The following is a 55,675-nucleotide window of genomic DNA, read 5'->3' on the forward strand; positions in this document are numbered from 1 at the left end:
GAGAATGACTATGGATCTGGTGCAGCTGGAAATCTTCAAGGCCGTGGCCGAGCACGGCAGCATCAGTGCCGCAGCGGCGCAGATCCATCGCGTGCCGTCGAACCTGACCACGCGGATCAAACAACTGGAACAGGATCTCGGCGTCGATCTGTTCATCCGTGAGAAAAGTCGCCTGCGTCTGTCGCCGGCCGGCTGGAGTTTTCTCGACTACGCGCGGCGCATCCTCGATCTGGTCGAGGAAGCCCGGGCGACGGTGGCGGGCGAAGAGCCTCAGGGCGCGTTTCCATTGGGGTCGCTGGAGAGCACGGCGGCAGTGCGCATTCCTGAATTGCTGGCGGCCTACAACCAGCAGCACCCGAAAGTCGACCTCGATCTGTCGACCGGGCCTTCCGGGACGATGATCGATGGCGTGCTGTCGGGGCGTCTGGCGGCGGCTTTCGTCGACGGCCCGGTGTTGCATCCGGCGCTGGAGGGCGTACCGGCGTTCGAGGAGGAGATGGTCATCATCGCGCCGCTGAACCACGCGCCGGTGCAGCGTGCCGCCGACGTCAACGGCGAGAACATTTACGCGTTTCGCTCCAACTGCTCCTATCGGCATCACTTCGAAAAATGGTTCAGTACCGATGCCGCCGTGCCCGGGAAGATTTTTGAAATGGAGTCCTATCACGGCATGCTCGCCTGTGTCAGCGCGGGCGCGGGCCTGGCCTTGATGCCGCGCAAAATGCTGCAGAGCATGCCGGGCAGTGCCACGGTCAGCGTCTGGCCGCTGGCGAAGGATTTCCGCTACCTGACCACCTGGCTGGTATGGCGCCGGGGCACGGTTTCGCGCAGTCTGAGCATGTTTGTGCGCTTGCTCGAGGAGCGCGGCGTGGTGCCTGCAGAAGAGTAATTGACACTTTGTGTCATGGCTGTATCTTTAGCGGCGTTACGCAATATAAAAAACTATACAGCGCACTGCCTGTGCGATCAGCCACAAGGAATCAGCGATGACCCCAGCCCTGAGCGGCAAAGAGGCGGTAGGCGAACGTTTTGTCCTCGAGACGATGCGCCATGCCCAGCAGTTGACCTGGCAAGCCGTCGACGCCATTGCCCAGGCGATCAAGCCTGGCATGCTCGAATCCGAAGCGCAGGCGCGCGGCAAGGAGATCCTCGCCGGACTGGGCATGGACCGCATCTGGCATCCGTTGTTGATCCGCTTCGGCGCCAACACCCTGAAGACCTTCAAGCAGCGCTCCGACGGTGACCCGGTGTTGGGCGAGACGGATATTTTCTTCATCGACATGGGCGTGGTCTGGCAAGGTCATGAGGGCGATGCCGGTGCCACGTACACCACCGGTGCCGATCCGCAGATGATTGCCTGTGCCGCCGCGGCCAAAGCGTTGTTCATGCGGGTCGAGGCGTTGTGGCGCGAGGGCGTTTCCTGCGCCGAGCTGTATCGCTATGCCGCCGAGCAAGCGCAGGCCATGGGCTGGAAATTGAATCTGGATATCAAGGGCCACCGGGTCAGCGATTTTCCCCATGCGATTTACAAGGGCGGTGATCTGGGCAACTTCGAACAGCCACCGAGTGCCGGGGTGTGGATCCTGGAAATCCAGATCGCCCATCCCGAGTTGCCGTACGGCGCTTTCTACGAAGACCTGCTGATCTGAGCCCCGCACATTCAAGGACCGCACATGAGCCCCGTCACAGAAGAGACCGTGTTGCTGTGATCCTGTGGCTGATCGATTGCCCGGCCTTGAGGAAAAATGCCCGGTTCGGTGATGCACCGAACCGGGCATTTTTCATTGGCCATCGATACTGCGCGGCACGTTCAGTGGATTGCCGTCACGCAGCACCGGCGGCAACAACGCGTCCGGAAAGCCCTGATAGGCCACCGGCCGCAGGAAGCGCTCGATTGCGCTCATGCCGACCGAGGTAAAGCGGCTGTCCGTAGTGGCGGGGAAGGGGCCGCCGTGGACGGTGGCGAAGGTCACTTCCTGGGGATGGGCGAAGGCGTTGACCACGATACGCCCGGTGCGCCGTTCGAGAATCGGCAACAGGCGCCGCGCCAGTGCCAGGTCGGCGTCTTCGAGGTGCATCGCGGCGCTGAGTTGGCCGCGCAACGCGCGGGCGACCGCGAGCAGTTCTTCTTCGTCACTGACCGTCACCAGCAGCGCGGATGGGCCGAACACTTCATGGGCCAGCGCCGGCTCGGCGAGCAAGCGCTGCCCGTCGACTTCCAGCAGGGCCGCGTGCCCCTCGAAAGCCGCATCGGCGGGCGTGCCCACGGCCACGGGATCGGCGCCGGCGCTTTGCAGGGCGGCCAGGCCTTTGACGTAGGCGCCATGAATGCCCGGCGTGAGCATGGTGCGCGCTGGCGCGGCGGTCACCCGGTGGATCATTGCGCTGCGCAGTTCAGCAAAGCCCGGGCCTTTGATCGCGATCAGGATCGACGGACACAGGCAGGCCTGGCCAACGTTGACCAGCATGCGTTCGATGAAGCCGTCGCCGATCGGCGCACCGCGGGCGGCCAGTGCCTGAGGCAGGATGAAGGTCGGGTTGACGCTGGTCATTTCGCTGAATACCGGGATCGGCTCGGGGCGCAGCTGCGCACGGCGATACAGGGCCATGCCGCCCGCTTCGGAACCGGTAAAGGTCACTGCCTTGATCAGCGGGTGGTCGACCAGCGCCTCGCCAATGGCATTGCCGCTGCCGCGCAGCATGGCAAACACGCCTTCATGCAGGCCATGTTGCTGCAGCGCTTTGCGGATCGCCCGGGCCTGGATTTCCGAAGCGCCGGGGTGCGCGTTGTGGGCCTTGAGCACCACCGTCGCACCGGCCGCCAGGGCTGAGGCGGTGTCGCCGCCCGCCACCGAGTAAGCGATGGGAAAATTGCTCGCACCAAAAATCGCCACGGGGCCGATGGCGATTTTCTGCAGGCGATGATCCATCCGTGGCCGCGGTTGGCGCTCGGGCTGGGCCGGATCGATGGCCAGTTGCAGGAAGCGCCCCCTGCGCACCACGTCGGCGAACTGGCGGAACTGCGTCGCGGCTTTGCCCGCTTCGCCCTCGAGCTGGGCCTGGGGCAGGCCGGTTTCCAGGGCGGCGCGTGCAGCGAGTTCCGCGCGCACGGCGTCGAGGTTGTCGGCGATGGTTTCCAGAAACGCCGCGCGCTCGGTCAGCGACGTGTGGCTGTAGCTGTCGAACGCTGCATCCGCGAGCGTCGCGGCCTGCTCGACCTGCGCTGCGCCACCGAAGGCGAAACTCGGTTCGAGCCACTCATTGGTCGCCGGATTCAGCGCCTGCATCGAGCCCTCGGTGGCGAGGACATCCGTGGCGCCGATCAGCAGATTGCCGGTCAGATTCATTTCGCTGCACCCTGCGGCTGGAGGTTGGCGATCAGTTCTGCGGTGGTGGTAATGGCGTGGGCGAACGTCGGACCGTTCAGCTCGTGGGCGGCGTGCATCATCTCTGGTTTGAGCGCGGCGGTGGCGTCACGCACCAGGGTCACGTGGTAGCCGAGTTCCGCGGCGTAACGCGCGGTCGCCTCGATGCAGGTGTTGGCCAGCAGACCGACGATGATCACGTGGGTGATGCCTTGCTGCTTCAGGCGCAGATCCAGGTCGGTGTTGGCGAAACCACTCGAACCCCAGTGTTCCTGCACGACGATGTCGCCGTCCCGCGGCGCGAAGTCCGGGTGCCATTCGCCGCCCCATTCACCGCGGGCGAAGGTGTGCGAGTGCATGATCTTGCATTGGGTCGGGGTCGGGTGAGCCCAGTTTTCGTAGTCGCCTTGGGTCCAGCGGTGATGGGGTACGATGACCACCGGAATCTTCAGGTCGCGGACCGCACGGTCGAGTGTGCGCAGGTTGTCGAGCAGGCCGTTCTGCTCGGCCATCGGTTTGATCAGCGGGAAGATCTTGCCGCCGTCGGAAAGAAAATCGTTGTACGGATCGACCAGCAGGTAGGCGGTACGGTCCAGCGGATAAAGAGGGTTCGACATGGCTGTTTGCTCCGGCAATGGGCTTGATCGGTGCACAGGGCTTGTCCCGGCATCGTGTTGATATGATAATCATAGTAACTAGGAAAGAGGCAAGCCCTGATGGCAGTAAACGATAGTCGTGCCGAGACGCTGTGCCCGATCGCCCGGGCCGAGTCGATCGTCGGCGATCGCTGGACGGTGCTGGTGTTGCGCGAGTTGTTCATGGGCAACCACCGCTACGACGAGATCCAGGCGCAGACCGGCGGCACACCGCAGATGGTCGCCACTCGTCTGAAAAGCCTGGAGGCCGACGGGTTGCTCGAGCGGCGTTTGTACAACGAGCGGCCCAAACGCTACGAGTACCACCTCACGCCGAAAGGCGAGGCGTTCTATCCGGTGGTGATTGCGTTGCGGGCGTGGGGGGAAACCTGGTGCAAGACCGCGGAGGAGGGGCTGGCGGTGAACATGACCCACACCACCTGCAACCACAACGCCGGCCTCGGCCCGCTGTGTGCGCATTGCGGTGAGGTGTTGCGCCGCGAAGACCTGATCAGCCAGCCGCAGCCAGCCTATGCCGCTGAACGCCAGGCGCGGCGCGAGGCGTTCAAGGCGAAATAACCCGGCTTACGGCGTGCCGTTGCGCCCGTACAGCCGATACCCGGGACGCTGGCTCAGGCGCTCGTAATAGGCGCTGACCGCCGGCAGCTCGGGGTGGGTCAGCGGCGTCTCGAACCAGCGATTGACCGACAGGCCGATGGCAATGTCAGCCAGGGAAAACTGCTCGCCGCTGACGTAGGCGCCGGTGTTCTGCAATTGCCGGTCGAGGATCTGCATGTTCTTCGCCCAGTCCTGGCATCCGTTCGCCAGGGCGCTGCTGTCCTGGTGATCCGGCGACTTTCTCACCAGCGATAAAAACGCATACGACCACGAGCGGTTCAACTCGGACGCCTGCCAGTCGAGCCACTGGTCGACCCGCGCGCGGGCACGCGCCTCGGCCGGGTAAAGCCGCGCGCCAGCGTAGCGCGTCGCCAGATAGCGGATGATCGAATTGGACTCCCACAACGTGAAGTCGTCGTCCTCAATCACCGGCACCATGGCGCAGGGATTCAATGCCAGAAACTCCGGCGTCTGCGTCGTCCTGAAGCCTGAGCCCCAATCTTCGCGCTCGAAGGCAATGTCCAGTTCGGCGCAGGTCCACAACACCTTACGCACGTTGATCGATGAGGCTTTGCCGAGTATCCGCAGCATGTGGATGTCCTTGTCGTGCTGACCGATGGCGGGGGGCACAGAGAAATACCACGCCGACGCCGCTCGATCCAGCCAACGGCCCAAGGCCCTCGCGGAGGAGGGCCTTGGGTGGTCATGGCGGCGGTTTACAGGCTGCTGGCCAGTTTGCCGCTGGTCATCCGACGGCGGTACGCGCTGTCGCGATTGGCCAGCCAGAAGTACAGCGGCGACGTCACCAGCAGGCCGACCAGCCACGACAGATCCGCGCCGTTGATGTGCGCCGACACCGGACCGACGTACAGCGGCGTGTTCATGAACGGGATCTGCACGGCGATACCGATCGCATACGCCAGCAACGCCTGCGGGTTGTAGCGTCCGTAGATACCGCCGTCGACCTGGAAGATCGACTGAATGTCGTACTGGCCTTTGTGGATGGCATAGAAGTCGATCAGGTTGATCGCGGTCCACGGCACCAGCACCACCAGCAGCACCAGCACCATGTCGACGAAATGGCCGATGAAGTCCGCCGACGCGCCGACTGCGGCAAAGCAGCAACTGCCCAGCACCAGCAGCGAAATCACCGCACGGCTCTTGGCGGTCGGGATCCAGCGGTAGGCGAAGGTCTGCACCAGGGTAATCAGCGACAGCACCGCACCGTACAGGTTGAGCGCGTTGTGGCTGATCACGCTGAGCAGGAACAGCACCAGCATCAGCGGGCCGATGGCGCCGGTGGCGAGTTTCACGGCGTCCATGGTGTCCATGCCCACCGGCGTCGCCAGCACCGCGACGGCACCGAAGATGAACGACAGGCTCGAGCCCAGCGCCGATCCCAGGTACGTGGTCCAGAACGTCGACGCGACCTTTACATCCGCCGGCAGATAGCGCGAGTAGTCGGACACGTACGGGGCGAACGCAATCTGCCACAGCGCCGCCAGCGACACGGTGGCGAGCCAGCCGGAAATGTTGAAGCTGCCACGGGTGAGGAAGTCGTCGGTCTGCACGTGGGTCAGGATATAGCCGAAGCCGAGCACGATGCCGATGCCCAGCACCCAGGTGCCGATGCGGTTGAGCACATGGATGAAGCGGTAGCCGATGATGCCGATGATCCCCGAACCCAGCGCACCGATGACGATGCCGACCGGCACCGGCACGCTGTCGACCACGCCGTGCAGCGACTTGCCGGCCAGGACAATGTTGGAGGCGAAGAAGCCGATGTACATCACCCCGGCAATCAGCACCACCAGTAGCGCGCCGAGCGAGCCGAACTGCGCGCGGCTCTGGATCATCTGCGGAATGCCCATCTGCGGGCCCTGGGCCGAGTGCAGCGCCATCAGCACCCCGCCAAGCAGGTGGCCGACGAGGATGGCGACGATGCCCCACACCAGATTCAAGTGAAACAGCTGCACGCCGAGGGCGCCGGTGACGATCGGCAGCGGCGCAATGTTGCCGCCGAACCAGAGGGTGAACAGATCCCTGACCTTGCCGTGGCGATCTTCGGGCGGCACGTAGCCGATGGTGTGTTTCTCAATGAGCGGGGCGGACGTTGTTGCACAACTGGACATGACGAACTCCAAGGCAAGGGCGAGTACGTGGACGTACTTCAGTGAGCGCCGACACGGACGGCGCGTTTCTTGTTGGCTCGATCATGTGCAATGCCACCGCAGAGATAAATTAGTAGTTTTGTTGCTTCAGACGTTAAAAAAACGAAGCTCTGCGTTCGGTGGAAAGCGCTCTGCCGCGCGGCTTTGCGGCGGATAAACGCAAGCGCGGCCGACCTCCAGGAGGGCGACCGTGCGCTGTGATGTGCAGGCGCGCCAGCACCCGCTATGCGGCTGAAAACGCGTCGCTCAGCGGCGGATCGTGCTCAGCATTCGTTGCAGCATGGCGTCGCATGCCTCGAGCTGTTCGCGGCTGACGAACTCGTCGGGTTTGTGGCCCTGGTCCATGCTGCCCGGCCCGCAGACCACTGTGGGAATCCCCACCGCATCGAACAGGCCGCCCTCGGTGCCGAACGCCACGGTGGTGAAATCCTGCGAACCGCAGAACGTCGCGATCAGTTCGGCGGCCTGGCTCTGGGCATCGGTGGCCAGCCCCGGATACGCCGACAGTTCGCTGAAGCGAATGTCACTGTCGGCGCTGACGGCACGCATGCGTGGCAGCAATTGCTGTTGCGCGAAGGCCTGCAATTGCTGCGCGACCCACGCCGGATCCTGCGCGGGCAGGGCACGGATCTCGAAGTCGAAGCGACAATCGGCCGGGACAATGTTCAACGCCTTGCCGCCGCTGATGACGCCGGTCTGTACCGTGCTGTAGGGCGGGTCGAAACGCGGGTCCTGCGTGTCGCGCTTGAGTTGCTGGCCGAGGCGCGCCAACTCGCCGATCAGTTCGGCGGCGTACTCGATGGCGTTGACCCCTTGCGGCGCGTAGGCCGAATGGCAGGGATGGCCGTGGACGTCGCAACGCATCGCCAGTTTGCCCTTGTGGCCGAGCACCGGTTTGAGTTGCGTCGGCTCGCCGATGATGCACAGCAGCGGTTTGACCGGCCGCTGTTCAAGCACGGCGAGCAGCGAACGCACGCCAAGGCAGCCGATTTCTTCGTCGTAGGACAGGGCGATGTGCACCGGCAAGCGCAGCGGGGCGGCGACCAGCGCAGGCACCAGCGCCAGGACGCAGGCGATGTAGCCCTTCATGTCCGCGGTGCCGCGACCGTAGAGTTTGCCGTCGCGCTCGCTGAGTTCGAACGGCGCCAGCGTCCACGGTTGACCGTCCACCGGCACCACATCGGTGTGCCCCGACAGCACGATGCCCGGCTGATCGGCCGGGCCGATCGTCGCGAACAGATTGGCCTTGCTGCGCTCGGCGTTGTAGATCAGCTCGCACGGCACAGCGAACCCGGCGAGGTAGTCGCGGACGAACTCGATCAGTTGCAGATTGGATTCGCGGCTGGTGGTATCGAAACCCACCAGCGTGCGCAGCAACTCGACGCTGCGGCTCATCGGTCGTCCCCGGCAACCCCGTAGCCCGGCGCCTTGGCCGGGTCGAGCGCGCGATCGATGTAGTCCTGAAGTTGCGGACGGTAGGCCTCCCACAACGTTTGCAACTGGCCGATCGGGTCTGCCTCGGCCCAGTCGACCCGCAGGTTGACGATCGGCCAGGTCAGATCACCGACCACCATCACCGCCGCCGAATGCACCGGCCCGGCTTCGCCGCCGTGGGCCTGACCGGCCTGCAGTGCGCGAATCAGGCGATCGGCCAATTGCCCCTCACCGTCCTCGAATGCGCCGACCATGGCGGCGATGACGGCACGCCCGGCGAGCATGTTGCCCGCCGCCACGCATTGTTCGCCCGCCACGGCGTCGTGCACGCCGAGGGTTTGCCCGCCGCTGAAATGCGCGGTCTGGCCGAGGTGGTCGATGGCGATGATCTGCCGGTACTGGCTGTAGCCGTTGCGGGTCAGTACCTGGTCCAGCGCGGCAGCCGGGGCCAAGCCCTGTTCGAGCAGGGCGAGGACTTCGGGGCCGAGGGACGGCAGGGTGATGTTCTGGCTCGACACCGCGCCGACCCCGGGCAGCAGCCATGGGCAACGGGCGCCGACGGCGATGCTCGAGGAGCTGATGGCGATGCCGAACTGGCCGGTTTCCGGGCAACGGCCGGCGATGGAAAATGTCATGTCTCTACTCCTGTTCGACTAAAGGAAGCGGGTCTGTCCCGGCCATCGCGAGCAGGCCGGCGAGGGTCGGGACGCGGACTGCCGTCTTATTCCGGGATCACCGCCACCACATCAATCTCCATCAGCCACTGCGGCTGACCGAGTGCCGACACCACCAGCCCGGTGGAAATCGGGAACACGCCCTTGAGCCATTTGCCGACCTCCTGGTACACCGGCTCGCGGTAGCGCGGGTCGATCAGGTACGTGGTGGTCTTGACGATGTGGCTCATGTCACTGCCGGCTTCTTCCAGCAGCTGTTTGACGTTGCGCATCGCCTGTTCGGCCTGGGCACGCGGGTCGCCGAGGCCGATCAGATTGCCGTCGAAGTCGGTGCCGACCTGACCGCGCACGTACACCGTGTTGCCGGCGCGCACGGCCTGGCACAGGTCGTTGTCGAGGGTCTGGTTCGGGTAGGTGTCCTTGGTGTTGAACATGCGAATGCGGGTGTGAGTGGGCTGGCTCATGAACGGCTCCTGAGAAAAATCGGCCCCGGCGCGTCGGGCGCCGGGCGGAACGGGGAAATCAGGCGTCGACGGTGTCGGCGCTTTTGCTGTGGGCGGCGTCGCGTTGTTCGGCATCGCGATAGGCCAGGTATTTGCGCTGGGTGGCGATGTGGTCGGCGACATGCTTGGCGTCGTGCCACACGCCCCAGATGAACGACGAACCGCGCCGCGACTGCCAGGGCAGACCGAGGAAATACACCCCTGGCTCGCTGGACACGCCGCGCTGATGCTGCGGCTTGCCGTTGGCGTCGAACGCCGCGACGTCGAGCCAGGAATAGTCCACGGCAAACCCGGTGGCCCAGATGATCGAGGTGATACCGGCCGCGGCGAGGTTCAGCTCGGTCAGCGGATTTTTCACGCATTCCGGATCCGGATAGCTTTCTCGCGCCTCGGGTTCCGGCGGCAGGTCGAGGCCGTTGCGTTCGATGTAGGCATCGGCGGCATCGAGCAACGCCAGGTAGTTCTCGTCGCCACGCTGAAGGTTGTCGCGCAGGTCTTGCTTGAAGGTCACCACGCCGTTGTTGAACGATTCGGTGACGCCGACCAGGGTCATGCCGCGATGGGCCAGGCCCCGGAAGTCGATGGTGCGCCCGCCGTGGGCACCGCTGACGGCGATGGTCACGTGTTCGCGCCCGGGTTTCATCGCCGCCTGGTCCCACTCGCCCAGCACCCCCAGCCACCAGCAGAAATCCCGGTTGCGGTAGGTGCGAGGCGGGCGGTCATGGGCGCCGACCGAGAGGTACACCGACTTGCCCGCACGCTGCAATTCATCGGCAATCTGCACCCCCGACGAGCCGGCGCCGACCACCAGCACCGCACCGTCCGGCAATTGCTGCGGATTGCGGTAATCGGCCGAGTGAAGCTGCAACAGACGTTCGTCCTGCGGTGCAATCGGCGGGATCACCGGACGCTGGAACGGCCCGGTCGCCGCCACGACACGCGCCGCTTCAATGACGCCAGCGGACGTCGTGACGGTGAAGCCTGGACGGCCGACATTGCGCTGGACTTTTTTCACTTCGACGCCGGTGCGGATCGGCGCATTGAATTTCTTCGCGTAGGCCTCGAAGTAATCGGCGACGCGCTCCTTGGGGGCGAAGCCGTCGGGATCGACATCGTCGAATTCCAGGCCGGGAAAGCGGTCGTGCCACGCCGGACCGTTGGCCACCAGCGAATCCCAACGCCCGGTGCGCCAGCGTTCAGCGATGCGGCTGCGCTCCAGCACCAGGTGCGGCACGCCAAGTTTGCTCAGGTGTTCGCTCATGGCCACACCCGCTTGACCGGCGCCGACAACAAGCGTGTCTGTTTTTATTATTTCAGTGGTCATCTCTAATCCCTTCTCACGAGGCAGTTGGATTCAGGCCGCTTTCGGCCTGTCGCTGTGCTTGGGATCAGACTAGGGAGGGGGTGGTTATCGGTAAAATATTATTAAGCTGGGATGTGAAGATAAAAACGTGATGCAGTGCGCTGCAAGCCCCGTAAATGCTGGGCTTCGGCGCCCGGGCTGGGCGCTTGCGCAGGTACGCTGCGGGGAAAAAAAGGGCCGCCGACAGCGCTGTCGACGGCCCTTTGCATCAGGCGTTCAGGATCCGGTGCGCTCAGCGATCGAGAAACGCCAGCAGGTCTTCATTCAGCGCCTGCGCGTGGGTCACCGCAAAGCCATGCGGTGCACCGGCATAGACTTTCAGCTCGGCGCCTTTGATTTGTTCGGCGGCGAGTTTGCCGGTGGTTTCGAACGGGACGATCTGGTCGCCGTCGCCATGGATCACCAGGGTCGGCACGTCGATTTTGGCCATGTCCGGACGGAAGTCGGTTTCCGAGAACGCGGTGACGCAATCGACGGTGCCTTTGAGTGATGCCAGCAGGGCGATATTCAGGGTTTGCGTCAGCACGCCGTCCGAGACCTTCTGGCCCTGGTTGGTGCCGTAGAACGGTGCGTTGAAGTCGGCGATGAACTGCGCGCGATCCTTCAGCAGACCCGCTTTGATGCCGTCGAACACCGACTTGTCGACGCCGGCGGCGAAGTCCGCTTTTTTGCCGAACAGCGGCGTCACCGCGCCCAGCAACACCAGACCGGCGACGCGTGCGCTGCCGTGACGGGCGATGTAGCGGCTGACATCGCCGCCGCCCATGGAGAAACCGACCAGGGTCACGTCACGCAGATCCAGGTGCTCGATCAACTGCGCGATGTCGTCGGCGAAGGTGTCGTAGTCATAACCGTTCCATGGCTGCTCGGAGCGGCCGAAGCCACGGCGGTCAAAGGCAATCGTGCGATAGCCGCGGCTGCTCAGGTACTCCATCTGGTATTCCCACATGTCCGCGTCCAGCGGCCAGCCGTGGCTGAACAGTACGGGCTTGCCGCTGCCCCAGTCCTTGTAATAGATCTCGGTGCCGTCTTGTGTGGTGAAGGTGCTCATGCAAACTCCTTGCGTAGGGACGTGGGTGGTGCCGTGTTGGCAGCGTTCACTATCGGCGCAAAGGCGCCCGGGCACTTGTACGCAGGTGCTAAGTTGGCCGGCCATCGGCGCAGTGTTTTTCCGGCAGAGGTTGTAAGATGCAACCGCAAAAGCCTCGCCGTTTGCTGGAGATTCCTGAAATGAAGCGCAAAAGCCTGCAGGGCAACGCTTGCCCGGTAGCCCGCACACTGGACCTGATCGGCGACTGGTGGTCGTTGCTGATCATCCGCGATGCCCTCGACGGCATCCGCCGGTTCAGCGATTTCCAGAAGAGCCTGGACATCGCCAAGAACATGCTCAGCACTCGCCTCAAAGGCCTGGTCGAGCGGGACATCTTGCAACTGGTGCCGGCCTCGGATGGCAGCGCCTATAAAGAGTACGTGCTGACGGACAAGGGCCGGGCCCTGCAAACGGTGATCGTCGCGCTCTCGCAATGGGGCGGGGAGTTCATGTACACCGCCGGTGAACCGGGCTCGGTGATGGTCGACGCGCAGCAGCGGCAACCCCTGCAGAAACTCGAGCTGCGTGCGGCGGACGGGCGGTTGCTGGCGCCGGAGGATGTGGCGACGCGGTTGGGTGTGGCGCACTGAGGCGCGGCGATGTGCGGCGCATACCGCTCGTCGGCGGCATCGAATCGGCCCATTCAGAAATTGACGTCAAAATAGTGGCCATCTAATATCGCGCCGCGATCTGCTCTCGCTTTTCCTCTTGCCGCATTCAACCAGGGAAGTTCCATACGTGAATAAACGTGCACTCCTAACGCTGTCGCTGATGTTCACGCTGGCAGGCTGCCATTCCAACGTCCGCGATTCTTCGCCGAGTCTGCTCAAGGATGGCATTCAGTTGCAGCAGAACACGGTGACCGCAGATGCCCAACACGCCAAGGTCATCATGAAGGCTACGGGCGGCACCTATCCGGTCGAGTTTTCCATTCGACGCGCCGACGACAGCGATCGCCGGATGGAAGTGCTGGGCACTGTGGTCGACTCCGGTCGCGGCAAGGTGTTTGGCTGGATCGCCAAGGTCAACGAAGTGGCTAACAGCGCCACGGTCAAGCGCTTCCCGCAACTCGAGGCCCAGGCCGACGCGGGCAAGCCGTTCGAGGTGTCGGGGTACTCGAACAGCCGGGTCACCGCTGGGATTTTCAGCTGCGGACCATTGAAGAACACGTTCACCCCGCAACAGGGCAAGGTCTACCAGGTCGAGTTCCAGTTCATTGATGAGCGCTGCGAGCAGCACGTCTACGACGTGACCCAGCCGCAGCAGCGTATCCCGGTCAATGGCTGAGCGTCTTCTGTCAGGCCTCGATGCGTAGCCTGCAACGCCCCCCACTGAATTCAATTGCACAAGGAAACACCGAGTGAAACGGACATTCTCTCTGGCGCTGATCGTGCTGGCGGCCACCCTGGGTGGCTGCGCCACCAGCAAACCGGCCAACGATCCTGCCCTGGTCGGCACCTGGAAAGGCTTGCGGGAAGAGGGCGGTAAATGCCAGTTCCTGTCCTGGAGAAACAACCTCAAGCCCGACGGCACCTTCACCATTACGTTCTTCCGCGACGCCCAGCAGACCCGCCCGATCCAGAGCGAACACGGTACCTGGACGGCGGCCAATGGCAAAAACGAAATGAAAACCGCTGGCGTGCCGACGCCGGATGTCTACACCTACAAACTGATAGACGCCGACACGGTGCACTACGTGAACGTAGCGTCGGACCCATCGGGCGATTGCCAGGAAGAGTACGCGTTCACGGAGCGGCGTATTCGCGGCTGATGCCGTCTTCGCTATGTTGATCCGTGATTAAAAAAAACGCCCCAGTCAACTGGGGCGTTTTTTGTTTTAGCAGCGAAGCGTGGCGCAATCAGCGAAACGCCGGCACCACGTGCTTGATGAACAGCTCCAGCGACTTCTTTTTCTCCGCATGCGGCAAGCTGTTGTCGCACCAGAAGCTGAACTCGTCGACCCCCAGTTCCTGGTAGTACTTGATACGCGGAATGATTTCTTCCGGCGTGCCGATCATCGCCGTCTTGTGCAGGCTTTCCAGTTCGAATTCCGGCCGTCCGGCGAATTTCTCTTCCGGGCTCGGGTCGAGGAAGCCGTTGACCGGTACCTGTTTGTTGCCGAACCAGGCATCGAAGGTGCGATAAAAGCGCGAGATGGCCGTGGCGCCGACTTTCCAACCATCGGGATCGTCCTTGGCGTGCACGTGGGTGTGCCGCAGCACCATCAGTTGCGGGCGCGGCACGTCGGGGTTGTTGTCCAGCGCGCTCTGGAATTTGTTTTTCAGGTCGACGACTTCCTCGTCGCCCTTCATCAATGGCGTGACCATGACGTTGCAGCCGTTGGCCACGGCGAAGTTGTGCGAGTCCGGGTCGCGGGCGGCGATCCACATCGGCGGGTTGGGTTTCTGGATCGGTTTCGGCACGCTGGTCGAGGTCGGGAATTTCCAGATCTCGCCGTCATGGGCGTAGTCGCCCTGCCACAGGGCGCGGACTACCGGCACCATTTCGCGCAGGGCCTGGCCGCCACTGGACGCGGGCATGCCGCCTGCCATGCGGTCGAACTCGACCTGATAGGCGCCGCGCGCCAGGCCCACCTCCATGCGGCCATTACTGATGACGTCGAGCAGCGCGCATTCCCCGGCGACCCGCAGCGGGTGCCAGAACGGCGCAATGATGGTGCCGGCACCGAGGTGGATGGTGGTGGTTTTCGCCGCCAGGTACGCCAGCAGCGGCATCGGGCTCGGCGAGATGGTGTATTCCATGGCGTGGTGTTCGCCGATCCACACGGTGCTGAAACCGCCGGCCTCGGCCATCAACGTCAGTTCGGTCAGGTCTTCGAACAGTTGACGGTGGCTGACGCTTTCGTCCCAGCGTTCCATGTGTACGAACAGGGAAAATTTCATGACGCTACCTCGAATCTCTTGTTGTTGGCCGGTCGCTTGCGGGCCTGTGGGAGTGACGATCGTGCGGATCAGGCAAAGGCGGGCAGGGCGCCCATCTTGCCGTGGCAATACACCAGCGGGCCGGCATTCTGATCGGGCACGATCAGATTCTTCACCGCACCGACCATGATGGCGTGGTCGCCGCCTTCATATTCGCGCCACAACTCACACTCGATGATAGCCGTCGCGTTGGCCAGGATCGGATTGCCCAGCTCGCTCAACGTCCACTCGATACCTTGCGCCTTGTCCTTGCCTTTGCGCGCGAACGCGTAGGCTTCGCTTTGCTGGCCACCGGAGAGAAAGTGAATGGCAAAGCGCTTGTTCTTGATCAGCACGGGGTAGGAGTCGGAGCTGTAGTTGGGGCAGAACAGCACCAGGGCCGGGTCGATCGACAGGGAACTGAAGGCGCTGGCGGTCAGGCCGACGATCTGGCCGTCATCGTCCAGGGTGGTGATAACAGTGACACCGGACGGGAACGAGCCCATGACTTGTTTGTAGATGGCAGCATCGATCATTGGACAATCCTCGAGTGCGGTGAAGCGGGTTTTTATGTGTTTGTGGGTCTGATGGTATACCGTAATACATCGAATGCAAGGTCTTTTTAGGTGAAACGATAAACGTGGTGATTTCGTCGGAAACTCAGCGTTTACGGGGCTTCTGCGTAGCCTGGCGGCCGGCTGATGGGCGAGGATGGCGGATCAGTTGCCGCACCAAACAGCGGATCAGTCTTGTACAAATGTTGGAATACCATAATATGGTGTTCGCCTGAGGGGGCAGCGAAAAGCCCCCCGGTTTGGCTTCATACAAAGATAAGAACAGACAAATCGAGTTCATGCACATGCCCCAGATGTCCCGGCAAGACCCGTTGATCGAGAATCACACGGTCGATTACGTCCCACTCGCGGAACGCCACGGGAAGGCCCGCGACCTATTCACCCTTTGGTTCAGTACCAACATTGCGCCTCTGCCGATCGTGACCGGCGCAATGGTGGTGCAGGTGTTCCATCTCGATCTGTTCTGGGGGCTGCTGGCGATTGCGCTGGGACACCTGATCGGCGGCCTGGTGATCGCCCTCGCGTCGGCCCAGGGCCCGCGCATGGGCATTCCGCAGATGGTGCAGAGCCGTGGCCAGTTCGGCCGTTATGGCGCGTTGCTGATCGTGTTCTTCGCGGCGCTCATCTACATCGGCTTCTTCATTTCCAACATCGTCCTGGCGGGCAAGTCGATCGTCGGCCTCGCGCCGGCGGTGCCGGCACCGCTGAGCATTCTGATCGGTGCGCTCGCCGCCACCGCGATCGGTGTGATCGGCTACAACTTCATTCATACGCTGAACCGCATCGGCACCTGGGTCATGGGCGGTGCGCTGCTCGCCGGCTTCATCTATATCTTCGGCCATGATCTGCCGGCGGATTTTTTCAGCCGTGGCAGCTTCAATCTGTCCGGCTGGCTGGCGACGGTGTCGCTGGGGATCATCTGGCAGATCAGCTTTTCGCCGTATGTCTCCGACTACTCGCGCTACCTGCCCACCGACATCGGCATCGCCAAGCCGTTTTGGGCCACGTATCTGGGAGCGACGCTGGGCACGATTCTGTCGTTCAGCTTCGGTGCGGTGGCGGTGCTGGCAACGCCCGAGGGCACCGAAGCCATGGCGGCGGTCAAGCAGTCCACCGGTTGGCTGGGGCCGAGCCTGATGGTGCTGTTCCTGCTCAACATCATCAGCCACAACGCGCTCAATCTGTACGGTGCGGTGCTGTCGATCATCACGTCGATCCAGACCTTTGCCAGCCAGTGGACACCGAGCATCAAGGTGCGCGTGGTGCTGTCGAGCGTGGTCCTGGCGGGGTGCTGCCTGGTGGCGCTGGGGGCGTCGGCGGATTTCATTGCCGAATTCATCGGCCTGATCCTCGCGCTGCTGCTGGTCCTGGTGCCATGGGCGTCGATCAACCTGATCGACTTCTACCTGATCAAGCGCGGCGCCTACGATATCGCCTCGATCTTCCGCGCCGACGGCGGCATCTACGGGCGCTTCAACTGGCACGCGATCATCGCCTATTTCATCGGCATCATCGTCCAGCTGCCGTTCGCCAATACGTCGCTGTACGTCGGCCCTTACGCCAATCTGGTGGAGGGCGCGGACCTGTCGTGGCTGGTCGGCCTGGTCGTGACGTGTCCGCTGTATTACTGCCTGGCGACTCGTGGGCAGACGCAGCAAAGCCGTGCGGCACGCTTGGGTTACACCGACTGAGTGCTGTCCGGCGTGACCGCGCATGCCCGGCCCTGTGCCGGGCATTGTGCTTTCTACGGATTGCAGCGGTCACGCAAATTGGCCATTTCGATCCCCTTTTGGCCAAACCCCTACTGTGATCCCACTACGCTGTACGCAAGAATCGAAGTCACAACAACAGGCTCCACCTTCCTTGCCCTTGGCTGATCTGCTAGCCGCTGCCGTGTACAGAACATAAAAACCAACCGACTCACGCCGCATCTGGGGAAACAACATGGTCACGATCAAACGCATTCTGGGCGCCACCGTGTGTGGGCTGACGCTGCTGGCCAGTGCCGTGCACGCCGAACAGCGCGAATTGCGCGTGTACAACTGGGCGGATTACATCCTGCCGTCCGTGCCCAAGGACTTCGCCGCGCAAAGCGGCATCAAAGTGACCTGGGACACCTTCGACACCAACGAATCCCTGGAAGCCAAGCTGCTGACCGGCAACTCCGGCTATGACCTGGTGGTGCCGTCGAACCAGTTCCTCGATACCCAGATCAAGGCCGGCGTGTTCCAGAAACTCGACAAGTCGAAATTGCCGAACTGGAAGCATCAGGACCCCGAACTGCTCAAGCTGCTCGACGCCAACGACCCGGGCAACCAGTACGGCGTGCCCTACATGTACGGCACCGTGCTGATCGGCTTCAACCCGGCCAAGGTCAAGGCCGCGCTGGGCGACAATGCGCCGGTCGACAGCTGGGACCTGGTGTTCAACCCGCAGAACATGGAGAAGCTCAAGTCCTGCGGCGTGGCGATGCTCGATTCACCTTCGGAAATTCTTCCGCTGGCCCTGCATTACCTGGGGCTCGATCCAAACAGCCAGAACCCCGCCGACTACGAGAAGGCCAAGGACCTGATGCTCAAGGTTCGCCCGTACGTGACCTACTTCAACTCGGCCAAATACATGACCGACATCGCTAACGGCGATATCTGCGTGGCCATCGGTTACTCCGGCAGCTTCTACCAGTTCGGCAACCGCGCCAAAGAGGCGGGCAACGGTGTGGTGGTCGACTGGCGGCTGCCCAAGGAAGGCGCGCCGATCTGGTTCGACACCTTCGCCATTCCGAAGAGCGCGAAGAACGTCGCCGAGGCCCATGAATTCCTCAACACCTTGCTCGATCCGAAAGTCATCGCGCCGATCAGCGACTTCCTCGGTTACCCGAATGCCAACAAGGACTCGATGGCGCTGATCAACAAGGACATCACCGGCAACCCCAACCTGACGCCGACCAGCGAAGCGTTGAAAACCCTGTACGTGGTGCAGCCGTTGCCGCAGAAGCTCGAGCGCGTCCGCACGCGCGTCTGGACCAGCATCAAGTCCGACAAGTAAGCGCATTGCGCAGGTGCGAGCGTGCTGGCGATAGCATTCGGGTCCTTCAACCTCGCGTTGAGTAAATCCGCAGCCTTCGCCGGCACGCTCGCCCGGGCTTATCGAGTACCGTGTTCAGTCTCGGCTTTCCTGTCCTTGGTCAGCGCCAGGCTCAACAGCACCGACAACAGGATGATCCCTCCGACAATCGCCAGCGACCATTCCACCGGCATGTGGAACCACGGCATCAGCGTCATCTTGCCGCCAATGAACACCAGCACCAGCGCCAGTCCGTACTTGAGCAGATGAAAGCGCTCGGCCATGTCCGCCAGCAGGAAGTACAACGCCCGCAGGCCCATGATCGCGAAGATGTTCGAGGTGAAGATGATGAACGGGTCCGTGGTAACGGCGAAAATCGCCGGGATGCTGTCGACCGCGAACATCAGGTCACTGGCCTCGATCAGCACCAGCACCAGAAACATCGGCGTGGCCCAGCGCACGCCGTTCTGCACCACGAAAAACCGTTCGCCATGGAAGCCGCCGGTGATGCGCAGATGGCCGCGCACCCAGCGTAGCAACGGGTTGTTGTCGAGGTCAGGTTGCTGCTCGGCGAACACCAGCATCTTGATCCCGGTGATGATCAGGAACACGCCGAACACATACAGCAGCCAGGCGAACTGCGACACCAGCCAGACCCCGGCAAAGATCATCGCTGCGCGCATCACGATCGCGCCGAGGACGCCGTACAGCAGCACGCGCCTTTGCAACTCCGGCGGCACTGCGAAGTAACTGAAGATCATCACAAAGACAAACATGTTGTCGATCGACAGCGATTGCTCGATTAGATACCCGGTGAGGAATTCGAGGGTCTTGCGCCGGGCGATGTCGGCGCCGAACTCGCCGTGCAGATACCACCAGAGCAACCCGGCGAAGGCCAGCGCCAACAGGCACCAGGCGATCACCCAGGCCGAGGCTTCGCGCACCGACACCCGGTGCGCCTTGCGCCCGCCGAAGACAAACAGATCAATCGCCAGCATGACGATCACGAAGACGACGAAGGCTGCCCACATCCAGGGCTCGCCGATGTTCATGGGGGGCATCTCACTCTCCTTGGCGTGGCGCAGTGGGGTAGACGTGGCCATGCTAGGAGCTGAGTGACGGCAAAGAAAAATCGTTTATTTCGTGACTATTGTTCGTTAATGACGAAGTGTCGCTGGGTGCGACGATTGGCCGGAGCGACCGGATAGGTGCGCGCACGCTTCTTTGCTAACCTCAAGCATCGGTCCTGTCCGCCCCGTTGCACCACCCATCAGAGAAGTCTTGCCGCGATGACCTCCCCAACGCCTGATCCACAAGCCGTCTGCAGTCCAGTCACCAGCAGCGCGATTTTCATCGTGGCGTCGCTCAACAACGGTGCCGATGTCGCGCAGAAGGTACGTGGCTGGTGTGCCGATATCGCCGGGTTGACGCGCTCGGTCGGCAAGCGTGTGCCGTCCGGCAACCTGTCCTGTGTCTGCGGGTTCTCTGCCAATGCCTGGGATCTGCTGTTCGGCCAGCCGCGCCCGGCGTCGTTGCACGGCTTTCGCGAATTCGGTGTGGAAGGGCGCCGCGCCGTGTCCACGCCGGGCGACATCCTCCTGCACATTCGCGCCGATCAGATGGACCTGTGCTTCGAACTGGCAACGCAGTTGATGTCGGCGCTGGACGGCGCCGTCACGGTGATCGATGAAGTGCAGGGTTTCCGCTATTTCGACATGCGCAGCATCATCGGGTTTGTCGACGGCACGGAAAATCCGGTCGGCCGCAAGGCACTGGATTTCACCATCGTCGGCGATGAGGATCCGTCGTTCAGCGGCGGCAGCTATGTGCTGGTGCAAAAGTACCTGCACAACATGAAAGCGTGGAACGCGTTGTCGGTCGAGGCTCAGGAAAAGGTCATCGGCCGCACCAAGCTGTCCGATATCGAGCTCGACGACGCGGTCAAGCCGAGCAATTCCCACAGTGCCCTGACCACGATCACCAAGGACGGCGAGGAAGTGAAGATCCTGCGCGACAACATGCCGTTCGGCCGCCCCGGCGCGGGAGAGTTCGGCACCTTCTTCATCGGCTACGCGCGTTCGCCGCAGCCACTGGAGCAGATGCTGGAAAACATGTTCGTCGGCAATCCGCCGGGCAATTACGATCGTTTGCTGGATTTCAGCACGGCGGTCACCGGCAACCTGTTTTTCACTCCGTCAGCCGATCTTCTGGAAGACCTCGCCGAGCGCTGAGAAAAAAGGCGAGATCGCCTGAGGCGATCTCGCCTTTGGCCTTACTGGCCGTTGCTCAATGGTGGAGTGCGCGGCGGTATCTGCCGCTTCGAGCCGGTTGCCTCGAACGCCGCCGCCAGACGCAGCAGGGTCGAGTCGTCGTAGGCGCGCCCGGCAAACGTCAACCCGACCGGCATGCCGATGTCGGCCATCACGCCCATCGGCACGGTAACGGTCGGTACGCCGAGGTGGCGGATGGCGAGGTTACCGTTGGCGACCCAGACGCCGTTGCTCCAGGCAATGTCCGCCGAAGCCGGATTGATATCGGCATCCGCCGGGCCGACATCGGCGTTGGTCGGGAACAGCACGGCGTCGAGACCGAGGCGATCCATCCAGTCTTCGAGGTCGATCTTGCGCGTCTGCTCGAGGCCGCGCAGGCCGTCCGGCAGCGTCGCAATCTGATCCCACGGGGTGATGCCACGCTCGGCCATGCGCACGTATTCATCCATGCCGGCAGCCAGGTCGCCTTCACGGTTGGGCAGGGTGCCCGGATCGTGCGGGAAGATCTTCGCCCCGTCGACATCCGCCAGGCGATTGAGCCGCGGATCGCCGTTGGCCCGCAGGAAATCGTCGAATGCCCAGGCCGACAGGTCCCACAATTCGTGGTGCAGGAACTCCTTCGATACCAGTCCGCGATTGAACACGGTCGGTGCGCCAGGGCGATCGCCTTCGCAATTGGAAACCAGCGGGAAGTCCACTTCGATCACTTCGGCGCCGGCGGCTTCGAGCGCCTGGCGCGCCTGTTTCCACAGCTCGATCACCGACGTGCGGGTGTTGATGCGTTGCCCGGTCGGACCACCGATTCCGGGCTCGGTGCTGGTGCCGGCCTCGGGGTCGGCGTTGATGTACATGCGCGGCACCCCCAGGCGCTTGCCGGCCAGGGCTGCGCTGCTCACGGCCAGTTCGGCGTAGGACGCCGGACGTACCGAGGCCACGCTCGGGATCGGCACCCACGGTTGCAGGCGCCACAGGTCGCCACGGGTGTCGCTGTCTTCGGCGACGATCACATCGAGCACTTCCAGCAAGTCGGCCATGGTCCGGGCGTACGGCACGACCACGTCCATGGTCGGCGTCAGCGGCCAGTTGCCGCGTACCGAAATCACCCCGCGCGATGGCGTATAGGCGCACAGACCGTTGTTCGACGCCGGGCCGCGACCGCTCGACCAGGTTTCCTCGGCCAGGCCGAATGCCGAGAAGCTGGCAGCCGTGGCGGTACCGGCGCCGTTCGACGAGCCGGAGGCAAACGGTGCGGTGAGGTAGGCGGCGTTGTACGGGCTTTCGGCGCGGCCGTAGACCCCGCGCTGCATGCCGCCATTGGCCATCGGCGGCATGTTGGTCTTGCCCAGGCAGATTGCCCCGGCGGCGCGCAGGCGCTCGATGGTGAACGCGTCGCGGTAGGCGACCAGGTCAGCGAAGGCCGGGCTGCCGGACGCCGCCGTCAGGCCCTTGACCAGATAGCTGTCCTTGGCGGTGTAGGGGATGCCGTCCAGCGGGCCGAGGGTTTCGCCCCGCGCGCGCCGGGCATCCGAAGCCTCGGCTTCTTGCAGCGCTTGCGGGTTGCGCACGACCACGGCGTTGAGCGCGGTGGCCGTGTCCGCGCCATCGTAGGCGTCGATCCGCGCCAGATACGCCTGCACCAGCTCGACCGCGGTGGTCTGGCCGGATTCCAGCGCGGCGCGCAATTGGGCAATGGAAACTTCAGTGACTTCGATCATGCTGTTACCGCCGACAGGTTCGCTAAAGGGTGGGTCATCAGGGTTATCGTCGCAACGTGTCAAGGATTCTTGATGGGCGAAACTCTACCCTGAACTTGGCCAATTGGCATGCACAAATTCGATAAATATCGGTAAATCTCATCGGAAAAATTCTCCGGGCGTCTCGCCGAACTGCTGACGGAACGCTGCAATGAACGCCGACGTCGAGTCATAACCGCAGGCCAGAGCCACGTCGGTGACGCGTTCGCCGCGTTCCAGCGGGGTCAGCGCGCCCAGCAGACGCAGGCGCTGGCGCCAGGCGCGGAAGGTCAGCCCCGTGTCACGCAGGAACAACCGGCTGAGGGTTTTCTCGGTGACACCGAATTTTTCGCTCCAGCGGTTGAGTGTGGTCTGTTGTTCCGGATGCTGCTCCAGGCTTTGGTAGATCTGGCGCAAGCGACTGTCCTGCGGCAGTGGCAGCATCAGGTCTATTTGCGGTGCCTCGGCCAATTGATCGAGGATCACCTGGGCCAGCCGGCCGTGCGCGCCGTGCTGATCGTACTCCACCGGTACCTGGCTGAACGCGCGGATCAATTCGCGCAGCAGGTCGCTGACCCCCAGCACATGGCAGCGCTCGAGCGCCCAGCCCGACACACTGCAATCGATGTACAGGCTGCGCATCTCGGTGTGCGGCGAGCTGAACACGCGGTGCGGTATGCCGGCCGGAATCCACACCGCGCGCTCCGGCGGGGCAACGAAGCGGCCGGCGCTGGTCTGCACTTCGAGCACGCCCTGAATCGCGTAGGACAACTGCACCCACGGATGGCTGTGGCGCCGGGTCAGGGCCCTATTGGGCAGCGATTCGGTGCGTCCGTAGAGTGGGCGCGGCAGGCTGGGCAGCCCGGGAATGCTGCGTCTGACGCTCTTGTCGTGTCCTTTTGGCGGCATCTGGCGGCTCTTCGGCGTTAGTCGGTAATTTACAGCCACGTTAGAGTCGCATTCACGTACTGGCAACCCCTGGATGAACTGACCATGACCCGCCCACGCTTCTTGCCCGATAACTTCACCCTGACCCTGGTCGGCGTGGTCCTGCTGGCCAGTTTCCTGCCGGCCAGCGGCCAGGTCGCGGTCGGCTTCGGCTGGCTGACCAACATCGCCATTGCGCTGCTGTTTTTCCTGCATGGCGCCAAGCTCTCGCGCGAATCGATCATCGCCGGCGCCGGCCACTGGCGCCTGCACCTGCTGGTGTTCGGCCTGACCTTTGTGCTGTTCCCGCTGTTGGGCCTGGCACTCAAACCGCTGCTGTCGCCGTTGATCGGTGACCCTTTGTACATGGGCATGCTCTACCTCTGCGCGTTGCCGGCCACGGTGCAATCGGCAATTGCCTTCACCTCACTGGCACGCGGCAATATTCCGGCGGCGATCTGCAGCGCGGCGGCGTCGAGCCTGTTCGGCATCTTCCTCACGCCTTTGCTGGTGACGCTGCTGCTCAATGTGCATGGCGACGGCGGCTCGACCGTCGATGCGATCGTCAAGATCAGTGTGCAATTGCTGTTGCCTTTCATTGCCGGACAGATCGCCCGGCGCTGGATCGGAGCCTGGGTCGGCCGCAACAAGAACTGGCTGAAATTCGTCGATCAGGGCTCGATTCTGCTGGTGGTCTACGGCGCGTTCAGCGAAGCGGTCAACGAAGGCATCTGGCATCAGATCCCGCTGATCGAATTGCTCGGCCTGGTGTTGGTGTGCTGCATCGTGCTGGCGCTGGTGTTGCTGACCTCGACGGTGCTGGGCAAGGCCTTCGGTTTCAGTCAGGAAGATCGCATCACCATCCTGTTCTGCGGCTCGAAAAAGAGCCTGGCCACCGGCGTGCCGATGGCCCAGGTGCTGTTTGCCGGCAGCACCATCGGCGTGCTGATCCTGCCGTTGATGCTATTCCATCAGATTCAGCTGATGGTCTGCGCGGTGCTGGCGCAGCGCTACGCCAAACGCCCGGAATCGGTGCCGGAACTGATGGCGCAGGTCGATCCCTGATCGGCAGCCAACCGCCGATCCTGCGCCGCTGGCGCAGGCCGCCGGGAGCGCTCTTCGTCAGGTCGGCCAGCGTGCCTGCAGATGCTCGAGCAAGTAATCCATGAACGCTTTGACCTTGGGCGTGAGGGCCGCGCGTTCCTGGACACAGGCGTAGATCGCCAGGGGCTCGGCACTGGCCAGGGTCGAGTCGCCGCGCTGTTCGAACAGCGCGACCAGTTGGCCGCTGGCCAGGTAGGGCGCCGCCACGAATTCGGCCAGGCGTGTGATGCCGGCGCCATGGATTGCCATTTGCGCCAGGGCATCGATGTCGTCGCTGATCGCGGTGGCGTTGATCGCGGCTTCGAAGCGCTGGCCGTCGCGGACAAACCGCCACCGCAGAAAACGACCGTCGAGCGGATAGCGGAACGCCAGGCAGGCATGCTCCTGCAGATCCTCGGGGGCATTCGGCCGCCCGGCCTTGAGCAGATAGCCGGGGCTGGCGCAGATCACGAACGGCACGGCGGCGACCTTGCGCGCAACGATGCCGTCTTCCAGCTGCGCCTCGATCCGCAGGCTCAGGTCGACACCTTCCTGCAGGTGACTGATTTTGCGGTCGGTGGTCGACAGTTCGAGTGTCAGCTGCGGGTAACGCTCGGCGAAACCCGCGATGACCGGCGCCAGGACGTGGCGACCGAAGGCGGCGGTGGAGGCGATACTCAGGCGTCCCTGCAGTTGCGTCTGCGCGTGGCTGATGGCGCTTTGCGCGGACTCCAGGTCAAGGGCGATGCGCTTGACCTTGTCGAAGTACACCGCGCCGCTTTCGGTCAGTGCCATGCTGCGGGTGGTGCGTTGCAGCAGCCGCGTGTTGAGGTGGGCTTCCAGGCGGCTGAGCGTCTGGCTGACCGCCGCAGCGCTGATGCCCAGGGTTTTCGCCGCGCCGACAATCGAGCCCGCTTCGACGACTTTGATAAAACAATCGATTGCACCCAGCAGGTTCATTGGCGGATCCCGGTGTTTCGTTGATTCGTAAGATTGGCTTTATAAAGTGCTCACGAGCGCTGGTCTAGTGACCGATTGGCAGACTTGTTACGGTGCCCGACGCCTGACCACCTACCAGAACAAGGACTGACATGAATCAGCAAGCCACCCCGCAACCCATGACCTGCCGCCCGCGCAAGCTGTCCGCCCGGGCCACACCGTACGTGTTCGCGTTGTACATGGCGACCATCATGGCGTTTTTGATGTCGCTGGTCATCACAGCGGCCAACGCCGGGATTGAGACGGACTATCTTAGTAATGTGCTGCACGCCTACAAATTGGCGATGCCGGTGGCATTCCTGTGCATCCTGGTGGTTCGGCCGATCGTGGTGAAACTGGTCGCGCTGACGGTGCACCCGCATCGGTGATGCCCGGTTACCAGGATCCGGAATATTTCACCGCCGCTGCCGCGCGCGACGGTACGTTCAGCGTGCGCAGCAGCGACGACACATGAATCCGTACGGTGAACGGCGAGATGTCCAGTTCGCGGGCGATCTCCTTGTTGGTCTTGCCCTGGGCGATCAGCCGCAGGACGTCCTGCTGCCGCGGAGTGAGCGCGGCAGCGCTTTCCAGAGGCAGTAGGCCCGAGGGGGCGAATTTCACCAGCACTTCACCTTCGCGGATCGCCAGGATCGCCTGGCCCATGGCGTCCGGGGCGATGTTCTTGCCGATGAAGCCATCGATACCGGCCGCCATGACGTCGCCGATCAGCGCCTCGTCATCGACCATCGACACCACGATCAGCGTGGTGCGCGGCAAGCGCCGGCGCAGTTCGGCGAGCTGGCTGACGCAGGTCAGGCCGGGAAAACGCAGATCGAGAATCAGTGTGTCGGGCTCGTCGCCGCACGGCAGCAGGGCGAGCACCGCGTCGAGATCGCCGGCCTCATCGATCCGGGCGTGCGGCAATAAACGCTGGACGGTGCGCTGCAGCGCTTCGCGGAACAACGGATGATCGTCGGCTATGATGATCCGGCAGGCCATGGCGGCAACCCTCCCTGGGTCAGGCAATCTTCAAGGCATGCACCATAGCACCGGGCGAAGGCATCGCCTGTCGATTGCTGCTCAATCCGACGAGTGTGGCACAAGGACGTTACCCATGAAGTTCGAGAAAAATACCGAACTCGACCAGGCCAACCTGCGCATCATCATTGCCAGTATCGCCTTGGTTTACATGGGCGTGCTCGGTTTCCTGCCAGGCCAGCGCTTCGATACCTACTCGCCGGTGATTACCTACATTTTCCTGTTTCTGCTGGTCTCCATCGGGCTACGCCAGGCCATCGTGCGCTGGCCGGGGCATTACCCGGCCCGGCGCATTTTCGGCATGATCCACGATTACACCGGTACCTGTTTCGGCCTGGTGGTCGGCGGCGAGGCCGCACTGCCGATTTATGCCGTCATGGTCTGGGTCAATCTCGGCAACGGCATGCGCTATGGCTCGCGCTACCTGGCGGTCGCCACGGCGCTGGCGTTGCTGGCGCTGATGATTGTCTATCGGTTGACCCCGGTGTGGCAGGCGCAGCCGTTCATGGTGCTGATGCTGATGATTACCAGCACGGTGATCCCGTTCTACGCCCACTTGCTTCTTGAGCGCACGCGCAAGGCGTCGGAGGAGGCCGTTGCGGCGAATCTGGAAAAGTCGCGGTTTCTTGCCCAGGCCAGCCACGATCTGCGCCAGCCGATCCACTCCATCGGCTTGTTCACCGCGTGCCTGCGCGAGTCGCAACTGGGCGACGATGAGCGGCGGCTGGTGGACAACATCGACCGCTCGTTGCTCAACGTATCGCAACTGTTCCGTTCGATCCTCGATCTGTACACCCTCGACAACGGGCGGCTGCTGCCCAAGCTGCAGACGCTGGAACTCGGTGAATGGTTGGCCGACCTGGTCCGGCAGAACGCCGAGGCGGCACGCTGGGCCGGGGTGGAGTTGCGGCTGCGGCCTTGTCGGCACTGGGTGCGAACCGATCCGGCGCTGCTGGCCACCATGGTGCAGAACGTGCTTTCCAACTGTTTCAAATACGGTGCGCAACGCCCGGTGCTGATCGGTGTACGCAAGCGCGGGGCGGGGCTGGCCATCGAGATTTATGACCGCGGCAGCGGTATCGCCGAGGAGCACCTGCCCAAGGTCTTCGAGGAGTTCTACCGGGTGCGCCTGTTGCGTGACAAGGATGTCGAAGGGGTGGGCCTGGGATTGTCGATCGTCAAGCGCCTGGGGCAACTGATCGCTGTCGACGTCGTATTGCGCTCACGACTCGGCCACGGTACGGCGGTGATCCTGCATGGCTTGCCCGTGGTGATGGCCGCACCGCAGACGCCCAGTCGCGACGAGGCACGCCAGGCGGGCATGCTCACCGGGCTGAAAGTGTGTCTGGTGGAAGATGATCGCAACGTGCTGCTGGCGACCTGCGCGTTGCTCGAACGCTGGGGCTGTGTGGTGCAGGCGGAACTGACGGGGCAGGCGCTGATCACCGACTGCGACATCATCGTGGCCGATTACGATCTGGGTACCGAGGGCACCGGTATCGAGTGCATCGACGCGGTGCGCCAGCAACGCGGCTGGGCAGTGCCGGCGATGATCATCACCGGGCATGACATGGAAAAAATACAGGCGGCCTTGCACGACCGCCAAATTGCCATCCTGTCCAAACCGGTACGCCCGGCCGAGCTGCGCGCGACCTTGCGCAACCTGCGCGACCGGCACCTTGCGCCGGTCGAACAGGCTTGAATCAACGCTTACACAAGTAGTCCTGGGTAATCGTGGTCTGCAGGCAGTTGTACTGGCCCATGGTCCGGCAGATGTTTTTCTCCGAGCCCGAGACCTCGGCATTCCTGTAACCCCAGACCTTGCAGCGGTCGGTGGCGGTGGCCAGGCCCTGCGCGGCCGAGGTCTGGCCACTCTCGAACTGACCCAGTTCATAGGACACCTGGACGACGCCATCCGTCTTGCTGCCGCCGGTGGCTTCCCACTGCTTGGGCGTGGCGCAACCGCTGAGCACCACGGTGGCGAGGGTGAGTGTTGCGATGAGTGTTTTCATGATGGATGTCATCCTTTACCGGTGGAGAGTCGCAGACAGGCAGGGGGCCGGCTCACTGGAGCGGGATCGGCGATGCGCCTTTCGGCAGGCAGGAGAGCGGCGGCGTCATGATGCCCATGCTCGCCACGGCGATGATCGCGCCGCTGGGCAACTCGCAGTTGTACTCACCGGCCGGTGTATAGGCGGTGTAGTAGGTCAGGGTGCTGTCGCTGCGAATGTTGTCGATTTTGCTGACCGGTTTGCCGATCACGGTTTGCGCGCGCTCTTTCATGCTGGCTTCGGTGGGCTTGGCGGTCTGGCAACCGGCAACGCCGAGGAGCAGGGCGCCGACGACGGTGAGCTTGCCGAGGGTAGGATGCAGTTTCATGATGTTTCTTCCTTGCTGTTGTTGTTTTTCCAGGCACGACGATCCCACGCACTGCACCTTGGCAATGTGGCTGAACGTCGGGGGGTTGCGAGGGAATATAGCGCCGGGCGGGCGGGTGGTCATTAGCACAAATGTGCTAGTGCGACAGTTGTCGGGCGGCTGCCGGCAGCCGCCCGATGCGCAGTGAGCGGGGTTTATTGCGGGTTGTTGAATTGATCCGAATAGCTGCCGGTCATCAGTGCCGAAGCCACCTGATCGGAGCCGACACCTACGCGCGAGTAGGCGAGTCGATTGGCGCCCACCTTGTCCGCACCATCGGCGGCGAGCGCGCCTGCACCGACGTGATCCGAGCCATCGGCAGCGACTGCACCGGCACCGACATGATCCGAACCGTCAGCAGCAACGGCGCCAGCGCCGACACGATCTGCGCCATCAGCCGCAACAGCCCCAGCGCCGACGCGATCTGCGCCATCAGCCGCAACGGCACCCGCACCAACACGATCCGAACCATCGGCAGCAACTGCACCGGCACCTACACGATCCGAGCCATCGGCAGCGACCGCACCAGCGCCGACACGATCCGAGCCATCGGCAGCTACCGCCCCAGCGCCGACACGATCCGAGCCATCGGCAGCGACTGCACCGGCACCGACACGATCCGAGCCATCGGCAGCTACTGCCCCGGCACCGACACGATCCGCGCCATCAGCCGCAACAGCCCCTGCGCCGACACGATCCGAACCATCGGCAGCGACTGCACCTGCACCGACATGATCCGAGCCATCGGCAGCGACTGCACCTGCACCGACACGATCCGCACCATCGGCCGCGACTGCACCGGCACCGACGCGATCCGAACCATCAGCAGCAACTGCACCAGCACCGACACGATCCGCGCCATCAGCCGCAACAGCCCCAGCGCCGACACGATCCGCACCATCAGCCGCAACGGCACCCGCACCTACTCGATCCGAACCATCCGCCGCAACCGTTCCGGCGCCCACATGATCGGCGCCGTCGGACGCCAATGCCTGCGGCTGTGCCGCCCAGACACCAGGGATCACCACCGTTGCCGCAACCGCCAGGACGACGCCTGACCAAAGCTTGTGCTTCATGATTTTCTCCATGACCCGGTGGCCATGACATCCGAGCGCTGCCGGTCAGGGGTTGTCGACGGCAGGGCGCGTTGGCCCGGGATTAACCAGATGGGCGATTGGCACGGGCGCACGGCGAGGTACGCGGGTGTCGACGTATTGCATCAAATCGCGATAGCCAACAGAAAAGTGTAGTCGGCGATTCGCCGGGCACACGGGGCGTGAGCGCGTCGGCGATAGTCGGTTAGCTTCCTTGCGGCCCGGTGCTAGAAAAAAATCGGTCTAACTGCCGGGAGGCGGATCGCCGTGCGTTTGCTAGGCTCAAGAATGTAGGTGAAGACGCAGACTGATGCGCAAGCGGATAGCGAGGGCGCGTGGGGCGCGCTCCGAAGGGTACACGGTTAGAAAGATCTCCGCGCTGAGATCCAGCCCTTACGCCGTGTGAAGCAGCAGAGCACATGCCTGTACTGTGGGAGTCCCGATAAACCTCGTAAGCCAGAGACCAGCGCTGGCCGCCTACTCGAACACCAAAGCCCGCTTCGTGCGGGCTTTGTCGTTCTTGTCGGTCAGATGCTGGCCAGGGCCTGGGCCAGGTCGGCGCGCAGATCCTCGACGTCCTCGACACCCACTGACAGCCGCACCAGGCCATCGCCAATCCCCAGCTTCGCCCGGGTCTGCGCCGGAATGGTGGCATGGGTCATGATTGCCGGATGCTCGATCAGGCTTTCGACGCCGCCCAGGCTCTCGGCGAGGGCGAAGATCCTGACGTTTTCGAGGAAGCGTCGGGCGCCGCCCAGATCACTGTTCAGATCCAGGGAAATCATTCCGCCGAAGCCGCGCATCTGGCGCTTGGCCAATTCATGCTGCGGATGCGATGGCAGCCCCGGGTAGTAAACGTGCTTGACCTGCGGCTGTTGCTCGAGCCACTGCGCCAGCTCCAGGGCGTTGCTGCAATGACGCTCCATGCGCAACGCCAGGGTCTTCACCCCGCGCAGGGTGAGGAAGGCGTCGAACGGCCCGGCAATCGCGCCGACGGCGTTCTGCAGGAAACCCAGGCGCTCGGCCAGCTCGGCGTTCTGCCCGACCACGGCGATGCCGCCGATGACGTCGGAGTGGCCGTTGAGGTACTTGGTGGTCGAGTGCAGCACGATGTCGAAACCCAGCTCCAGCGGGCGTTGGATGTAAGGGCTGGCGAACGTGTTGTCGGCGACGCTGATGATGCCGCGGGCGCGGCAGATGCGCGCGATCGCGGCGAGGTCGCAGAGGCTCAGCAGCGGGTTGGTCGGCGTCTCCACCATGACCATGCGCGTGTCGTCCTGCAACGACGCTTCGAAGGCCGAGAGGTCGGTCAGATCGACGAAGCTGAAGCGATGCCCGGCACTGCGCTGGCGCACCTTGTCGAACAGGCGGAAGGTGCCGCCATACAAGTCATTGCCGGACACCACGTGCGAGCCGGCATCGAGCAGTTCGAGCACGGTGGAAATCGTCGCCAGCCCGGAGGCGAACGCGAACGCCTGGGTGCCGCCCTCCAGGTCGGCCACGCAGCGCTCCAGCGCGAAGCGGGTCGGGTTGTGCGAGCGGCCGTAGTCGAAGCCTTTGTGCACGCCGGGGCTGTCTTGCAGGTACGTCGAGTTGGCGTAGATCGGCGGCATCAGCGCGCCGGTGGTCGGGTCCGGCGTCTGGCCGGCGTGGATCACGCGGGTGGCGAAGCCCTGCGGCGGGGCGTTCTTGTCGTGCTGGCTCATGCGAGGGATCTCCGTAACTGGTTGAGCATGTCGACGCGGGTAATCAGGCCATGGAAGCCCGAGGCGTCGGCAATGATGGCCACCAGGCCGCTGCCGAGTACCGATTCGAGTTCGGCCAGCGTGGCGCCAGGGGCGAGTGTCTGCAGCTTGTCGGTCATCGCGCTGGCGACCGGTTGACTGAAGCGCGCGGCGTCTTCGTGCACGCCGAGCAGAATGTCCGATTCGTCGATCACGCCGACCAGTCGCTTGCCTTCCACCAGCACCGGCAGTTGCGAGACATCCGCCAGGCGCATGCGCTGGAACGCGGTCAGCAGCGTGTCGTCCGGGCCGACGCTGACCACTTTGCCGTCCTCGAAACGCCGTGCGATCAGATCGCGCAGATCGCCGTAGCCCTTGCGCTGCAACAGGCCCTGATCGGTCATCCACTGGTCGTTGTAGACCTTCGACAGGTAGCGGGTGCCGGTGTCGCAGACGAAGCTGACCACGCGTTTCGGCTCGGTCTGCTCGCGGCAGTAACGCAGCGCGGCGGCGAGCAGGGTGCCGGTCGACGAGCCGCCGAGAATGCCCTCGGCCTTGAGCAACTGGCGGGCGTGGTCGAAGCTTTCTTCGTCGCTGATCGAATAGGCATGACGCACACTGGACAGGTCGGTGATCGACGGGATGAAGTCTTCGCCGATGCCTTCGACGGCCCAGGAACCGGGCGTGGTCATGACGCCGCTGCGGCTGTACTCGGCCATCACCGAACCGACCGGATCGGCCAGGACCATTTCCAGATCGGGTTGTACCCGTTTGAAGAAACGACTCAGACCGGTCAGCGTCCCGGCCGAACCGACGCCGACGACGATGGCGTCCAGGTCATGTTCGGTCTGCGCCCAGATTTCCGGCGCGGTGCTGCATTCATGGGCCAGCGGGTTGGCGGGGTTGTTGAACTGGTCGGCGAAAAACGCCCCGGGAATGTCCTTGGCCAGGCGTGCGGCGACATCCTGGTAATACTCGGGGTGGCCTTTACCGACGTCGGAGCGGGTGATGTGCACCTCGGCGCCCATGGCCTTGAGGTGCAGGACTTTCTCGGTGGACATTTTGTCCGGCACCACCAGGACCACGCGGTAGCCCTTGGCGCGACCGACCAGGGCCAGGCCCAGGCCGGTGTTGCCGGCGGTTGCCTCGACAATGGTGCCGCCCGGTTGCAGGCGTCCGTCGCGTTCAGCCGCGTCGATCATCGCCAGACCGATGCGGTCCTTGATCGAACCGCCGGGGTTCTGCGATTCGAGTTTGAGAAACAGTGTGCACGGGCCGGTATCGAAGCGGGTGACTTGTACCAGCGGTGTGTTGCCTATCAGCCCAAGTACGGCAGGGCGTGAATCCTTCGACATTTCTTCACCTCTTGTATGGTGATGGATCGCGTTCCAATCGCGGGGGAAAAGCTCGCGTGCAACATAGGCTCAGACATCCGCCGTCGCAACCTTTAGTCGGCCGCAAGTTCTGCCATTTCGATCTAACCATAGAACGAAATCGGCGAGCGTGAGAGGGGGGTTGCAGCGTGTTTACAGCGAGGCGTCATTGACGATTGAAAGGGCGTCTTCGTGGCGCTCAGCCGCTTGCTCTGCGGCTGAATATCCTGCAGGGCAAACGGCCTAGTGATTGCTCATCAGGCCGTGCAGCACGCCCAGGCGCAACCCCGGTTCGGAGGGCACCATCTGCGCGATGCCGAACACCTTGAAGGCGGCCAGCATCAGCACCAGTCCACCCGGCAGGATGCTCTGCCGGTGCGGTTGCAGCCCTGCCAGTTGCAGGTGCCGCACGCTGTTCACCTTCAGCAGCAGCAACGACAAGCGCAACAAACCGCCATAGGTGATGCCGTCCTGGCCGAAATCGTTGAGGCGATTGGCCTTGAGCACTTTGGCGAGCATGCGCGCGGTGCCCGACGAACCGATGGTCTGCTGCCAGCCTTGCGCCCGATAGCGCCGGGCGACTTTTTCGAACTGCAGGATCGCCACGCGCTCGGCTTCCTGCAGTGCGCCGGCACAGAGGCGGCCATCGGGGAAATAGCGCGTGCCGAGCGTACCGCTGCCGATGGCAATGCTCTCGGTGAGCAGCGGCTGTGCGCCCTGGCCGAGAATCAGCTCGGTCGAACCGCCACCGATATCGACGACCAGGCGCATGTCGTCGGCTCCCGGCAGGGTGTGAGCCACGCCGGCGTAGACCAGGCGAGCCTCCTCGTGCCCATCGATGACATCGATGCGAAAGCCCAGGTGGCGTTCGGCGCTGGACAGGAACAGCCGAGCGTTGTCCGCCTCGCGTACCGCGCTGGTGGCCACCGCGCGCACTCGACCGGCCTCGAAGCCGCGCAGTTTCTTGCCGAACCGCGCCATTGCCTGCCAGCCGCGATCCAGTGCCATCTCGTCGAGCGCGCCGCCGTCGAAACCTTCGGCCAGCCGCACCGGTTCGCGCAAGGTTTTCACTTCCTGAATCATGAAGCCCTTCCTGCTGCGAACCGACTGGCCGATCATCATGCGAAAGGCATTCGAACCGAGGTCGATGGCGGCAAACAGCGGGGCATGTTCTTTCATGGGAGTCCTTGCAAGCATCCGTCGAGACGCGAGACGGTTTGCGAGGATTCTGCCGTTGAGTTGATGACATCCTGATGACGCGGCAGGGGCGGTTGAATGAATCAGCGCTGTCACGACACTGTCATTATTCGGCGCGCATACTTGCCCTCAATACATCGCGTGCTTTTCATGATTTTCGCTGCCGTTTTCGGCAGCTTTTTTTTGCCTGCGATTTGCTGCCGCGCAAAATTTGCAATCCTGCCGGTTGCCCGACTAATATACGAACCATATACACTTCGTATCGGATTCAACCATGGGCATCGTAAAGATTTCAGAAGACATGCACGAGAACCTGCGCATCTCCAGCAACGCGCTCAGCCGCTCGATCAACGCGCAGGCCGAGCACTGGATGCGCATCGGCATGCTCGCCGAGCTGCACCCCAACCTCGACCACAGCGCCATCTGCCGCTTGCTGATCCGCGCCGAACAGAATGGCGGGCTGGACCTGCACCAACTGACTCAGGAAGCCGTCGGCGCATGAGAAACCAGATCAAGATCAATACCCCCGCCGAAATCGCCCAGTCGCGCGCTGCCGGCAAACTCGCCGCTGAGGTGCTGGCGATGCTGGTGCCGCATGTGAAGGCCGGCGTGACCACCGATGAGCTTGACCGGCTGTGCAACGACTACATCGTCAACGTGCAGAAAGCGATTCCGGCCAACGTCGGTTATCACGGCTTTCCGAAAACGGTGTGTGCCTCGGTCAACGACGTGGTCTGCCACGGCATTCCTGCGGGCACTCCGCTCGAGGACGGCGACATCGTCAACCTCGATATCGCCGTGCTCAAGGACGGCTGGTTCGGCGACACCAGCCGCATGTACGTGGTCGGCACGGCGTCGCCCGAGGCGCAACACCTGATCAAAACCACCTACGAGGCCATGTGCGCCGGCATCCGCATGGTGAAGCCGGGCGCGACACTGGGCGATATCGGCCATGCGATCCAGAGTCTGGCGGAGCAGGAAGGCTTCAGCGTAGTGCGCGAGTATTGCGGCCATGGCATCGGCAAGGTCTATCACGATGAGCCGCAGATCTTGCATTACGGCTTTCCCAACCAGGGCATGAAGTTGAAGGCGGGGATGATTTTTACCGTCGAACCGATGCTCAATGCCGGCAAGCGCCATGTGAAAAACATGCCCGATGGCTGGACGGTGCGGACCAAGGATGGCTCGTTGTCGGCGCAGTGGGAGCACATGGTGGCGGTGACCGAGACGGGCTTCGAAATCCTCACGGCGTGGCCGGACGAAATGCAAGGTTTCACCCCTATCGTCTGAACACTGAGATGCCTGTGGGAGCGGGCTTGCCCGCGAAGACGTCAGCACATTCAACATTAATATTGAGTGTACTGGCCTCTTCGCGAGCAAGCCCGCTCCCACAGGGAGGTGTATTGCGTGGGGTATATCAGTGGGCGCCGGCCGCTTTGTTGAGATCGCTTTCAGCCCACTCGGTGTAGACGCAAGCGTCCGCCGTAGCCCAGCGCACTCGCACCGGATCGCCCGCCTTGAGCGGCATGCCGGCGGCGGACAATGCTTTGACCGTCATCGACGTCCCTCCCGCAGTGACCACGCTGCAGGTCTGGCTTTCGCCAAGGAACAGCACTTCCACAACCTGCGCCGACACCTCATTCCAGCCCGCTGCCAGCGGTTCTACGCTGGCCTGCGGCACGCTCAGCGCCACCGCTTTTTCCGGGCGCACCATCAGCAGCACGTCCTGATCGGTCTGCAATCCGGCGGTCAGCCGAATCGACAACGACTGCCCCTCGAAACTCGCCGCCGCATTGCCCTGGGCCTTGAGCTTGAGGAAGTTCGAGTTGCCGAGGAACGACGCCACGAAGGCATTCGGCGGGTTCTGGTACAGGTCATAGCCGCTGCCCAGGCCGACAATCTTGCCGTGGCTGAAAATTGCGATGCGCTGCGACAAGCGCATGGCTTCTTCCTGATCGTGGGTCACGTAGACGATGGTGATGCCCAGGCGCCGATGCAGCTGGCGCAGTTCGTCCTGCAAGTCCTCGCGCAGTTTTTTATCCAGGGCCCCGAGCGGTTCGTCCATCAACAGAATGCGTGGCTCGTAGACCAGTGCCCGGGCGATGGCGACCCGTTGCTGCTGGCCGCCGGACAGTTGTGAAGGGCGCCGGTGGGCGAACTGTTCGAGCTGGACCAGTTTCAACATGGCGTCGACCCGTTTTTCGCGTTCGGCGGCGGCCAGTTTGCGGATTGCCAGCGGGAAGGCGATGTTGTCGCGCACCGACAGGTGCGGGAACAGCGAATAACGCTGGAACACCATGCCGATGTCGCGCTTGTGCGGCGGCACGTTGACCAGCGACTGGCCGTTGACCAGGATCTCGCCGCTGCTCGGCGTTTCAAAACCGGCGAGCATCGACAGCGTGGTGCTTTTGCCCGAGCCGCTGGAGCCGAGGAACGTCAGGAACTCACCGTCCTTGATGTCCAGCGAGATGTTGTCCACGGCGGCAAAGTCGCCGTAGTGCTTGTTCAGGTTGCGCAGGCTGACCAGGGGTTTGTCGTTCTGCTGGGATGCGTCTTTGATCACGGCACTCATGTCGTACTCCTGGGCGCTCAGGCGCTGATTTCGTTGCGCCGGCGCAGGGCGGCGGCGATCACCATGACCAATACCGACAGGCCGATCAGCAGCGTCGAGGCGACGGCGATCACGGGCGTCAGGTCCTGGCGCAGGGTGGTCCACATTTTCACGGGAAGGGTTTGCAGGGTCGGGCTGGCCATCATCACGCTGAGCACCACTTCGTCCCACGAAACGAGGAAGGCGAAGAGGGCGCCGGCGACCATCCCCGGGCGAATCGCCGGAAAGGTCACCTTGAACACCGCTTGCAGGCGCGACGCCCCGCAGATCACCGCCGCGTCTTCAATCGACTGGTCGAACAGCTTCAGCGAGTTGATGATCGAGATGATGGTGAACGGCAACGCGACGATCACGTGGCTGACGACAAAGGCGAACATCGTCCCGGTGTAGCCGAGCTTGAGGAACAGCGCGTACACCGCCACGGCAATGATTACCAGCGGCACGATCATCGGCAGGGTGAACAGGCCGTAGAGCATTTCCCGACCGGGGAAACGCCCGCGTACCAGAGCGAATGCAGTCGGCAGGCCGAGGGCCACGGCGCACAGCGTGGTCAGCACCGCGACCTTGAGGCTGGCCAGCGCCGCGCTCATCCAGTCGGCGTTGGAGAAGAACTGGCCGTACCACTTCAGCGTCCAGCCCGGCGGCGGAAAGACCAGCCATTGTGACGAACCGAACGACAGCAGGACGATGAACACGATCGGCAGCAGCAGGAACAGTGCGATCAGCCCGGTGGTGGCATACAGGCCGAAGCGCAGCCGCCGGCTCATGGCGTTGGGAGTCAGGAGCATCTCGGCTTACCTCGCGTTACTGGCGCCAACCGGGGATTCCGGCTGGAGCTTCAGGTATAGGTAGAACAGCACCAGCGTGATCACGATCAGCAACGCGGCGCCGGCACTGGCCAGGCCCCAGTTGAGGAACGATTGCACCTGCTGAATGATGAACTCCGGCAGCATCATGTTCTGCGCCCCGCCCAGCAGCGCCGGGGTCACGTAGTAACCGAGCGACATCACGAACACCATCAAGCCGCCCGACGCCAGGCCCGGCCGGCACAGCGGCAGGAACACGCGAAAGAAGTTGGTCCACGGACTGGCCCCGCAGATCGAACCGGCCTGCAGGATCATCGGGTCGATGGCCTGCATGGTCGCCTGCAACGGCAGGACGATGAACGGGATCATGATGTAGCTCATGCCGATCACCACGCCGGTCAGGTTGTGCACCATTTCCAGCGGCTGATCGATGATGCCCATGGCCATCAACGCCTTGTTGATCACCCCCGAAGCCTGCAGCAGCACCAGCCACGAGTAGGTGCGGGCGAGGAGGCTGGTCCACATCGACAACAGCACGATATTGAGGATCCAGCGCCCCCAGCCGCGCGGCACCAGGGTGATCGCCCAGGCCAGCGGAAAGCCCAGCAACAGGCTGAAGATCGTGACCAGCCCGGCTACCGAGAAAGTGTTGAACAACACCCGTGCGTACGCCGAGTTGGCGAACAGCTGCTCATAATTGCCAAGGCCCGGCACCGGTTCCAGCACGCCGCGCAACAGCAGGCCGATCAACGGCGCGAGAAAGAACAGGCCGAGGAACAACAGCGCCGGGGCAAGATTGCCGGCGCCGCGCCAGCGTTGCTTGAGGGACGGGGCTTGCGCCATTGCAGTCGCCTTTTTTCCTTCGGCCGAACCGGCAGCGCTGAGGGCGCTCCCGGTGGCAGTGGAGGGACGGGACACCGTGGCCGCCATTTTCATTTGACCAGCCATTCGTTCCACCGTGTCGCGATGGCCGGACCGTTCTTGGCCCAGTATGCGAAATCAAGAGTGATCTGATCCTTAGCGTAGGCAGTCGGCAGGTTAGGGGCCAGCGTCGAGTCCAGACGCTGCACGCTGTCGACGTTGACCGGGGCGTAGGCGGTCAGGTTGGAGAAGTCGGCCTGGCCCTTGGCGCTGCTGGCGCTGGCCAGGAACTTCATCGCCGCGTCCTTGTTCTTCGAGCCCTTCGGCACGACCAGAATGTCGGCCATGACCAGGTTCTGTTTCCAGCTCACGCCGACCGGGGCGCCGTCTTCCTGCAAGGCGTGGATGCGGCCGTTCCAGAACTGGCCCATGCTCGCTTCACCGGAGGCCAGCAGTTGCTGCGACTGCGCGCCGCCACCCCACCAGACGATGTCTTTCTTGATCGTGTCGAGTTTCTTGAAGGCGCGGTCGAGGTCCAGCGGGTAGAGCTTGTCGGCCGGTACGCCGTCGGCCAGCAGGGCCAGTTCGAGTACGCCGGGGCTCGGCCATTTGTACAGGGCGCGTTTGCCGGGGTAGGTCTTGGTGTCGAACAGTGCGCTCCAGTCCTGCGGCTTGTTGGCGCCGAGCTTGCCCTCGTTGTAGCCGAGGACGAAGGAGAAGAAGAACGAGCCGACGCCGTAGTCGCTGACGAAACGCGGGTCGATCTTGTCGCGCTGGATCTGTTTGAAATCGAGGGGTTCGAGCAGGCCTTCGGCGGCGGCGCGCAGGGCGAAATCGGCTTCGACATCGACCACGTCCCACTGCACGTTGCCGCTTTCGACCATGGCCTTGAGTTTGCCGTAGTCGGTCGGGCCGTCCTGCACGACGGTGATGCCGCTGGCCTTGCTGAACGGATCGGCCCAGGCCTGCTTCTGCGCATCCTGGGTGCTACCGCCCCAGCTGACAAAGTTCACACTCTCGGCAGCCACCGCGGCCTGGCCGGTCACGCTCAGCAGTCCCGCAAGAAAGATCGCGGTTGCAGCTTTGTTCAACACCATTTTTACGCCCTCATTGTTGTGTTTTTGAGCGGGCTTGCGTTGTTGCCCGCCTGTCGGGAGCAGTAGATGGACAAGCGTGTCAGTCTGTCCGGTCTATGGAATATCATATTATGGTATTCCAAACTTTGTGCAAGCACTTTGCCTTACCGGTTATCTGGCGGTTGAGGATTTTTTTCAGGTGTTTGGTTTGAGAGATGCAGAGGAAAGGTTAGATCCAACCCTCATCGGTACGCCGCCCGTGGGTAAAGACCGGGTACATCCTTTACATTTGAGACCGGCGACAGGGGTTACAGGTCTGATGGGTAAAGGATGTATCGGTCTCTATAGGGAGGGCAGCGTTACTCGGTGAAGGGGATGCTCTCGACCACTTCCAGGTCATACCCGGTCAACCCGGCATATTTCAGCGGCGGGCCGAGGTGGCGTAGTTTGCCGACCCCGAGGTTCTGCAGAATCTGCGCCCCGGTGCCAACCTCGGAATAGATCCGCGATTGCGACCGGCTGAACTGCCGCGGCGGCTGGGTCAGTTGCGGCACGCGCTCGAGCAACGCCTGCGACGACTCATGGTTGGCCAGCACCACGACCACGCCATGGCCCTCGGCCGCGATCCGTTGCAGCGCCGCCCACAGCGTCCAGTTGCTCGGCCCGCTGTACTCGGCGCCGACCAGATCGCGCAGCGGATCGATCACATGCACACGCACCAGCGTCGGTTCCTCGCGGCGCAGATTGCCCATGACCATCGCCATGTGCACGCCGCCTTCGATGCGGTCCTCGAAGGTGATCAGGCGAAAGGTGCCATGCACCGTTGGCAATTCGCGTTCGCCAATGCGCTCGATGGTGTGTTCGGTGCTCAGGCGATAGTGGATCAGGTCGGCAATGGTGCCGATCTTGATCCCGTGCTTGCGCGCAAACACTTCCAGATCCGGGCGGCGGGCCATGGTGCCGTCGTCGTTCATCACCTCGACGATCACCGAAGCCGGGGTGAAGCCGGCGAGGCGCGCCAGGTCGCAGCCGGCCTCGGTGTGGCCGGCGCGGGTCAGCACGCCGCCTTCCTTGGCGCGCAACGGGAAGATGTGCCCGGGCTGCACCAGGTCTTCGGCGCGCGCATCCGCGGCCACCGCGGCGGCTACCGTGCGGGCGCGGTCGGCGGCGGAAATGCCGGTAGTGACGCCAACCGCAGCCTCGATGGACACGGTGAACGCGGTACTGAACACGCTGCCGTTGCTCGGCACCATTTGCTCCAGGCCCAGGCGCTGGCAGTGTTCGTCGGTCAGGGTCAGGCAGATCAGGCCGCGCGCCTCGCGGGCCATGAAGCTGATCGCCGCGGGTGTGCAGCAGTCGGCGGCCAGCAGCAGGTCGCCTTCGTTTTCGCGATCTTCGTCATCGACCAGCAACACCATTTTGCCGAGACGGTAATCTTCGAGGATTTCTTCAATGCTGTTGAAGGCCATGCTGGACTCTCAGGGTTCGTTGGAAATAATATTGGTATACCATAATACAAAATCAGCCGAGAGGTCACTATGAAGGCGTACTGGATTGCCCACGTGGACATCAGCGATCCTGAGCACTACAGCCAATACACCCAACGCGCGCCGCAGGCGTTCGCCGCGTTCGGCGCGAAGTTTCTGGCCAGGGGCGGGCGCAGCGAGGCGCTGGAGGGCAGGGCTACACCGCAGCGTAGCGTGGTGATCGAGTTCGACAGCTATGAGAAGGCCGTGGCGTGCTACCACTCGGCGGCGTATCAGGAGGCGAAGCGTTATCGCGAGGATTGGGCGAGGGCTGAGATCATCATCGTTGAGGGCATCGCCCCCATTTAAGCAACACCGCTAAAACGGTGGGAGCGAGCCTGCTCGCGAAAGCGGTCGTTCATTCAACATCGGTATCGACTGACCCGACGCCTTCGCGAGCAGGCTCGCTCCCACAGGGGGAGTGTGATTCTCAGCGGATGAAGTGAATCTTGCCGCTGTCGTCATTGCCCATGTAGATGCCATAGACGCCAGCCTGGCGTTCCTCGATATAGCGCTCGAGGATCTGCCGGATCGCCGGGTAGTAGATCTTGTCCCACGGGATGTCTTCGGGGGCGAAGAACTTGTAGTCCATGGTCTCGGGGCCGAACTGGCCGGTGATCTCCAGCGCGATGGCGCGGAAGATGATGTACACCTCGCTGATCTTCGGCACGCTGAAGATCGAGTACGGCGAGAGGATTTCCGCGCGCACGCCGCTTTCTTCCCAGACTTCGCGCAGGGCGGCCTGTTCGGTGGTCTCGCCGCTTTCCATGAAGCCGGCCGGCAGCGTCCAGGTGCCCGGACGCGGTGGGATTGCCCGTTGGCACAGCAGGTATTTGCCGTCCTGCTCGATGATGCAGCCGGCGATGATCTTTGGATTGACGTAGTGGATGTAGCCGCAGGCGCGGCACATCAGGCGCTCGTGCGTATCGCCCGGCGGGACCTGCTGACCAAGGTCAGGGCCGCCGCACTTCGGGCAAAAGCTCGGGCTGAACATGTCAGTGACCTATGCGCGGTTCTTTCAGCGCGATGGGCAGGGTGATGTTCGGCGTGGCGCCGGTCTCTTCCTGTTTGCGCTTGAGGTAGTCGAGGGCCACGGCAGCCGCTGCCCGCACGTGATCGACGCAGGCCTGGTGCGCCGCCAGTGCATCGCCGCTCTTGATCGCCTCGACCATTTTTTCCATTTCCTGGTTGCTCGCGCCGCGCCGATTTTCCTGCGACACCGAGGTCGCCCGCAGGTAGCTGATGCGCGCCTGCAACTGGCGCAGCTGCGTGGCCGCGACATGGTTGCCGGAGCCTTCGAGCAGCACGTCGTAGAAGCCCTGTACCGAGTCGATCACCTGTTGCAACTCGCCGTCCTTGAGCGCCTTGCGGTTCTCTTCGAGGGCTTTTTCCAGGGCCTTGATGTCCTTGGCCTTGGCGCGCAGGGTGAACAGCTGCACGATCAGCCCTTCGAGCACGCAGCGCAGCTCATAGATATCGACCGCATCGGCGAGGGTGATGATGGCCACGCGCGGGCCCTTGGCGTCGGCGAACTCCACCAGGCCTTCGGACTCGAGGTGACGCAAGGCCTCACGCACCGACGTGCGGCTGACGCCCAGGCGATCGCACAGATCGCGCTCGACCAGGCGATCGCCCGGCAGGAGCTGGAAGTTCATGATGGCGCTTCGCAGTTTATCCAGCACGATTTCGCGCAGGGTAACGGGGTTGCGATTGACCTTGAAGCTGTCGTCGAGTGGCAGGCGTTTCATGGGGTCCGCTCTTTACTGTGGCTGTCCGTGCCAAACGGGCATTCAAACAGCCGAGGGGTTAACTGGAGGCCTCGGCATCGGCTTCGGCGAAGGCTTCGCGGGCGAGCCGGAAACTGTCCACGGCTGCCGGGACGCCGCAATAAATACCGACCTGAAGCAGAATTTCGCGTATTTGCTCACGACTCAGGCCGTTACGCAAGGCGCCGCGCACATGCAGTTTCAGTTCATGCGGGCGGTTGAGCGCCGAGATCATCGCCAGGTTGATCATGCTGCGCTCCTTGAGCGACAGACCTTCGCGCCCCCAGACGTGGCCCCAGCAGTATTCGGTGACCATTTCCTGCAGGGGGCGGGTGAAGTCGTCGGCGTTCTCGATCGAGCGCTGCACATAGGCTTCGCCCAATACCTGAGTGCGGATTTTCAAGCCTTTTTCGTACTTGTCGTTACTCATAAATCCTCCAATCCACAGGTGTTCCCTGTGGGAGCGAGCCTGCTCGCGAAGGCGTCGTATCAGTCGATGCCAATATTGAATGGTCGACCGCTTTCGCGAGCAGGCTCGCTCCCACATGGGCCATCGTGTGTGGCAATCAACCCAGTGTCGGTAACGCGCCGAGCTTGCCCTTGTGGTAGATCATCGGTGTCACCGGTTGCTCGGGCAGAATCAGGTTCTTCACCGCGCCAACGATGATCGCGTGATCACCGCCGTCGTATTCACGCCACAACTCGCACTCGATGATCGCCGTGGCCTTGGCGAGGATCGGGTTACCGAGTTCGCTCAGGTGCCAGTCGATGCCCTTGGCCTTGTCCTTGCCCTTGCCGGCGAAGGCGTAGGCCTCGGCGGTCTGGTCGGCCGACAGCAGATGAATGGCGAAGCGCTTGCTGTCGCGCAGCACCGGGTAGGTGTCGGAGGCGTAGTTGGGGCAGAACAGCACCAGCGCCGGATCGATCGACAGCGCGCTGAAGGCGCTGGCGGTGATGCCGACGATGCCGCCCTCCGGGTCGAGGGTGGTGACCACCGTGACGCCGGACGGGAACGAGCTCATGACGTCTTTGTAAATGCCGGGTTCGATCATTTCGCAGGACTCCTAGCGCATCACAAACGGATCAGGCATCGGGGCCTGGGAGAGGTTGATCCACACCGTTTTCAGTTCGGTGTAGGCCAGCACCGAATCGATGCCGCTTTCGCGTCCATAGCCACTGTTCTTGAAGCCGCCGATCGGCGCCATCGCGGACACCGCGCGGTAGGTGTTGACCCAGATGATGCCCGAACGCACGTCCCGGGCCAGACGATGAGCGCGGCCGAGGTCGCGGGTCCAGATGCCGGCAGCGAGGCCGAACTGCGAGTCGTTGGCGATCGCCAGCGCTTCGGCTTCGTCCTTGAAGCGGATCACCGAAGCCACCGGGCCGAAGACTTCTTCCTGCATGATCTTCATCGAATTGCGGTCGCACTCGAACAGCGTCGGCTCATAGAACCAGCCGTCGCCGACACCGCTCGGGCGCTTGCCGCCCAGACGCAAGCGCGCGCCTTCGGCGATGGCGTCGGCGACCAGGCCTTCCACCACTGCCAGTTGTTGCGCGGTGGCCATCGGGCCCATTTCGCTGCTGTCATCCTGCGGGTTGCCGATGCGGATGCGTTGGGCACGCTCGACCAGACGGCTGACGAATTCATCGTAGATCTCGTCCTGCACCAGCAGGCGCGAGCCGGACACGCAGCTTTGCCCCGAGGCGGCATAGATGCCGGCAATCGCGCCGTTGATCGCGCTGTCCAGGTCGGCGTCGGCAAAAATGATGTTCGGCGATTTGCCGCCCAGTTCCAGCGACAGCTTGGCAAAGTTCTCGGCGCTGCTGCGCACCACGTGGCGGGCCGTTGCCGCACCGCCGGTGAAGGCGATCTTGCGGATCAGCGGGTGGCGGGTGAGGGCGGCGCCGGTGCTCGGCCCGTAACCGGTGACGACGTTGACCACGCCCGGTGGAATGCCGGCCTCAAGGGCCAGGCGGGCCAGTTCGAGAATGGTCGCCGAGGCGTGCTCGGACGGCTTGATCACGATGGTGTTGCCGGCGGCGAGGGCCGGCGCCAGTTTGATCGCGGTCAGGTACAGCGGGCTGTTCCACGGAATGATCGCGGCGACCACGCCCATGGCTTCGTGCACGGTGTAGGCAAACAGGTCGGGCTTGTCCAGCGGCAGGGTGCCGCCTTCGAGCTTGTCGGCCAGGCCGGCGGTGTAGTGGAAGAATTCCGGCAGGTAGCCGACCTGACCGCGGGTTTCGCGGATCAGCTTGCCGTTGTCGCGGCTTTCCAGCTGCGCCAGTTGTTCCTTGTTTTCTGCGATCAAGTCGCCGAGCCGGCGCAGCAGCTTGCCCCGGGCCGTGGCGGTCAGACCGCGCCAGGCCGGGCTGTCGAAGGCGCTTTGGGCCGCTTGCACGGCGCGCTCGACATCTGCCTCGTCGGCGTCGGGCAGTTCCGCCCACGGTTCGGCCAGGGCCGGATTGAGACTGGCGAAAGTCTTGCCGGAGAGGGCGTCGACCCATTCTCCGCCGATGCACATCTGGAAGCGTGCGAGTGTCATGCAACGATCCCCTTTATTTGATTTTGTCGGGAGTGTGCGAATTCGAGGAATTCCAGCAGCGTCTGGTTGACCAGGCGCGGCGACTCTACGGGCATCATATGCCGTTGCTCGGGCAGCACCGCAACCCTTGCGCCGGGAATGCGCCGGGCCAGTTGCTCGGCCATTTCCGGGGTCGAGCCCGGATCGAGTTCGCCGGTGGCGATCAGCGTCGGTGCCTGAATGCGGCCCAGGTCGTCGGCGCGATACATGTCCTGCGTGGCGAACAGTTCGTAGGTCGTCAGATAGCCCTGCGGGTCATTGCCGGCCAATGTCTGGCGAATGGCCGCGATCTGCGCCGGGTTGGCCGCCTGGTATTCGCGGCTGAACCAGCGTGACAGTGCGGCTTCGGCGTTGGCGTCCGGGCCGTGTTCGGCAGCCTGCGCGGTGCGGGCGATGACCCCGGCGCGCTGCTCTTCGCTGCGGTTGAACACGCTGTTGAGCACCACCAGGCTTTGCAGGCGCTCGGGGTAGTGCAGGGCAAACGCCCGCGCCACCAGGCCGCCCATGGAAAAGCCGATCACCGAAGCCAGGGGCAATTGCAGGTGGTCGAGCAACTCCAGCAACTGGTCGGCATAGCCGAGCAGGGCGGTGCCGCTGGCCGGGCGCGGACTGGCGCCATGCCCGAGCATGTCGTAGGCGATCACCCGGTATTGCGTGGCCAGGCCAACGATCTGGCCGCCCCACATTTCTTTGTTCAGGCCGACGCCGTGGATCAACACCACGGGTTGGCCTTGGCCGGTCGCCAGGTAACTGGTGCCGGCCGGGGTGAGTTCAGCGGTAAGCCGAATCATGGAGCGCTCCTGCAATGCCTTTTTATTGTGATTACTGGGCTTTTTCGGCAGCCAGTTCTTCCAGATCGATGTAGCGGTTGCCGATGCGCGGGTGCAGGCGGCCACCGTCGGCGCAACCGAGCACGACGACGATTTCATCGGCGCGCGGGGCGTCTTCGATCTGCATTTCCAGGGTGATGTAGTGCGAACGCAGGCCTTCGTCGTCCTTGTGCATCATCGGGATCTGGATCGAGGTGCCCGGACCGCCGCGCTTGTTGGTGAAGCTCAGGTAACTCTTGGCCTTGACCGCCTCGCGGTAGTGGTTGCCGAAGCGCAGGGTGTGGATCACCGCCGAGGCGTGTTCGATTTCGCCGTCGGCACCGACCACCGCCGCTTTGCCGTAGGCCTCGATCTTCTCGGCGCCGCCGATGATGCCCACCAGACGCTCGACCATCAGCGCGCCGAGGTCGGAGCAGTTGGCGCGGATCTGCGGCTTGAGGTCTTCGACAAAGCCGTTGCCCAGCCACGGGTTTTTCATCACCACGGCCAGGCCGACCATGGTCACTGGCTTGTCAGTGGCCTTGCCGCCTTCGATGAAGGTTTCTTCGACATAGCTGACGATCTTGCGAATTTCGAAACTCATGAGCTGCTCCGTAGGGGATTGAGAGTGTCTGTGCGTCTGATGGTATACCATAATACCGATCCTGCAAGTCCCCTCGGTAACTTTTGCCGCATCACCCCGGCGAATGGTCACGTATTCAAGCCCCCAAGGCCCCAACCACCCGTGTGGGAGCGAGCCCGCTCGCGAAGAGGCCCCTCCAGGCGCATTTTCATTGCCTGACCCGGCGCATTCGCGCGCCAGCGCACTGCCACCGGGCAATTGCGGCGTTACACCGCGCCGCTTTCGGTTAACAAAAGATAACGTGGCGCCGATTGTCAGACGTTTCCAAAGCCCGATAGGATGAGCCAGCTTCCGAAGGGGCTCTGGATTGCGGGTTTCAGGACTATGCTGTGACCAGGCAGTCAGCCCGAGCACCCTTGCGGCGCCCTTTAAGGTCGATGACCCAACAATAATAAATAGGGGAAGGTCTATGAGTCGTTGCCGCCCGCCGGCGTTACGCAAAACCGCGTTGCTGGCCACAGCACTCTCTCTGCTGGGCGTTGCCTCGTTGGCGGCGCCCGTCCTGGCCGCCGAAGCGCCTGCCGACGTGGTCTATGCCACCGAATCGGCCAAGGCCGCGAAAAGCCTGATCCTCGATGTCGCCCATGCCGGAGCACGGCTGGTGGCGGTCGGTGATCGCGGGCACATTCTCTATTCCGATGACCAGGGCAAGACCTGGACCCAGGCCAAGGTGCCGACCCGCCAATTGCTGACTGCCGTGTATTTCGTCGACGACAAGCACGGCTGGGCTGTCGGGCATGACGCGCAGATCCTCGCCAGCGCGGACGGCGGCCTGACCTGGAGCAAACAGTTCGAAGATCTCAAGCGTGAAGCGCCGCTGCTCGATGTCTGGTTCAAGGACGTCAACAGTGGCCTCGCCGTGGGCGCCTACGGCGCGCTGCTGGAAACCACCGACGGCGGCAAGAACTGGCAGGACGTCAGCGACCGCCTCGACAACCAGGACCAGTTCCACCTCAACGCCATCGCCGCGGTGAAAGACAGTGGCCTGTTCATCGTCGGCGAGCAGGGCAGCATGTTCCGCTCCGCCGATTGGGGCCAGACCTGGGAAAAACTCGAAGGCCCGTACCAGGGCTCGCTGTTCGGCGTGATCGGCACCGCGCAGCCGCAGACCCTGCTGGCCTACGGCCTGCGCGGCAACCTCTACCGCTCCACCGACTTCGGCAGCACCTGGCAACAGGTCGAACTGAAGGCCGCGCGCGGTGCCCTGGAGTTCGGTCTGTCCGGTGCCACGCTGCTCGACGACGGCTCGATCGTCATCGTCGGCAACGGCGGCTCGGTGATCAGCAGCAGCGACAACGGCGCGACCTTCAGTGTGTTCAACCGCCCGGATCGCATTTCGCTGTCGTCCGTCACCGCGGCCGGCAACGGCAATCTGATTCTGACCGGGCAGGGTGGCGTCCACACCACCACGCCAAACGGCGCCGAGATTGGCAAATGAGCCGGACCCATAATAAGAAGGCGGAGCTATGACTTCCTTGAGCACTCATCATCAGGACAAGGCGACGTTCCTCGAGCGCCTGATCTTCAACAACCGCCCGGCCGTGATTCTGATCTGCCTGGTGGTCAGCGTCTTTCTGTTCTGGCAGGCCACGCTGATCCGGCCGTCCACCAGTTTCGAAAAAATGATCCCGCTCAAGCATCCGTTCATCGAGAAGATGATGGAGCACCGCAACGATCTGGCGAACCTGGGCAACACCGTGCGGATTTCCGTGGAAGCCACCGACGGCGACATCTTCTCCAAGGAATACATGGAGACGCTGCGCCAGATCAACGACGAGGTGTTCTACATCTCCGGCGTCGACCGCTCCGGGCTGAAGTCGCTGTGGAGCCCGAGCGTGCGCTGGACCGAAGTGACCGAGGAAGGCTTCGCCGGCGGCGAGGTGATCCCGCAGAGCTACGACGGCTCCCAGGACAGCCTCGACATGCTGCGCAACAACGTGCTCAAGTCCGGCCAGGTCGGGCGCCTGGTGGCCAACGACTTCAAGTCGAGCATCGTCGACATCCCGTTGCTGGAGTCCTACCCGGACCCGCAGGACCAGGGCAAGTTGCTGGCGCTGGACTATCGCCAGTTCTCCCATGAGCTCGAAGACAAGATCCGCAACAAGTTCGAAGCGCAGAACCCCAACGTCAAGATCCACATCGTCGGCTTCGCCAAGAAGGTCGGTGACCTGATCGACGGCCTGGTGATGGTGGTGATGTTCTTCGGTATCGCCTTCGTCATCACCCTGATCCTGCTGCTGTGGTTCACCAACTGCCTGCGCAGCACCGTCGCGGTGTTGAGCACCACGCTGGTGGCGGTGGTCTGGCAACTGGGCCTGATGCACTTCTTTGGCTTCGGTCTGGATCCGTATTCGATGCTGGTGCCGTTCCTGATCTTCGCCATCGGCATCTCCCACGGCGTGCAGAAGATCAACGGCATCGCCCTGCAGTCGAGCGAGGCGGACAACGCCCTGACCGCGGCGCGGCGCACGTTCCGGCAGTTGTTCCTGCCGGGGATGATCGCGATTCTCGCCGACGCGGTGGGTTTCATCACGCTGCTGATCATTGATATCGGGGTGATCCGCGAGCTGGCCATCGGTGCGTCGATCGGCGTGGCGGTGATCGTGTTCACCAACCTGATTCTGCTGCCGGTGGCGATTTCCTATGTCGGCATCAGCAAGCGCGCCATCGCCAAGAGCAAGAAGGACGCCAATCGCGAACATCCGTTCTGGCGCCTGCTGTCGAATTTCGCCAGCCCGAAAGTCGCCCCGGTGTCGATTGCCCTGGCGCTGATCGCCTTCGGTGGCGGCCTGTGGTACAGCCAGAACCTGAAGATCGGCGACCTCGACCAGGGTGCGCCGGAACTGCGTCCGGATTCGCGCTACAACAAGGACAACAACTTCATCATCAACAACTACTCGACCAGCTCCGACGTGCTGGTGGTGATGGTCAAGACCGCCACCGAAGGCTGCTCGCGCTACGAAGCGATGGCGCCGATCGACGAGCTGATGTGGAAGATGCAGAACACCGAGGGCGTGCAGTCGGCGATTTCCCTGGTGACCGTGTCCAAGCAGATGATCAAGGGCATGAACGAGGGCAACCTGAAATGGGAAACCCTGTCGCGCAACCCGGACATCCTCAACAACTCGATCGCCCGCGCCGACGGCCTGTACAACAACAGCTGTTCGCTGGCACCGGTGTTGATCTTCCTCAATGACCACAAGGCCGAAACCCTGGACCGTGCGGTGACGGCGGTGCAGGAGTTCGCCAAGACGCACAACAAGGATGGCCTGGAGTTCATCCTCGCTGCCGGTAACGCCGGGATCGAAGCGGCCACCAACGAGGTGATCAAACAGGCCGAGCTGACCATCCTGATCCTGGTGTACATCTGTGTGGCGGTGATGTGCATGATCACCTTCCGCTCGTGGGCGGCGACCCTGTGCATCGTCCTGCCGCTGGTGCTGACCTCGGTGCTGGGTAACGCGCTGATGGCGTTCATGGGCATCGGCGTGAAAGTCGCGACGCTGCCGGTGGTGGCGCTCGGCGTGGGGATCGGCGTGGACTACGGCATCTACATCTACAGCCGCCTGGAAAGTTTCCTGCGTGCCGGCCTGCCGTTGCAGGAAGCCTATTACCAGACGCTGAAATCCACCGGTAAAGCCGTGCTGTTCACCGGCCTGTGCCTGGCCATCGGCGTGTGCACCTGGATCTTCTCGGCGATCAAGTTCCAGGCCGACATGGGCCTGATGCTGACCTTCATGCTGCTGTGGAACATGTTCGGTGCGCTGTGGCTGTTGCCAGCGCTGGCGAAGTTCCTGATCAAGCCGGAGAAACTGGCGGGGCAGAAGGGCAACTCGTTGTTTGCCCACTGATCCGAACGCCTGAAACGACAAAGCCGCAACCTCAGGGTTGCGGCTTTTTCATTTCACGATCCGCACAAAACCTGTGGGAGCTGGCTTGCCAGCGATGACGGCTTAACATTCAACATTGATGTTGGCTGATAGTCCGCTATCGCTGGCAAGCCAGCTCCCACAGGGTTTCTGTTGGTCAGGAGAGTTCAGTACCGAGCACAGCACTCAAGGCACTGCGCGCGTCGTCCAGTTGCACCAGCGTCGCATGTCGTGCACCGAGGGCATCGCGGTTCTCGATGGCGGTGAGAATCGCCTTGTGCCGTGGCAGCGCCAGTTCATGCAGATTCGGCCGCTGGTTGGAATGCTTCAACGCTTCGGCAATGGCTACCGAGAGCATGTTGCACAGGTTGGCGAGCAAATCGTTGTGGGTGGCGTCGGCGATGCGGCTGTGGAAGTCCAGGTCCGGTTGCAGCAGGGCCTCCGGCGTCGGCGCCGCTTCCATGCGCCGATAGGCCTCACCGATTGCGGCGATGTCCGCCTCGGTCGCATGTTGGGCGGCGAGGGCGGCGGCGGCCGGTTCGATGATGCTGCGCACACTGGTCAGCACGTTGAAGAATTCATTCTGCGGGCTGCTCTGCATCAGCCAGTGCAGCACGTCAGGGTCGAGCATGTGCCATTCGCGGCGCGCCTTGACCACCGTGCCGACCCGCGGCCTGGAATACACCAGGCCCTTGGCCACCAGCACCCGCGTGGCTTCGCGCAACACCGGCCGACTCACCGCGTACTCCTCGCAGAGCAGCGCTTCGGCGGGCAGTTTGTCGTCGGGCAGGAAGCGTCCGGAGACGATCTGCATGCCCAGTTCCTGGACGATGCGCGAGTGCATGCTTTTGCGGTCGGAAGGTTTGCGGTAATCCATGGGGAACGGCGCGATCCTGAGCGATGGAGATGCCGCGCATCATAGCAGGCGTGGCTCGTTCTTGAGGTCGATACACAAAGCAAATGTGGGAGCTGGCTTGCCAGCGATGGCGGGGTGTCAGTCAACATGAATGTCAGCTGGCAGACCGTAATCGCTGGCAAGCCAGCTCCCACAGGGGCGACGCTGTCAGTGGGAATGGCGGGGGACTTCAGCACCCCGGCAACCAACCAGGAAGTCGAAGTCACAACCCTGATCCGCCTGCAGCACATGGTCGATATAGAGCTGACGATAGCCGCCCACCAGCAGCTGTTGTGGCGCTTGCAGGTCGGCCATGCGCGCCGCCAGTTCGGCATCGGAAATATCCAGGTGCAGGCGCCCGCTGGCGCAGTCGAGTTCGATCCAGTCACCTTCCTGCACCGCGGCCAGAGGTCCGCCGGCGGCCGCTTCCGGCGCCACGTGCAAGACCACCGTGCCGTACGCGGTGCCGCTCATCCGCGCATCGGAAATCCGCACCATGTCCGTCACGCCCTGGGCCAGCAGTTTGGCGGGCAGGCCCATGTTGCCGACTTCGGCCATGCCCGGGTAACCCTTCGGCCCGCAGTTTTTCATGACCAGGATCGAGTTGGCGTCGACGTCCAGTTCCGGGTCGTTGATCCGTGCCTTGTACATGTCGAAGTTCTCGAACACCACCGCTCGGCCGCGGTGCTGCATAAGTTCCGGGGTCGCAGCGGACGGCTTGAGCACGGCGCCCAGTGGCGCCAGGTTGCCGCGCAGCACACAGATACCGCCGTCGGCGCGGATCGGGTTGTCGAGGGTGCGGATCACTTCGTCCTCGCCGTAGATCGGCGCGTCCTTGGTGTTTTCGCCGATGGATTTGCCGTTGACCGTCAACGCCTCGGGATTGGGGATCAGATTGGCTTCACCGAGACGCCGCAGCACCGCCGGCAGGCCCCCGGCGTAGTAGAACTCTTCCATCAGGAAGCGCCCGGACGGTTGCAGGTCGACGATGGTCGGCATGCCGCGGCCCATGCGCGTCCAGTCGTCCAGGTCGAGTTCGACGCCAATGCGCCCGGCGATGGCTTTCAAGTGGATCACCGCGTTGGTCGAACCGCCGATGGCGGCGTTGACGCGGATGGCGTTTTCGAAGGCTTGCTTGGTGAGGATCTTCGACAGCTTCAGGTCTTCGCGAACCATTTCCACCGCACGCATGCCGGACATGTGCGCCAGCACATAACGGCGCGCATCCACCGCCGGAATCGCCGCGTTGTGCGGCAGCGACGTGCCCAGCGCTTCGGCCATGCACGCCATGGTCGACGCGGTGCCCATGGTGTTGCAGGTGCCGGCCGAGCGTGACATGCCGCCCTCGGCCGCAAGGAAATCATCGAGGGTGATGGTGCCGGCCTTGACCTGCTCGCTGAGCTGCCAGACCACGGTGCCGGAACCGATGTCCTTGCCCTTGTGCTTGCCGTTGAGCATCGGCCCGCCGGTGACGACGATGGCCGGCACATCGCAACTGGCCGCGCCCATCAGCAGCGCCGGGGTGGTCTTGTCGCAACCGGTGAGCAGCACCACGCCATCAATCGGGTTGCCGCGAATCGCTTCCTCGACATCCATGCTCGCCAGGTTGCGCGTGAGCATGGCGGTCGGGCGCAGGTTCGATTCGCCGTTGGAGAACACCGGGAATTCCACCGGGAAACCACCGGCCTCGATCACCCCGCGTTTGACGTGCTCCGCAATCTGGCGGAAGTGCGCGTTGCACGGAGTCAGTTCCGACCAGGTATTGCAGATGCCGATGATCGGCTTGCCATGGAACTGGTGGTCGGCGATGCCCTGATTCTTCATCCAGCTGCGGTACATGAAGCCGTTTTTGTCGGCAGTGCCAAACCATTGGGCCGAGCGCAGGGTGGGTTTCTTCTCAGACATGATCGATTCTCTTATTGTAAGACTATTGTTTGCGAGCTGAGGCCTAATCTAAGCGCAAAATCCGCGGTTTGGAAGTGGTTGTTGGGTAATTAGTATTACTATATAGTCGTTTTCGACGGAGGGATGGCCCTGGCGGTTTTCCGCGAGAGGCGTTCCCCGAGGTTCTATAAAAACAACAATCGGAGACCGACCCCATGAGCCAGGAACTGCGGCTTGTCCGGCGCATTACGCTGAAACTGATTCCCTTCCTGATCCTGCTGTACCTGATCGCCTATGTGGATCGCTCCGCGGTCGGCTTCGCCAAGCTGCACATGGGCGCCGACATCGGCATTGGCGATGCCGCCTATGGCCTCGGTGCCGGGCTGTTCTTCATTGGCTACTTTCTGCTGGAGATCCCCAGCAACCTGATGCTCGAGCGCTTCGGCGCGCGGCGCTGGTTCGCCCGGATCATGATCACCTGGGGCGCGATCACCATCGGCATGGCGTTCGTCCAGGGCCCGCACAGCTTCTACGTCATGCGCTTTCTGCTCGGTGCGGCGGAGGCGGGGTTCTTTCCCGGCGTGCTGTACTACATCACCCAATGGTTCCCGGTGCGCCATCGCGGCAAGATCCTGGGTCTGTTCATCCTTTCCCAACCCATCGCGATGATGATCACCGGCCCGGTGTCCGGCGGTTTGCTCGGCATGGACGGCATCCTCGGTCTGCACGGCTGGCAGTGGCTGTTCATCGTCATCGGCACCCCGGCGATCCTGCTGACCTGGCCCGTGTTGCGCTGGCTGCCGGACGGCCCGCAACAGGTGAAGTGGATGGACCAGGCGGAAAAGGACTGGCTCACCGGCGAACTGAAAAAGGATCTGCAGGAGTACGGCCAGACCCGCCACGGCAACCCGCTGCACGCGCTGAAAGACAAACGCGTGTTGCTGCTGGCGTTGTTTTACCTACCAGTAACCCTGAGCATCTACGGCCTCGGTCTGTGGCTGCCGACCCTGATCAAACAGTTTGGCGGCAGCGATCTGGTGACCGGGTTCGTTTCGTCGGTGCCGTACATCTTCGGCATCATCGGTTTGTTGATCGTGCCGCGCAGTTCCGACCGCCTCAATGATCGCTACGGCCATCTCGCCGTGCTCTACGTACTCGGCGCGCTGGGCCTGTTCTTCAGTGCCTGGCTGGCATTGCCAGCGGCACAACTGGCGGCGCTGTGCCTGGTGGCGTTCGCGCTGTTTTCCTGCACGGCGGTGTTCTGGACACTGCCCGGGCGGTTCTTTGCCGGTGCGAGCGCGGCGGCGGGGATCGCCCTGATCAACTCGGTGGGCAACCTCGGCGGCTACATCGGGCCGTTCGTGATCGGCGCCTTGAAGGAGTACACCGGCAACCTCGCTTCGGGCCTGTACTTCCTGTCCGGCGTGATGGTGTTCGGGCTGATTCTGACCGGCGTGGTCTACCGCGTGCTGGAGCGCAAGCATGTGCTGCCGGTCGACCAGTTTGCCGCCAGTGCACGCGGCGCTACACGAACCTGACTGGACAACGCTGGCCCCTGTGGGAGCGAGCCTGCTCGCGAAGAGGCCATCACATTCAACATGGTGGGTGACTGACATACCGCTTTCGCGAGCAGGCTCGCTCCCACAGGGGAATGGCGGTGTTTTTGAGGGAATAGGAGAAAAACATGCATCTGGTTCAATTCGAATTGATGGGCGGCGAGCGCCGCGTCGGCGTGGTCGATGGCGGTCTGATCCGCGAAGTGCAGGACGCCCGCAGCGTACGCGATCTGGCGTTGGCCGCGATCGAGGCCGGCGGCACCCTGGAGCAACAGGTGCAGACCCTCGGCCTGGGCATCAGCCACGATTACGCCGAACTGCTGACCACGCGGCGCATCCTGCCTCCGCTGGATCACCCGGATCCGGCGCACCTGCTGGTCAGTGGCACCGGGCTGACGCACCTGGGCAGTGCTTCGGCGCGCGACAAGATGCATCAGCAGGCCGGCGACGAAGCGGCCATGACCGACACCATGCGCATCTTCAAGTGGGGCGTGGAGGGCGGCAAACCGGCGGCGGGGCAGGCCGGGGTGCAACCGGA

General features: G+C 63.1%; 54 protein-coding genes and 1 pseudogene (1 of these 55 cut by a window edge). 19 read left to right on the forward strand and 36 right to left on the reverse strand.

Annotation, left to right across the window (positions count from 1 at the left end; genetic code table 11):
• Positions 1–10: 10 nt before the first annotated feature.
• Both ptrR and QRN70_RS23585 read left to right on the forward strand, forming a co-directional pair.
• Entirely contained in the window at positions 11–889 is an 879-nt protein-coding gene (gene ptrR, locus QRN70_RS23580; protein ID WP_285420369.1) for a putrescine utilization regulator PtrR, read from the forward strand.
• Positions 890–986: 97 nt separating this feature from the next.
• A complete protein-coding gene (locus QRN70_RS23585; RefSeq protein ID WP_285420288.1) occupies positions 987–1,649 on the forward strand; it encodes a M24 family metallopeptidase in 663 nt (220 codons plus the stop codon).
• A 132-nt stretch (positions 1,650–1,781) separates the two neighbouring features.
• Here QRN70_RS23585 and QRN70_RS23590 read toward each other — a convergent pair whose 3' ends face one another.
• Positions 1,782–3,347: an aldehyde dehydrogenase (NADP(+)) gene (locus tag QRN70_RS23590; RefSeq protein WP_285420289.1), complete on the reverse strand. Its 1,566-nt coding sequence runs from the start codon at positions 3,345–3,347 to the stop codon at positions 1,782–1,784.
• Entirely contained in the window at positions 3,344–3,982 is a 639-nt protein-coding gene (locus QRN70_RS23595; protein WP_285420290.1) for a cysteine hydrolase family protein, read from the reverse strand. The genes QRN70_RS23590 and QRN70_RS23595 overlap by 4 nt, the downstream gene beginning before the upstream one ends.
• Before the next feature lie 99 nt (positions 3,983–4,081).
• Here QRN70_RS23595 and QRN70_RS23600 point away from each other — a divergent pair, with 99 nt between their 5' ends.
• Positions 4,082–4,579: a winged helix-turn-helix transcriptional regulator gene (locus QRN70_RS23600; RefSeq protein ID WP_285420291.1), complete on the forward strand. Its 498-nt coding sequence runs from the start codon at positions 4,082–4,084 to the stop codon at positions 4,577–4,579.
• A 6-nt stretch (positions 4,580–4,585) separates the two neighbouring features.
• On the opposite strand, the gene QRN70_RS23605 is transcribed toward QRN70_RS23600, so the two are convergent.
• From QRN70_RS23605 to QRN70_RS23635, 7 genes are all read right to left on the reverse strand, one after another.
• Positions 4,586–5,209, reverse strand: coding sequence for a glutathione S-transferase family protein (locus tag QRN70_RS23605; RefSeq protein WP_285420292.1), 624 nt, complete (start codon positions 5,207–5,209; stop codon positions 4,586–4,588).
• 125 nt (positions 5,210–5,334) lie between these two features.
• Complete coding sequence (locus tag QRN70_RS23610) at positions 5,335–6,750, reverse strand: purine-cytosine permease family protein (RefSeq protein ID WP_285420293.1); 1,416 nt, start codon at positions 6,748–6,750, stop codon at positions 5,335–5,337.
• Between the two features lie 285 nt (positions 6,751–7,035).
• Complete coding sequence (gene argE, locus QRN70_RS23615; RefSeq protein ID WP_285420294.1) at positions 7,036–8,184, reverse strand: acetylornithine deacetylase; 1,149 nt, start codon at positions 8,182–8,184, stop codon at positions 7,036–7,038.
• On the reverse strand, positions 8,181–8,858 hold the full coding sequence (locus tag QRN70_RS23620) for a DUF1028 domain-containing protein (RefSeq protein WP_285420295.1): 678 nt from the start codon (positions 8,856–8,858) through the stop codon (positions 8,181–8,183). Before QRN70_RS23620 ends, argE begins: the two co-directional genes overlap by 4 nt.
• 86 nt (positions 8,859–8,944) lie before the next feature.
• Positions 8,945–9,361, reverse strand: a complete 417-nt coding sequence (locus QRN70_RS23625; protein WP_166217390.1) for a RidA family protein — start codon at positions 9,359–9,361, stop codon at positions 8,945–8,947.
• A 58-nt stretch (positions 9,362–9,419) separates the two neighbouring features.
• Positions 9,420–10,724, reverse strand: a complete 1,305-nt coding sequence (locus QRN70_RS23630; RefSeq protein ID WP_285420296.1) for a flavin-containing monooxygenase — start codon at positions 10,722–10,724, stop codon at positions 9,420–9,422.
• Between the two features lie 271 nt (positions 10,725–10,995).
• Positions 10,996–11,814, reverse strand: coding sequence for an alpha/beta fold hydrolase (locus tag QRN70_RS23635; protein WP_285420297.1), 819 nt, complete (start codon positions 11,812–11,814; stop codon positions 10,996–10,998).
• A gap of 179 nt (positions 11,815–11,993) precedes the next feature.
• On the opposite strand from QRN70_RS23635, the gene QRN70_RS23640 reads away from it, so the two are divergent.
• The 3 genes from QRN70_RS23640 (at position 11,994) to QRN70_RS23650 (ending at position 13,624) form a co-directional block, all read left to right on the forward strand.
• On the forward strand, positions 11,994–12,443 hold the full coding sequence (locus QRN70_RS23640; protein WP_285420298.1) for a winged helix-turn-helix transcriptional regulator: 450 nt from the start codon (positions 11,994–11,996) through the stop codon (positions 12,441–12,443).
• A 148-nt stretch (positions 12,444–12,591) separates the two neighbouring features.
• Positions 12,592–13,140, forward strand: coding sequence for a hypothetical protein (locus QRN70_RS23645; RefSeq protein WP_285420299.1), 549 nt, complete (start codon positions 12,592–12,594; stop codon positions 13,138–13,140).
• Between the two features lie 73 nt (positions 13,141–13,213).
• Positions 13,214–13,624 carry a hypothetical protein gene (locus QRN70_RS23650; protein WP_285420300.1) on the forward strand — a complete coding sequence of 137 codons (411 nt, stop codon included), beginning with the start codon at positions 13,214–13,216 and terminating at the stop codon, positions 13,622–13,624.
• An 88-nt stretch (positions 13,625–13,712) separates the two neighbouring features.
• Here QRN70_RS23650 and QRN70_RS23655 read toward each other — a convergent pair whose 3' ends face one another.
• Together QRN70_RS23655 and QRN70_RS23660 are read right to left on the reverse strand one after the other, a co-directional pair.
• Complete coding sequence (locus tag QRN70_RS23655) at positions 13,713–14,756, reverse strand: LLM class flavin-dependent oxidoreductase (protein ID WP_285420301.1); 1,044 nt, start codon at positions 14,754–14,756, stop codon at positions 13,713–13,715.
• Positions 14,757–14,824: 68 nt separating this feature from the next.
• Positions 14,825–15,310: a flavin reductase family protein gene (locus QRN70_RS23660; RefSeq protein WP_285420302.1), complete on the reverse strand. Its 486-nt coding sequence runs from the start codon at positions 15,308–15,310 to the stop codon at positions 14,825–14,827.
• Between the two features lie 323 nt (positions 15,311–15,633).
• On the opposite strand from QRN70_RS23660, the gene QRN70_RS23665 reads away from it, so the two are divergent.
• Positions 15,634–17,040, forward strand: a complete 1,407-nt coding sequence (locus QRN70_RS23665; protein WP_285420303.1) for a purine-cytosine permease family protein — start codon at positions 15,634–15,636, stop codon at positions 17,038–17,040.
• A 253-nt stretch (positions 17,041–17,293) separates the two neighbouring features.
• A complete protein-coding gene (locus QRN70_RS23670) occupies positions 17,294–18,394 on the forward strand; it encodes a polyamine ABC transporter substrate-binding protein (RefSeq protein ID WP_285420304.1) in 1,101 nt (366 codons plus the stop codon).
• Positions 18,395–18,492: 98 nt separating this feature from the next.
• On the opposite strand, the gene QRN70_RS23675 is transcribed toward QRN70_RS23670, so the two are convergent.
• The gene (locus QRN70_RS23675; protein ID WP_285420305.1) at positions 18,493–19,473 is read right to left on the reverse strand and encodes a TerC family protein; all 981 of its coding nucleotides are present in this window, start codon (positions 19,471–19,473) and stop codon (positions 18,493–18,495) included.
• Positions 19,474–19,701: 228 nt separating this feature from the next.
• Here QRN70_RS23675 and QRN70_RS23680 point away from each other — a divergent pair, with 228 nt between their 5' ends.
• Positions 19,702–20,643 (forward strand): Dyp-type peroxidase, encoded by a 942-nt coding sequence (locus tag QRN70_RS23680; RefSeq protein ID WP_285420306.1) that lies wholly within the window; start codon positions 19,702–19,704, stop codon positions 20,641–20,643.
• 41 nt (positions 20,644–20,684) lie between these two features.
• On the opposite strand, the gene QRN70_RS23685 is transcribed toward QRN70_RS23680, so the two are convergent.
• Positions 20,685–22,397: an amidase gene (locus QRN70_RS23685; RefSeq protein WP_285420307.1), complete on the reverse strand. Its 1,713-nt coding sequence runs from the start codon at positions 22,395–22,397 to the stop codon at positions 20,685–20,687.
• Between the two features lie 138 nt (positions 22,398–22,535).
• On the reverse strand, positions 22,536–23,324 hold the full coding sequence (locus QRN70_RS23690) for an AraC family transcriptional regulator (RefSeq protein ID WP_285420308.1): 789 nt from the start codon (positions 23,322–23,324) through the stop codon (positions 22,536–22,538).
• An 84-nt stretch (positions 23,325–23,408) separates the two neighbouring features.
• Between QRN70_RS23690 and QRN70_RS23695 the strand changes: the two genes are divergently transcribed.
• Positions 23,409–24,407: a bile acid:sodium symporter family protein gene (locus QRN70_RS23695; protein WP_285420309.1), complete on the forward strand. Its 999-nt coding sequence runs from the start codon at positions 23,409–23,411 to the stop codon at positions 24,405–24,407.
• A gap of 57 nt (positions 24,408–24,464) precedes the next feature.
• Here the strand turns inward: QRN70_RS23695 and QRN70_RS23700 are convergent, their stop codons facing one another.
• The gene (locus QRN70_RS23700; protein WP_285420310.1) at positions 24,465–25,385 is read right to left on the reverse strand and encodes a LysR family transcriptional regulator; all 921 of its coding nucleotides are present in this window, start codon (positions 25,383–25,385) and stop codon (positions 24,465–24,467) included.
• Between the two features lie 131 nt (positions 25,386–25,516).
• Here QRN70_RS23700 and QRN70_RS23705 point away from each other — a divergent pair, with 131 nt between their 5' ends.
• Positions 25,517–25,792, forward strand: coding sequence for a DUF2798 domain-containing protein (locus QRN70_RS23705; RefSeq protein ID WP_285420311.1), 276 nt, complete (start codon positions 25,517–25,519; stop codon positions 25,790–25,792).
• Between the two features lie 7 nt (positions 25,793–25,799).
• Here QRN70_RS23705 and QRN70_RS23710 read toward each other — a convergent pair whose 3' ends face one another.
• Positions 25,800–26,405: a LuxR C-terminal-related transcriptional regulator gene (locus QRN70_RS23710; RefSeq protein ID WP_285420312.1), complete on the reverse strand. Its 606-nt coding sequence runs from the start codon at positions 26,403–26,405 to the stop codon at positions 25,800–25,802.
• Positions 26,406–26,520: 115 nt separating this feature from the next.
• On the opposite strand from QRN70_RS23710, the gene QRN70_RS23715 reads away from it, so the two are divergent.
• Complete coding sequence (locus QRN70_RS23715) at positions 26,521–28,146, forward strand: ATP-binding response regulator (RefSeq protein WP_285420313.1); 1,626 nt, start codon at positions 26,521–26,523, stop codon at positions 28,144–28,146.
• A 1-nt stretch (position 28,147) separates the two neighbouring features.
• Here QRN70_RS23715 and yecR read toward each other — a convergent pair whose 3' ends face one another.
• From yecR to QRN70_RS23745, 6 genes and pseudogenes are all read right to left on the reverse strand, one after another.
• The gene (yecR, locus tag QRN70_RS23720; RefSeq protein ID WP_285420314.1) at positions 28,148–28,456 is read right to left on the reverse strand and encodes a YecR family lipoprotein; all 309 of its coding nucleotides are present in this window, start codon (positions 28,454–28,456) and stop codon (positions 28,148–28,150) included.
• A 52-nt stretch (positions 28,457–28,508) separates the two neighbouring features.
• Positions 28,509–28,823 carry a hypothetical protein gene (locus QRN70_RS23725; RefSeq protein WP_285420315.1) on the reverse strand — a complete coding sequence of 105 codons (315 nt, stop codon included), beginning with the start codon at positions 28,821–28,823 and terminating at the stop codon, positions 28,509–28,511.
• Positions 28,824–29,107: 284 nt separating this feature from the next.
• Positions 29,108–29,374 (reverse strand): annotated as a pseudogene (locus QRN70_RS27730) (hypothetical protein); the annotation flags it as partial.
• Between the two features lie 1,109 nt (positions 29,375–30,483).
• A complete protein-coding gene (locus QRN70_RS23735; RefSeq protein ID WP_285420317.1) occupies positions 30,484–31,662 on the reverse strand; it encodes a cystathionine gamma-synthase in 1,179 nt (392 codons plus the stop codon).
• A complete protein-coding gene (locus QRN70_RS23740; RefSeq protein ID WP_285420318.1) occupies positions 31,659–33,035 on the reverse strand; it encodes a pyridoxal-phosphate dependent enzyme in 1,377 nt (458 codons plus the stop codon). Before QRN70_RS23740 ends, QRN70_RS23735 begins: the two co-directional genes overlap by 4 nt.
• 261 nt (positions 33,036–33,296) lie before the next feature.
• Entirely contained in the window at positions 33,297–34,232 is a 936-nt protein-coding gene (locus tag QRN70_RS23745; RefSeq protein WP_285420319.1) for a Ppx/GppA family phosphatase, read from the reverse strand.
• A gap of 292 nt (positions 34,233–34,524) precedes the next feature.
• On the opposite strand from QRN70_RS23745, the gene QRN70_RS23750 reads away from it, so the two are divergent.
• Positions 34,525–34,752, forward strand: coding sequence for a ParD-like family protein (locus QRN70_RS23750; RefSeq protein WP_285420320.1), 228 nt, complete (start codon positions 34,525–34,527; stop codon positions 34,750–34,752).
• Positions 34,749–35,540 (forward strand): type I methionyl aminopeptidase, encoded by a 792-nt coding sequence (gene map / locus QRN70_RS23755; RefSeq protein ID WP_285420321.1) that lies wholly within the window; start codon positions 34,749–34,751, stop codon positions 35,538–35,540. Before QRN70_RS23750 ends, map begins: the two co-directional genes overlap by 4 nt.
• 127 nt (positions 35,541–35,667) lie before the next feature.
• On the opposite strand, the gene QRN70_RS23760 is transcribed toward map, so the two are convergent.
• The 5 genes from QRN70_RS23760 to ribBA form a co-directional block, all read right to left on the reverse strand.
• Complete coding sequence (locus QRN70_RS23760) at positions 35,668–36,822, reverse strand: ABC transporter ATP-binding protein (RefSeq protein WP_285420322.1); 1,155 nt, start codon at positions 36,820–36,822, stop codon at positions 35,668–35,670.
• Between the two features lie 17 nt (positions 36,823–36,839).
• Complete coding sequence (locus tag QRN70_RS23765; protein ID WP_285420323.1) at positions 36,840–37,649, reverse strand: ABC transporter permease; 810 nt, start codon at positions 37,647–37,649, stop codon at positions 36,840–36,842.
• Between the two features lie 6 nt (positions 37,650–37,655).
• Positions 37,656–38,603 (reverse strand): ABC transporter permease, encoded by a 948-nt coding sequence (locus QRN70_RS23770; RefSeq protein WP_285420370.1) that lies wholly within the window; start codon positions 38,601–38,603, stop codon positions 37,656–37,658.
• A complete protein-coding gene (locus tag QRN70_RS23775; protein WP_285420324.1) occupies positions 38,600–39,625 on the reverse strand; it encodes an ABC transporter substrate-binding protein in 1,026 nt (341 codons plus the stop codon). The genes QRN70_RS23770 and QRN70_RS23775 overlap by 4 nt, the downstream gene beginning before the upstream one ends.
• 338 nt (positions 39,626–39,963) lie before the next feature.
• On the reverse strand, positions 39,964–41,073 hold the full coding sequence (ribBA, locus tag QRN70_RS23780; protein ID WP_285420325.1) for a bifunctional 3,4-dihydroxy-2-butanone-4-phosphate synthase/GTP cyclohydrolase II: 1,110 nt from the start codon (positions 41,071–41,073) through the stop codon (positions 39,964–39,966).
• A gap of 69 nt (positions 41,074–41,142) precedes the next feature.
• On the opposite strand from ribBA, the gene QRN70_RS23785 reads away from it, so the two are divergent.
• Entirely contained in the window at positions 41,143–41,439 is a 297-nt protein-coding gene (locus tag QRN70_RS23785; RefSeq protein ID WP_285420326.1) for a DUF1330 domain-containing protein, read from the forward strand.
• A 121-nt stretch (positions 41,440–41,560) separates the two neighbouring features.
• On the opposite strand, the gene QRN70_RS23790 is transcribed toward QRN70_RS23785, so the two are convergent.
• The 7 genes from QRN70_RS23790 to QRN70_RS23820 all read right to left on the reverse strand — a co-directional run bounded on the left by QRN70_RS23790 (position 41,561) and on the right by QRN70_RS23820 (position 46,894).
• Positions 41,561–42,124: an NUDIX hydrolase gene (locus QRN70_RS23790; protein ID WP_285420327.1), complete on the reverse strand. Its 564-nt coding sequence runs from the start codon at positions 42,122–42,124 to the stop codon at positions 41,561–41,563.
• A gap of 1 nt (position 42,125) precedes the next feature.
• Complete coding sequence (locus QRN70_RS23795; protein ID WP_285420328.1) at positions 42,126–42,878, reverse strand: GntR family transcriptional regulator; 753 nt, start codon at positions 42,876–42,878, stop codon at positions 42,126–42,128.
• A 58-nt stretch (positions 42,879–42,936) separates the two neighbouring features.
• Positions 42,937–43,326, reverse strand: coding sequence for a carboxymuconolactone decarboxylase family protein (locus QRN70_RS23800; RefSeq protein ID WP_003225716.1), 390 nt, complete (start codon positions 43,324–43,326; stop codon positions 42,937–42,939).
• A gap of 136 nt (positions 43,327–43,462) precedes the next feature.
• A complete protein-coding gene (locus QRN70_RS23805) occupies positions 43,463–43,948 on the reverse strand; it encodes a flavin reductase family protein (RefSeq protein WP_285420329.1) in 486 nt (161 codons plus the stop codon).
• A gap of 12 nt (positions 43,949–43,960) precedes the next feature.
• On the reverse strand, positions 43,961–45,442 hold the full coding sequence (locus tag QRN70_RS23810; protein ID WP_285420330.1) for an aldehyde dehydrogenase: 1,482 nt from the start codon (positions 45,440–45,442) through the stop codon (positions 43,961–43,963).
• On the reverse strand, positions 45,439–46,272 hold the full coding sequence (locus tag QRN70_RS23815; protein ID WP_285420331.1) for an alpha/beta fold hydrolase: 834 nt from the start codon (positions 46,270–46,272) through the stop codon (positions 45,439–45,441). The genes QRN70_RS23810 and QRN70_RS23815 overlap by 4 nt, the downstream gene beginning before the upstream one ends.
• Before the next feature lie 31 nt (positions 46,273–46,303).
• Positions 46,304–46,894, reverse strand: a complete 591-nt coding sequence (locus QRN70_RS23820; protein WP_007978708.1) for an amino acid synthesis family protein — start codon at positions 46,892–46,894, stop codon at positions 46,304–46,306.
• Between the two features lie 448 nt (positions 46,895–47,342).
• On the opposite strand from QRN70_RS23820, the gene QRN70_RS23825 reads away from it, so the two are divergent.
• Together QRN70_RS23825 and QRN70_RS23830 are read left to right on the forward strand one after the other, a co-directional pair.
• Positions 47,343–48,371 (forward strand): WD40/YVTN/BNR-like repeat-containing protein, encoded by a 1,029-nt coding sequence (locus tag QRN70_RS23825; RefSeq protein WP_285420332.1) that lies wholly within the window; start codon positions 47,343–47,345, stop codon positions 48,369–48,371.
• A 28-nt stretch (positions 48,372–48,399) separates the two neighbouring features.
• Positions 48,400–50,784, forward strand: coding sequence for an efflux RND transporter permease subunit (locus QRN70_RS23830; protein ID WP_285420333.1), 2,385 nt, complete (start codon positions 48,400–48,402; stop codon positions 50,782–50,784).
• A 175-nt stretch (positions 50,785–50,959) separates the two neighbouring features.
• Here the strand turns inward: QRN70_RS23830 and QRN70_RS23835 are convergent, their stop codons facing one another.
• Together QRN70_RS23835 and QRN70_RS23840 are read right to left on the reverse strand one after the other, a co-directional pair.
• Positions 50,960–51,679: a FadR/GntR family transcriptional regulator gene (locus tag QRN70_RS23835; RefSeq protein WP_285420334.1), complete on the reverse strand. Its 720-nt coding sequence runs from the start codon at positions 51,677–51,679 to the stop codon at positions 50,960–50,962.
• A gap of 186 nt (positions 51,680–51,865) precedes the next feature.
• The gene (locus QRN70_RS23840; protein WP_285420335.1) at positions 51,866–53,602 is read right to left on the reverse strand and encodes an IlvD/Edd family dehydratase; all 1,737 of its coding nucleotides are present in this window, start codon (positions 53,600–53,602) and stop codon (positions 51,866–51,868) included.
• A 194-nt stretch (positions 53,603–53,796) separates the two neighbouring features.
• Here QRN70_RS23840 and QRN70_RS23845 point away from each other — a divergent pair, with 194 nt between their 5' ends.
• Entirely contained in the window at positions 53,797–55,119 is a 1,323-nt protein-coding gene (locus QRN70_RS23845; protein WP_285420336.1) for an MFS transporter, read from the forward strand.
• 146 nt (positions 55,120–55,265) lie between these two features.
• Positions 55,266–55,675: the 5' end (the start) of an AraD1 family protein gene (gene araD1 / locus QRN70_RS23850; protein ID WP_285420337.1), read on the forward strand. 583 nt of this gene lie beyond the right edge of the window; the window shows 410 of its 993 coding nt (coding positions 1–410); it begins with the start codon at positions 55,266–55,268; its stop codon lies off the right edge, out of view.

Origin of the sequence: Pseudomonas sp. efr-133-TYG-5, assembly GCF_030209175.1 — a bacterium.
Lineage (GTDB): Bacteria > Pseudomonadota > Gammaproteobacteria > Pseudomonadales > Pseudomonadaceae > Aquipseudomonas.

Excerpts from the sequence above, each read along its gene's own strand:
- QRN70_RS23840 (WP_285420335.1), bottom strand. The coding sequence starts at position 53,602 with ATGTCTGAGAAGAAACCCACCCTGCGCTCGGCCCAATGGTTTGGCACT.
- QRN70_RS23710 (WP_285420312.1), bottom strand. The coding sequence starts at position 26,405 with ATGGCCTGCCGGATCATCATAGCCGACGATCATCCGTTGTTCCGCGAA.
- QRN70_RS23830 (WP_285420333.1), top strand. The coding sequence starts at position 48,400 with ATGACTTCCTTGAGCACTCATCATCAGGACAAGGCGACGTTCCTCGAG.
- QRN70_RS23680 (WP_285420306.1), top strand. The coding sequence starts at position 19,702 with ATGACCTCCCCAACGCCTGATCCACAAGCCGTCTGCAGTCCAGTCACC.
- argE (WP_285420294.1), bottom strand. The coding sequence starts at position 8,184 with ATGAGCCGCAGCGTCGAGTTGCTGCGCACGCTGGTGGGTTTCGATACC.
- QRN70_RS23705 (WP_285420311.1), top strand. The coding sequence starts at position 25,517 with ATGAATCAGCAAGCCACCCCGCAACCCATGACCTGCCGCCCGCGCAAG.
- QRN70_RS23740 (WP_285420318.1), bottom strand. The coding sequence starts at position 33,035 with ATGTCGAAGGATTCACGCCCTGCCGTACTTGGGCTGATAGGCAACACA.
- QRN70_RS23760 (WP_285420322.1), bottom strand. The coding sequence starts at position 36,822 with ATGAGTGCCGTGATCAAAGACGCATCCCAGCAGAACGACAAACCCCTG.
- QRN70_RS23715 (WP_285420313.1), top strand. The coding sequence starts at position 26,521 with ATGAAGTTCGAGAAAAATACCGAACTCGACCAGGCCAACCTGCGCATC.
- QRN70_RS23795 (WP_285420328.1), bottom strand. The coding sequence starts at position 42,878 with ATGAAACGCCTGCCACTCGACGACAGCTTCAAGGTCAATCGCAACCCC.
- QRN70_RS23735 (WP_285420317.1), bottom strand. The coding sequence starts at position 31,662 with ATGAGCCAGCACGACAAGAACGCCCCGCCGCAGGGCTTCGCCACCCGC.
- QRN70_RS23745 (WP_285420319.1), bottom strand. The coding sequence starts at position 34,232 with ATGAAAGAACATGCCCCGCTGTTTGCCGCCATCGACCTCGGTTCGAAT.
- ribBA (WP_285420325.1), bottom strand. The coding sequence starts at position 41,073 with ATGGCCTTCAACAGCATTGAAGAAATCCTCGAAGATTACCGTCTCGGC.
- QRN70_RS23600 (WP_285420291.1), top strand. The coding sequence starts at position 4,082 with ATGGCAGTAAACGATAGTCGTGCCGAGACGCTGTGCCCGATCGCCCGG.
- QRN70_RS23665 (WP_285420303.1), top strand. The coding sequence starts at position 15,634 with ATGCCCCAGATGTCCCGGCAAGACCCGTTGATCGAGAATCACACGGTC.
- QRN70_RS23700 (WP_285420310.1), bottom strand. The coding sequence starts at position 25,385 with ATGAACCTGCTGGGTGCAATCGATTGTTTTATCAAAGTCGTCGAAGCG.
- QRN70_RS23605 (WP_285420292.1), bottom strand. The coding sequence starts at position 5,209 with ATGCTGCGGATACTCGGCAAAGCCTCATCGATCAACGTGCGTAAGGTG.
- QRN70_RS23660 (WP_285420302.1), bottom strand. The coding sequence starts at position 15,310 with ATGATCGATGCTGCCATCTACAAACAAGTCATGGGCTCGTTCCCGTCC.
- QRN70_RS23835 (WP_285420334.1), bottom strand. The coding sequence starts at position 51,679 with ATGGATTACCGCAAACCTTCCGACCGCAAAAGCATGCACTCGCGCATC.
- yecR (WP_285420314.1), bottom strand. The coding sequence starts at position 28,456 with ATGAAAACACTCATCGCAACACTCACCCTCGCCACCGTGGTGCTCAGC.
- QRN70_RS23590 (WP_285420289.1), bottom strand. The coding sequence starts at position 3,347 with ATGAATCTGACCGGCAATCTGCTGATCGGCGCCACGGATGTCCTCGCC.
- QRN70_RS23810 (WP_285420330.1), bottom strand. The coding sequence starts at position 45,442 with ATGACACTCGCACGCTTCCAGATGTGCATCGGCGGAGAATGGGTCGAC.
- QRN70_RS23670 (WP_285420304.1), top strand. The coding sequence starts at position 17,294 with ATGGTCACGATCAAACGCATTCTGGGCGCCACCGTGTGTGGGCTGACG.
- QRN70_RS23725 (WP_285420315.1), bottom strand. The coding sequence starts at position 28,823 with ATGAAACTGCATCCTACCCTCGGCAAGCTCACCGTCGTCGGCGCCCTG.
- QRN70_RS23595 (WP_285420290.1), bottom strand. The coding sequence starts at position 3,982 with ATGTCGAACCCTCTTTATCCGCTGGACCGTACCGCCTACCTGCTGGTC.
- QRN70_RS23690 (WP_285420308.1), bottom strand. The coding sequence starts at position 23,324 with ATGCCGCCAAAAGGACACGACAAGAGCGTCAGACGCAGCATTCCCGGG.
- QRN70_RS23775 (WP_285420324.1), bottom strand. The coding sequence starts at position 39,625 with ATGGTGTTGAACAAAGCTGCAACCGCGATCTTTCTTGCGGGACTGCTG.
- QRN70_RS23805 (WP_285420329.1), bottom strand. The coding sequence starts at position 43,948 with ATGATCGAACCCGGCATTTACAAAGACGTCATGAGCTCGTTCCCGTCC.
- QRN70_RS23685 (WP_285420307.1), bottom strand. The coding sequence starts at position 22,397 with ATGATCGAAGTCACTGAAGTTTCCATTGCCCAATTGCGCGCCGCGCTG.
- QRN70_RS23620 (WP_285420295.1), bottom strand. The coding sequence starts at position 8,858 with ATGACATTTTCCATCGCCGGCCGTTGCCCGGAAACCGGCCAGTTCGGC.
- QRN70_RS23610 (WP_285420293.1), bottom strand. The coding sequence starts at position 6,750 with ATGTCCAGTTGTGCAACAACGTCCGCCCCGCTCATTGAGAAACACACC.
- QRN70_RS23635 (WP_285420297.1), bottom strand. The coding sequence starts at position 11,814 with ATGAGCACCTTCACCACACAAGACGGCACCGAGATCTATTACAAGGAC.
- QRN70_RS23790 (WP_285420327.1), bottom strand. The coding sequence starts at position 42,124 with ATGTTCAGCCCGAGCTTTTGCCCGAAGTGCGGCGGCCCTGACCTTGGT.
- QRN70_RS23750 (WP_285420320.1), top strand. The coding sequence starts at position 34,525 with ATGGGCATCGTAAAGATTTCAGAAGACATGCACGAGAACCTGCGCATC.
- QRN70_RS23640 (WP_285420298.1), top strand. The coding sequence starts at position 11,994 with ATGAAGCGCAAAAGCCTGCAGGGCAACGCTTGCCCGGTAGCCCGCACA.
- QRN70_RS23825 (WP_285420332.1), top strand. The coding sequence starts at position 47,343 with ATGAGTCGTTGCCGCCCGCCGGCGTTACGCAAAACCGCGTTGCTGGCC.
- QRN70_RS23845 (WP_285420336.1), top strand. The coding sequence starts at position 53,797 with ATGAGCCAGGAACTGCGGCTTGTCCGGCGCATTACGCTGAAACTGATT.
- QRN70_RS23770 (WP_285420370.1), bottom strand. The coding sequence starts at position 38,603 with ATGAAAATGGCGGCCACGGTGTCCCGTCCCTCCACTGCCACCGGGAGC.
- QRN70_RS23800 (WP_003225716.1), bottom strand. The coding sequence starts at position 43,326 with ATGAGTAACGACAAGTACGAAAAAGGCTTGAAAATCCGCACTCAGGTA.
- QRN70_RS23675 (WP_285420305.1), bottom strand. The coding sequence starts at position 19,473 with ATGCCCCCCATGAACATCGGCGAGCCCTGGATGTGGGCAGCCTTCGTC.
- QRN70_RS23765 (WP_285420323.1), bottom strand. The coding sequence starts at position 37,649 with ATGCTCCTGACTCCCAACGCCATGAGCCGGCGGCTGCGCTTCGGCCTG.
- QRN70_RS23625 (WP_166217390.1), bottom strand. The coding sequence starts at position 9,361 with ATGAGCCAGCCCACTCACACCCGCATTCGCATGTTCAACACCAAGGAC.
- QRN70_RS23655 (WP_285420301.1), bottom strand. The coding sequence starts at position 14,756 with ATGAAATTTTCCCTGTTCGTACACATGGAACGCTGGGACGAAAGCGTC.
- QRN70_RS23585 (WP_285420288.1), top strand. The coding sequence starts at position 987 with ATGACCCCAGCCCTGAGCGGCAAAGAGGCGGTAGGCGAACGTTTTGTC.
- QRN70_RS23820 (WP_007978708.1), bottom strand. The coding sequence starts at position 46,894 with ATGAGTTTCGAAATTCGCAAGATCGTCAGCTATGTCGAAGAAACCTTC.
- QRN70_RS23695 (WP_285420309.1), top strand. The coding sequence starts at position 23,409 with ATGACCCGCCCACGCTTCTTGCCCGATAACTTCACCCTGACCCTGGTC.
- QRN70_RS23815 (WP_285420331.1), bottom strand. The coding sequence starts at position 46,272 with ATGATTCGGCTTACCGCTGAACTCACCCCGGCCGGCACCAGTTACCTG.
- map (WP_285420321.1), top strand. The coding sequence starts at position 34,749 with ATGAGAAACCAGATCAAGATCAATACCCCCGCCGAAATCGCCCAGTCG.
- ptrR (WP_285420369.1), top strand. The coding sequence starts at position 11 with ATGGATCTGGTGCAGCTGGAAATCTTCAAGGCCGTGGCCGAGCACGGC.
- QRN70_RS23785 (WP_285420326.1), top strand. The coding sequence starts at position 41,143 with ATGAAGGCGTACTGGATTGCCCACGTGGACATCAGCGATCCTGAGCAC.
- QRN70_RS23630 (WP_285420296.1), bottom strand. The coding sequence starts at position 10,724 with ATGACCACTGAAATAATAAAAACAGACACGCTTGTTGTCGGCGCCGGT.